A 56,133-nucleotide genomic window follows, 5' to 3' on the forward strand; every position below is an offset into this window, starting at 1 on the left:
GAGCACTGGGGAGGGCACTGTCGTGACCGACGACCAGCACGGAGAGGGCACCCCTCAGGGGCGCACCCACGGAGCCTGGGAGCGGCTGCCGCAAGGGGACTACGACGACGGGGCGACCACCTTCGTCCAGCTTCCCGAGGGCGGCATCGACGCACTCCTGGCGTCGGACACCCCGCTGGCCGCCCCCGGCCACGGCTACGTGCCCCCGCCGATCACGGCCGCGCCCGGCGCCGACGCCGACCCGTCGGCCCCGGGAGCCTGGGGCGCGCCCGTCGAGGGCGTCCAGTGGCCCGACCCGGGGCCCGCGTCCCCGGACGTCGCCCAGGACGCCTTCATGTACAACCCCGGCGGCACCGGGCAGTGGGCCTTCGAGGAGTCGGCGCGGGGTGACGCCGCCTCCGGGCACGACGTGACCGGGCAGTGGTCGATCCCCGTGGCCGACGGTGATCTACCGGACGAATCGGGTGAGTTCAGCGCCTCGTCGCTGGTCGAGCAGTGGGGCGGCACCCCGCCCGCCACGCTCCCCGGCGGCGCGGCCGCGCCGTGGGCGACGGAGCCCGCCGGGCAGCTGTGGTCCCCGGAGTCGGAGGAAGCGGCGGGTCACCCGGGCCCGGAATTGCCCGCCGAAGCCCCTGTGGAGCCCTCCGGCGGGCCGTACACGGGTTTCGGGGCGGGAGCCGATCCCGGGGCGCCCGAGGCCGCCCAGGAGGCTCCTGAGCCCTCCGGCGCCCTCGATGCGACGGAGACCCACGAGACGGCTGGGGCGGCGGAGGCCGCGGACGCTCCCGACGCCGAGCCGGCCGCCGAGGAACCGCCCGTCGCCGGGGACCCGCAGGCCGCCGTCGAACCCCCGGCCGCGGAGCCGTCCGGTTCCGGCCCCGACCCGTCCGCGGCTTCGCAGGCGCAGGGCGCGTCCGCCGAGGAGACCGGCGCCGACGACCCCGCTTCCGCGCACCACCACGACGAACACCCCGTGGCCTCCTACGTCCTGCGTGTCAACGGCGCCGACCGGCCCGTCACCGACGCCTGGATCGGCGAGTCGCTGCTCTACGTGCTGCGCGAGCGGCTCGGTCTCGCGGGCGCCAAGGACGGCTGCTCGCAGGGCGAGTGCGGGGCCTGCAACGTCCAGGTCGACGGGCGGCTCGTGGCGTCCTGCCTGGTGCCCGCCGTCACCGCCGCGGGCAGCGAGGTGCGCACCGTCGAGGGGCTCGCCGTCGACGGGCGGCCCTCGGACGTGCAGCGGGCGCTCGCCAAGTGCGGCGCCGTGCAGTGCGGTTTCTGCGTACCCGGCATGGCGATGACCGTGCACGACCTCCTGGAGGGCAATCCCGCGCCCACCGAGCTGGAGGCCCGCCAGGCGCTGTGCGGCAACCTGTGCCGCTGCTCCGGCTACCGCGGGGTCCTGGACGCCGTGCGCGAGGTCGTCGCCGAACGTGAGGCGCACACCGAGGCCGAGTCGGCGCAGGACGCCGACGAGGCCCGTATCCCGCACCAGGCGGGCCCCGGAGCGGGCGGCGTCAACCCCTCGGCGTTCGACCCCCCGGACGCGCACCACCGGTACGGCCAGGACGGAGGCCAGGCGTGAGCAACGAAGCCGCCACCGCGACCACGGCGGCCGCCGCGGCCGCCCCCGAACCGCTGCCGCACGGCCTCGGCGTCTCCCTGCCGTCCGCCGACGCCCGCGCCAAGACGGAGGGCACCTTCCCGTACGCGGCCGACCTGTGGGCCGAGGGCCTGCTGTGGGCCGCCGTACTGCGCTCCCCGCACCCGCACGCCCGCATCCTCTCCATCGACACCACCCACGCGCGCGAGATGCCCGGTGTTCGGGCCGTCGTCACCCACGAGGACGTGCCGGGCCAGGTGCCGCACGGCCGCGGCACAGCCGACCGCCCGGTGTTCGCCTCCGAGGTCGTACGCCACCACGGAGAGCCCCTCGCGGCCGTCGCCGCCGACCACCCGGACACCGCGCGCATGGCCGCGGCCGCCGTCATCGTCGAGTACGAGGTGCTCGACCCGGTGACCGACCCGGAACAGGCCTTCGAGGCCGAACCCCTGCACCCCGACGGCAACCTGATCCGGCACATCCCGCTGCGGCACGGCGACCCGGACGCGGCCGGCGAGGTCGTGGTCGAGGGCCTGTACCGCATCGGCCGCCAGGACCCCGCCCCGATCGGCGCGGAGGCCGGTCTCGCCGTGCCCCGCCCCGACGGCGGGGTCGAGCTGTACGTGGCCTCCACCGACCCGCACGCCGACCGCGACTCGGCCGCCGCCTGCTACGGCCTCGAACCCGACCGCGTGAAGGTCGTCGTCACCGGAGTGCCCGGTGCCACCGCCGACCGCGAGGACCAGGGCTTCCAGATCCCGCTCGGGCTGCTGGCCCTGAAGACGGGCTGCCCGGTCAAACTCACCGCAACGCGCGAAGAGTCCTTCCTGGGGCACGTCCACCGGCACCCCACCCTGTTGCGCTACCGCCACCACGCGGACGCCGACGGCAGGCTGGTGAAGGTCGAGGCGCAGATCCTGCTGGACGCGGGCGCGTACGCGGACACCTCCGCGGAGGCGCTGGCGGCGGCCGTCTCCTTCGCCTGCGGCCCGTACGTCGTCCCCCACGCGTTCATCGAGGGCTGGGCGGTACGCACGAACAACCCGCCCTCCGGGCACGTACGCGGCGAGGGCGCCATGCAGGTGTGCGCCGCGTACGAGGCGCAGATGGACAAGCTCGCCAAGAAGCTCGGCATCGACCCGGCGGAACTGCGGATGCGCAACGTGATGGCCACCGGGGACGTCCTCCCGACGGGCCAGACGGTGACGTGCCCGGCCCCGGTCGCCGAACTGCTCCAGGCCGTGAGGGACTTCCCCCTGCCCGCGCTCCCCAAGGACACGCCCGAGGAGGAGTGGCTGCTCCCGGGCGGCCCCGAGGGCGCGGGCGAACCCGGCGCCGTACGCCGTGGCGTGGGCTACGGGCTCGGCATGGTGCACATGCTCGGCGCCGAGGGCGCGGACGAGGTATCCACGGCGACGGTGAAGGTGCACGACGGCGTCGCCACCGTCCTGTGCGCGGCGGTGGAGACGGGCCAGGGCTTCACGACCCTCGCCCGGCAGATCGTCCAGGAGACGCTGGGCATCGACGAGGTGCACGTGGCGCCGGTCGACACGGACCAGCCGCCGGCCGGCGCGGGCTGCCGGGGCCGCCACACCTGGGTGTCGGGCGGAGCCGTGGAACGCGCCGCGAAGATGGTGCGCACCCAGCTGCTCCAGCCCCTGGCGCACAAGTTCGGCATGTCCACGGAGCTGCTGCAGATCACGGACGGCAAGATCACGTCGTACGACGGGGTGCTGTCGACGACCGTCACGGAGGCGCTGGACGGCAAGGAGCTCTGGGCCACCGCCCAGTGCCGGCCGCATCCGACCGAGCCGCTGGACGCGGTCGGCCAGGGCGACGCCTTCGTGGGCCTCGCGTTCTGCGCGATCCGCGCGGTGGTGGACGTCGACATCGAACTGGGCTCCGTACGGGTCGTGGAACTCGCCCTCGCCCAGGACGTGGGCCGGGTGCTCAACCCCGCGCAGCTCGCCGCGCGCATCGAGGCGGGCGTCACCCAGGGCGTCGGCATCGCGTTGACGGAAAACCTGCGCACCGCGCGCGGGCTGGTGCGCCACCCCGACCTCACCGGGTACGCGCTGCCGACCTCGCTGGACGCGCCCGACATCCGCATCGTCAAGCTCGTCGAGGAACGGGACGTCGTCGCCCCCTTCGGCGCGAAGGCGGCCAGCGCGGTGCCGGTGGTGACGTCACCGGCGGCGGTCGCCGCGGCGGTACGGGCGGCGACCGGCCGGCCGGTGAACCGTCTGCCGATCCGCCCGCAGGCGGCGGTGGTGACGGCGCCATGACGCGGCCGCAGCCGCCCGGCGTGCGGGAAACGGAGCCTCCGCGCTACGAACCCGCGCCCGCCGTCGGGAAGCTGCTGCTGGTGGTGCTGCTCTTCGTGCTGGCGGCGGTGGTCGTGGTGCTGGGCGGCGTGTACCTCACGTGATGCCCTGATGCCCTGATGCCCTGATGCCCTGATGGCATCAGGCGCGCCCGGATCGGGCTGTGGCTGGACCAGAAACCGGGGCGGGGCCTGGGTTTTCGGGCGTTGTCAGTGGGGCGGCGTATCGTTCTTCGCGATGGGGGACGGCCGTGGGGGCAAGGCCTTTCCGCTCTGGGGACGAGGCACGCGGGGGAACGATGAGCACGACTGAAGCGGGTGGCGTGATCACGCTGACCGAGGCGGATCTGGACCCGTACGTCACGCACGCGCGGACGCGGCAGTGGCTCACGGGACCCGGGCTGCCGGCCGACAGCGCGCTGCTGGGATTCGACGCCCTGCGCGAGGCGACGACGCCGCCGCGGCCCGGGCTGCGCCGCGTGGCGGACCTGGTGGACGACGCGGAGAAGCTCGCCGGGGAGCTGCGGGACCAACTGGTCATAGGGGCGCTGCGGACCTTCGACCGGGACCTGGAGTCGGTCGTGCTCGACGGCGCGACGGGCGCGGTCTCGACGACGTACTTCCACGGGAGCGCGAGTCTGATGGACCGCTCCCCGCTGGCCCCCTCCCTGGAGGCGCTGGTGCGGTTCGCGGCGGCCACGGAGGAACTGGCGGGCTCCCGCGGGCAGTTCGCCGCGTACGAGGGGCGCCATGGCCCGAAGGCGGTGGCGGCGGCGTCGGAGCAGCTGTCGGCGGTCTTCACCTCGACGGCGGGCGACGACGTGGCGCCGTACTGGCGGATGGCGGCCCTGATCCGCCCCCTCGCCCGGATCGCCGGCCCCGGCGCGGGCCTCGCCCTCGACCTGCCGCCGCGCCTGCTGGACGAGGAGTTCGGTGCCTTCGGGATCGTGCGCTTCGAGGACGTCGACTTCCCGGCCGCGCTCACGCACGAGCCGACCCGGCGCTTCCTGCGCGAGGTGGGCCTGCCGGAGAACGGCTACTGGTTCGAAGTCGACACGGACGTACCGCTGCCGACGCTGGCCGAGCACTACGCGGACGAGCTCTCCGGCGCCTTCACGGACGGCGAGCTCCCCGCCGGGGCGGACCACCTGATACGCCTCGGCCACCTCCTGGAGGACACGAGCCTGGTCGTCGACGGCGCCACGGGAGCGGTCCTGTGCTGGAGCGAGCCCGACGGCATGCTGCGCCCGCTCAACACCGACATCTCCACGCTCGCGTTCACGGCGTGGCTGCTGCACCGCGAGAAGGCGCTCGACGCGGACCACGACCTGACGGGGTCCTACGAGCAGCTGGCGGCCACGATGGCCCAGACCCTGGCCCTGGTCGACCCCATGGCCTGCGACCCCACCCCGGTGACCCCGCAGGACGACGGCCTGCGCTACTGGCCGGACGCGTTCGAGGACCAGGCGGGCGGCGGGCTCTACGCCTAGGCCCGTTCCGCCGGCGGGTCAGAGGCCCGATACGACATCGGGCCGACCACCCGCCAGTGGTCGGCCGCGACGCGGTAGGGAGGCCGTGGCGGGAATTGAACCCACGTACCTCGCTTTGCAGGCGAGTCCCTAAGCCACTCGGGCACACGGCCGTTCTCAGGTGCGGCACGGCTCACTCGTTCCGAACCTGATGGGTCGACCGTAGGGCGGGCGGGCCGTGGGGCTCAAGAGGCGCGGGGGCCCTGCAACAGGACTGCCATACGCCGTTCATGAACGACGGTCGTGCGCCGTTCATGAAGCGACGGTCGTACGGCGTTCGTGAGGCGACGGCCGTGCGGCGTTCGTCTAGGGGTGGATTCGCGGCCTTTGCTGAGCGATGGTCGTACGACCAAGGTCCTAGCCGGTCACCATCTCCCGACAGGGGTCAATCGGGTCTACGGCCCTTACTCTGACCTGCATGAGTGCCCTGGAACCCCGCGACGCCGCCGTCGCAGACACCTCCGCCGCAGACGCCTCCGCCGTCCCGCCCGCGCCCGACGGAGAAGGTGTGCTGGGGCGGTCGTACCGGGCGCTGAGCATCGGGATCGTCTCCGTCGTGCTGCTCATCGCCTTCGAGGCGACGGCGGTCGGGACGGCGATGCCGGTCGCGGCGCGTGAGCTGGACGGGGTCTCGCTGTACGCCTTCGCCTTCTCCGGGTACTTCACCACGAGCCTCTTCGGGATGGTGCTCGCCGGGCAGTGGTCCGACCGGGGCGGTCCGCTCGGCTCGCTGACCGCCGGCATCGCCGCCTTCGCCGCCGGGCTGCTGCTGTCCGGGACCGCCGGGACGATGTGGCTGTTCGTCCTGGGGCGGGCCGTGCAGGGGCTCGGCGGCGGCCTGGTGATCGTCGCGCTGTACGTGGTCGTCGGGCGGGCCTATCCGGGGCGGCTGCGGCCGGCGATCATGGCGGCGTTCGCGGCGTGCTGGGTGATCCCGTCGATCGTGGGCCCGCTGGCGTCGGGCGCGGTGACCGAACACCTGGGCTGGCGGTGGGTGTTCGTCGGCATCCCGGTGCTCGTCGTCTTTCCGCTCGCGCTCGCGCTGCCCCGGATACGGCGGCGGGCGGGCCGTCCGGCCGCCGGCGTGGCGGCACCCTTCGACGCCCACCGCATCCGCCTCGCCCTCGGTATCTCGCTGGGCGCCGCACTCCTTCAGTACGCCGCCCAGGACCTGCGCGCGCTGTCACTCGTCCCGGCCGTCGCGGGCGCCGCGCTGCTCGTTCCGGCCGCCCTCGGCCTGCTGCCCCGCGGCACCTACCGGGCGGCGCGCGGGCTGCCGTCCGTCGTGCTGCTGCGCGGGGTCGCGGCGGGGTCCTTCGTCGCCGCCGAGTCCTTCGTGCCGCTGATGCTGGTCACCCAGCGCGGGCTGTCGCCGACGCTCGCCGGGTTCTCGCTCGCGGCGGGCGGCGGCACGTGGGCGCTCGGCTCCTTCGTGCAGGCGCGGGCGCGCGTGGAGCCGTACCGGGACCGGCTGATGACGCTCGGGATGGTGCTGGTCGCCGCCGCCATCGCCGCCGCGCCCAGCGTGCTGATCGACGCGGTGCCGGTGTGGACGGTCGCCGTCGCCTGGGCGTTCGGCTGCTTCGGCATGGGGCTGGTCATCTCCTCCAGCAGCGTCCTCCTGCTCCACCTCTCCGCCCCCGAGGAGGCCGGCGCCAACTCCGCCGCGCTACAGATCTCCGACGGCCTGTCCAACGTGCTCCTGCTGTCCGCGGGCGGTGCCGCCTTCGCGGCGCTGGGCGGCGGTACCGTCACCGATGCCGCCACGGCGGCGTCCGGCTCCCATCCCGCCGCCTTCGCCGCCGTGTTCCTGCCGATGGCGGCGGTGGCGCTGGTGGGGGCGTGGGTGACGACACGGCTGCGGGAGCGGTGATCCGCCTCGCCGATCCGGCCCGCGCCGCCCAGGTCACCACGTACCCGCTGGTCATCGGCGTGGCCTCCGGCGCGGAGGCCGGCACCGGGGTGATCGCGGGGCTGCGGAGCGTGCTGTGAGCTGGGTCCCATCGACGGGTGACCCGGCGTCTTACGCACGTTGGGACAACCGGGTCGCCGGTAGGGTGGCCCGGTTGTCATACGTAGCCGAGCCGCCTGACCCCCCTCGCCGAGCCGCCCGCCCGTCCCCCCACCGCCTTGCCCGACGCGCCGCGCGCGGCCCCTTCGATTCGACCCCTTTTCTACGGAGACCGTGACTACCACCGCCGCCAGCGCCTCCTCGCACCACCTCTCTCCCGCCTTCCCCGGCCGTGCCCCCTGGGGTACCGCCAGCAAGCTGCGTGCCTGGCAGCAAGGGGCGATGGAGAGGTACCTCCAGGAGCAGCCGCGTGACTTCCTCGCCGTCGCCACGCCCGGCGCCGGCAAGACGACCTTCGCGCTGACGCTCGCTTCCTGGCTGCTGCACCACCACGTCGTGCAGCAGGTGACCGTGGTCGCGCCGACCGAGCATCTGAAGAAGCAGTGGGCGGAGGCCGCCGCACGGGTCGGGATCAAACTCGATCCCGAGTACAGCGCGGGACCGCTCAGCAAGGAGTACGACGGCGTCGCCATCACGTACGCCGGTGTCGGGGTGCGCCCGATGCTGCACCGGAACCGGGCCGAGCAGCGCAAGACCCTCGTCATCCTCGACGAGATCCACCACGCCGGTGACTCCAAGTCGTGGGGCGAGGCCTGCCTGGAGGCCTTCGAACCGGCCACCCGCCGGCTCGCCCTCACCGGTACGCCCTTCCGGTCCGACACCAACCCCATCCCCTTCGTCACATATGAAGAGGGGAACGACGGGATCCGGCGGTCCGCCGCCGACTACACGTACGGATACGGGTCCGCCCTCGGCGACGGGGTCGTGCGGCCCGTCATCTTCCTGAGCTACAGCGGCAACATGCGGTGGCGCACCAAGGCCGGCGACGAGATCGCCGCCCGGCTCGGCGAGCCCATGACCAAGGACGCGATCAGCCAGGCCTGGCGTACGGCACTGGATCCGCGCGGCGAGTGGATGCCCAGCGTGCTGCGCGCCGCCGACCGCCGGCTCACCGAGGTCCGCAAGGCCATCCCGGACGCCGGCGCCCTCGTCATCGCCTCCGACCAGGAATCGGCCCGCGCCTACGCCAAGCTGATCCGCGAGATCACCGGGACCAAGGCGACCCTCGTCCTGTCCGACGACACCGGCGCCTCGAGCCGCATCGACGAGTTCAGCCACAGCGACGACCGCTGGATGGTCGCCGTCCGCATGGTGTCCGAGGGCGTCGACGTGCCCCGGCTCGCCGTCGGGGTGTACGCCACCACCATCTCCACCCCCCTCTTCTTCGCGCAGGCCGTCGGCCGTTTCGTACGGTCCCGGCGCCGCGGCGAGACCGCCTCCGTCTTCCTCCCCACCGTCCCCGACCTCCTCACCTTCGCCAACGAGATGGAGGTCGAGCGCGACCACGCCCTCGACAAGCCCAAGAAGGAGGGCGAGGAGGACCCGTACGCCGAGTCCGAGAAGGAGATGGAGGAGGCGAACCGGGAGGAGGACGAGGACACCGGGGAGCAGGAACAGTTCTCCTTCGAGGCGCTGGAGTCCGAGGCCGTCTTCGACCGGGTCCTCTACGACGGTGCCGAATTCGGCATGCAGGCCCACCCGGGGAGCGAGGAGGAGCAGGACTACCTGGGAATTCCGGGGCTGCTGGAGCCCGACCAGGTGCAACTCCTGCTCCAGAAGCGGCAGGCCCGGCAGATCGCGCACAGCCGCAAGAAGCCGGACGAGGAGGCCGACCTCGTCGAACTCCCCGCCGAACGGCGTCCCGTCGTCACGCACAAGGAGCTGCTGGAGCTCCGGAAGCAGCTCAACACGATGGTGGGCGCGTACGTGCACCAGAGCGGCAAGCCGCACGGAGTGATCCACACCGAGCTGCGGCGCGTGTGCGGCGGCCCGCCGAGCGCGGAGGCGACGGCGGGGCAGCTGCGGCAGCGGATCGCCAAGGTGCAGGAGTGGGCCACCCGGATGCGCTGACCTGCCTGGGCCCCGGATGCGGTGACCGGTCCGGGGAGTCCGGTCCGGGTAGTCCGGTCTGGGTAGTCCGGTCCGGAAGGACCAGGATCCCCATGAGGTACCGCAGAGCGGACGCCCGCGTGTGCGCTGTGTGTGAGAGTGGTGTACGCCGGGTGGTGAGCGCTGGGCGTATCGGGGCAAACACAAGTAGTACGTACCGGTCGGTGACCGGATTCTGGACGGAGCCTTCCGCTGAGCGAACCGGCTCGCTACTGTCCCGCTACGCACACGCCCCGTGGCAGCGCCGCCGCGGAGCGCAGCCGTGAAGCGACTGAGCCCGGGAGGAACCCGGGCCGCCAGCCATCGGCGGCCTCTGAAGCGCGTCGCTGACGGGACTCGGCGATGCATCCGCCGCGAGGAGGCCTGCCGACCTCACCACGAAGGAGTGGGCGTCGTGACCGCGGAGACCTCCCAGACGCTCGACCGGGGCCTCAGGGTCCTCAAGTTGCTCGCCGACACGGATCACGGGCTGACCGTCACCGAGCTTTCCAACAAACTCGGCGTGAACCGGACCGTTGTGTACCGGTTGCTCGCCACGCTGGAACAGCACGCTCTCGTACGCCGTGATCTGGGCGGCCGTGCCCGGGTCGGGCTGGGAGTGCTGCGGCTCGGCCGCCAGGTGCATCCGCTGGTGCGCGAGGCGGCACTGCCCGCACTGCGTGCGCTGGCCGAAGACATAGGGGCCACGGCCCATCTCACCCTCGTGGACGGGACGGAGGCGCTTGCCGTCGCCGTGGTCGAGCCGACGTGGACGGACTACCACGTGGCGTATCGCGCCGGGTTCCGGCATCCGCTGGACCGCGGGGCCGCCGGACGGGCGATACTCGCCGCCCGGCAGGCGCCGGTCACCGAGCCCGGATACACCCTGACGCACGGGGAACTGGAGGCGGGGGCGAGCGGTGCCGCGGCGCCGCTCCTCGGTGTGACCGGGGTCGAGGGCAGCGTCGGCGTCGTCATGCTCGTGGACGCCGTGCCGGAGAGGGTGGGGCCGCGGGTCGTGGACGCGGCCCGGGAAGTGGCCGAGGCGCTGCGCTGACGGTCGCCGAAGAAGAGCGCAGTCGGTCGCTCAGGAGCGGCGTGATCTTGGGCATCGGGCGGGCGCCGAACCTCGCCCTCGCCGCCCTGCCCGGCTTCACCCTGCCCGGGGACACCTCCGCCTGCAGCCGGTACTTCGCCGAGGACCTCACCGAACCGTTCGTCCTTCAGGACGGCCATCCGCCCGTGCCGCGTACGCCGGGCATCGGCACCGAGCCGCCGCCGGACGCGCTGCGGCGCTTCACGAGCGCCCGCCGCGACCTGTACGGAGGTGCCGCGGGGCGGTGACGTTAGATTGATCCCGTGCTCTCTCGCCTCTCTCGCCTCTCGCGTCCCAAGGCCGTCGCCGTCTGCGCCGTCCCCGTCGTGGCGCTGCTCGCCACGGCGGTGTTCGCGCCGCTGCCGTTCTCCGTGGCGCAGCCCGGCATGACGGCGAACGTCCTCGGAGAGAACCAGGGCGACGCGGTGATCACGATCAGCGGCGCGGCGACCCGGAAGACGACCGGGCAGCTGCGGATGACGACGATCGAGGCGACGGGCCCGGACGCCGACGTGTTTCTCGGCGATGTGCTGGACGGGTGGTTCCGTACGGACCGGGCGGTGATGCCGCGCGACTCGGTCTACCCGAGCGGGAACAGCGTCAAGGAGATCGAGCAGCACAACGCGGCGGAGATGCAGCAGTCGCAGGACACGGCCGCCCAGGCGGCGCTGTCCTACCTGAACGAGAAGAACGTGAAGGTCACGCTCAAGCTGGCCGACGTCGGCGGCCCCAGCGCGGGACTGCTGTTCTCCCTCGGGATCATCGACAAGCTGGACGGCGACGGCAGCGGCGGCGATCTCACGGGCGGCCGCACCATCGCGGGTACGGGCACGATCGACGCGAACGGAAAGGTCGGCGCGGTCGGCGGGGTCGCCCTGAAGACCCAGGCCGCCCGGCGTGACGGGGCGACGGTCTTCCTGGTGCCGAAGGCGGAGTGCGCGGACGCGAAGTCGGAACTGCCGAAGGGCCTGCGACTGGTTCCGGTGACCACGCTGAAGGGCGCGGTCGACGCCCTGACGAACCTGGAGAAGGGGAAGGACTCGGTCCCCGCCTGCTAGTGGGCCGGTGTCACCGTCATCCGGGGTGCGGAGGCGATGCGCAGGCCGACCTCGACTAGGGTCCAGCCGAGTCGGGCGCGCAGATTCCGGGGCTGACGGGCTTGATGGGCCTCGGTGGCGAGCCGGTGCGCTTCGGCCTCGGCCCGCAGTTCGGCGGCGCGGGTGTGGTGCAGGGCCAGGTGCGTGACAGGGTCGATCATCGGAGTGCCTTTCAGTTCGTGGTGAAGGGGAAGGCGTGCGTGTGGATGCGCACCTGCTCGGCGTCGGGGGTGCCCTCGGCGGGAGCCAGCGCGCGGTAACTCTCGACCAGGTCGTGCATCTCGCGGATCAGTTCGCGGGCGAGGTCGGGTGTCAGCCGTAGCGTCATGTCGCTCATGTCGGTGGCCCTGATCCACTGCCGGGACCAGTCGTTGCGGGTGCCCAGCCAGGTCGACAGCTCCCTGGCGTGTGTCGTCGCGACCTCATGCAGGAACACGTCGGCGGCGCCGCGCACGGCCGGGTCGGGGTCCTTGAGCAGCGCGTCGTCGAAGTCCAGGCCCTCGTCGGCCGCCTTCCACCAGCGCTCCCGCCCCTTGCCGTGCTCGGGGGCGTCCACGACGAAGCCGTGGGCGGCGAGCTGTCGCAGGTGATAGCTGGTCGCCCCGCTGGACTCGCCGAGGCGCTCGGCGAGCTGCGACGCGGTGGCCGGCCCTCGCTGCCGCAACGCGCTCAGCAGCTGCATACGCAGGGGGTGGGCGAGGCCGCGCAGTGAGCGGGCGTCGAGGGTGCGGTACTGCTGCTGCGGCTTCTGAGGCCGTTCCTGCTCCTCCGTCATGCGTACAAAGATAGCGTTGCAAAGACTCTGTTGCAACGGGTTCTTTGCAAGTCACCCTCCCTTGACGAACCCCTCCTCCTTCATCCAGTCCAACGCCACCTGGTGCGGGTCCTGTCCGTCCACGTCCACCTTGGCGTTCAGGTCCTGGGCCACCGTGTTGTCGAGTTTCCTCGTGACGGGGTCGAGGACCTCGGCGATCGCCGGATACTTCTTCAGCGCCTTCGTGTTGATCTCGGGCGCCACGTTGTAGTTGGGGAAGAACTTCTTGTCGTCCCGCATCACCACCAGGTTCATCGACTTGATGCGCCCGTCGGTGGTGAACACCTCCCCGTACGTGCAACTCCCCTTCGCCACCTGGGTGTAGATGATCCCGGTGTCCATCTGCGTGATGTCGGCCGCGGGCAGCTTCATGCCGTACGCCTTCTCCATGCCCGGCAGTCCGTCCGCGCGGTTGGCGAACTCGCTCTCCACGCACAGCGTGACGGCCTTCGGGTCCCGCTTGGCGAGCGCCGCCACGTCGGACAGCGTCTTCGTGCCGTACTTCTTGAAGTTGGCCTGGTTCATGGCGAGCGCGTACGTATTGTTGAGGGTGGACGGCGCCAGCCAGGTCACCCCGTTCTTCAGGTCCGCGTCACGCACCGCCTGCCACTGCTTCAGCGGGTCGGTGATGGGCTCGCTGTTGCCCAGGTACGTGATCCAGGCGGTGCCCGTGTACTCGTACATGCCGTCCGCGTCCCCGTTCTTGACCGCCTCGCGCGCGCCGACGGACCCCTGGATCCCGGTGCGGTCGAGGACGTCCGCGCCGGCCGCCTGGAACGCGATGCCCATGATCGCGCCGAGAATCAGCTGCTCGGTGAACTCCTTCGACGTGACCGTGAGATGCGCGCCCTTCAATGGCTCGCCCTTGCCGATCGAGCCGGGCCTGACGTCGTCGACCATCGGGGAGCCGCTGGTCAGCCCGCAGCCGGCGGCGGCCACCAGAACCCCGGCCAGCAGCAGACACCCGCGCCTCATGTCTCCACCTCCAGCCCGCGCGGCCGCAGCAGCACTTCCGCCAGCGAGGCGAGCCAGTCGACCAGCAGGGCCAGCGAGACCGTGAGGATCGACCCGAGGACCAGTACCGGCATCCGCTGGTTCGTGATGCCGGTGGTGATCAGCACCCCGAGTCCGCCGCCTCCGCCGAAGGTGGCGAGGGTCGCCGTGCCGACGTTCAGGACGAGGGCGGTGCGTACGCCCGCGAGGATCAGCGGTACGGCCAGCGGGAGTTCGATCCGGGTGAGCACCCCCGGCGAGGACATGCCGATGCCGCGCGCCGCCTCCAGGACCGTGGGATCGTTCGCCTTCAGACCGGCGATCGTGTTGGCCAGGACCGGCAGGATCGCGTAGATGATGATGCCGATCAGGGCCGCCTTCTGGCCGGTGCCCAGCCAGATCACCAGCAGCGCCAGCAGACCGATGGCGGGGGTCGCCTGCCCCATGTTCGCGATGGTCATCGCGATCGGGGTCGCCTTGCGGAAGGCCCTGCGGGTGAGCAGGATGCCCAGCGGGATCGCGATGATCAGCACGAAGAACGTGGAGATCGCGGTGAGCTGGATGTGCTGCCACAGGGCCTTCGACACCTGCCCGTTCGACAGCGCGTTCTCGGAGAGCGGGTCCAGGCGCGCCTGCTGGAACCACACCCAGGTGGCGAGCAGCAAGGCCGTGAGGACGGTGGGCAGAACGGTGAGCTTCTGCCAGGTGAGCCGAGCGGTGCGGGGCTTTGCCGGGGGAGCCGGAGCGGCCTCGGCTCCGTCCTCCTCCCGCCGCGCGGTCCCGTCCTCGTCCAGCCGGGGAGTCGTCACGCCTTCTCCTCCCCGGCGTCGACGCCCTCCTGCTCCGCGTGCGTCTGCTGGGCCCGTGCCTCCTCCAGCTCGTGCTGGTGCTCCATCGCGTCGAGCCGGTCGGCCTCCAGCATCTCGTGCACGGAGTTGATGAGCGTCTCCATGTCCACCACGCCCGTGTACTCCCCGCGCCGCCCGGTCACCGCGACCCGCCCCGCGTTGTCCGTGAGCACCGCCTCCAGGGCGTCCCGCAGCGTGGCGTCCCTGGTCACCGTGTCGGACACCAGGGTGCCCGCGCGGGCCAGCGACCCTTTGGCGCGCATGAGGTCACCGCGCCTGAGCCACTTGTACGGGCGGCGCCGCCGGTCGAGCAGCAGGATCTCGTTCGTACCGGACGACCGGAGCTTGCCGAAGATCTCCTGGAGCGGATCGTCGACGGTCACGGCCGGGTAGTCGTGGATCTCCACGTCCCGTACGCGGGTGAGGTTCAGCCGCTTCAGCGCGGCGCCCGCACCCACGAACCCGGACACGAAGTCGTCGGCGGGGTTGGTGAGGATCGCCTCCGGGGTGTCGAACTGGGCGATGTGCGACCGTTCGCGCAGGACGGCGATCCGGTCGCCCAGTTTGATCGCCTCGTCGAAGTCGTGGGTGACGAAGACGATCGTCTTGTGCAGCTCGTACTGGAGGCGGATCAGCTCGTCCTGGAGGTGATCGCGGGTGATCGGGTCCACCGCGCCGAACGGCTCGTCCATCAGCAGCACCGGCGGATCGGCCGCGAGCGCCCGCGCCACCCCCACGCGTTGCTGCTGGCCGCCGGAGAGCTGACGTGGATAGCGCCCGTGGAACTCCGCCGGGTCGAGGCCGACCAGGTCCAGCATCTCCTCGACCCGCGCCTTGATCCGCGAGCCCGGCCAGCCGGCCATCTTCGGAACGAGCGCGATGTTCTGGGCGACCGTCATGTGCGGGAACAGCCCGGAGGACTGGATCGCGTACCCGATCTTGCGGCGCAGCTTCACCGGGTCCATGTCGGTGACGTCCTCGCCGCCGATGCGGATGCGGCCGCCGGTCGGTTCGATCAGCCGGTTGATCATTTTGAGGGTCGTGGACTTCCCGCACCCCGAAGGGCCCACGAAGACGACCAGCTCGCCGGCCTTGATGTGCATGTTGACGCTGTCCACCGCGGGCTCGTGGCTGCCCGGATAGCGCTTGGTCAGGTTCTCCAGCTCGATGGTGGCGCCGGAGGTCGGGGCCGGGGCCCCGGTGGCCGGGGCGCCGGCGGTCGGACCCTCGTCGGCAGGGGTTTCGGTGGACGTCCCGGACACGTCAGGCACGGATCCCCCTCGGGATGGTCAGCCGTCCGATGAGGACGTACGCGGCATCGAACAGCAGTGCGAGGATGATGATCCCGATCGTGCCGGCGAGCACCTGGTTGAGCGCGTTCTTGCTGCCCAGGGAGGCGAGGCCGCGGAAGATCTCGTTGCCGAGCCCGGGTCCCGAGGCGTACGCGGCGATGGCGGCGATGCCCATCAGCATCTGCGTGGAGACCCGGATCCCGGTGAGGACCGGCGGCCAGGCGAGCGGCAGCTCGACCCGCAGCAGCCGGGCGGCACGGGACATGCCGATGCCCGTCGCCGCGTCGACCAGCGACGGATCGACCCCGCGCAGGCCCACGATCGCGTTGCGGACGATCGGCAGCAGCCCGTACAGCGTGAGCGCGATGACGGTCGGCGGGACGCCGAGACCCACGACCGGGATCAGCAGACCGATCATGGCGAGCGACGGCATGGTCAGAATGGTCGACGTGGTCGTGGTCGCCAGGTTTCCGGCCCATTCGCTGCGATAAGTGACGACGCCGACCACCACACCGATGGCGGTCGCGACGACCATGCACTGGAAGACGGCGCTGGCGTGCTGGTAGGCATCCGTGAGCAACTGTTGGCGGTGGCTGCCGAGGTACTCCAGGAAGTTCACACGCTGTCACCCCAGAAGCTCGGTCACTCCCGTCGGTCGCGGTCCTCCGCGGCCTGCTCCACCAGCGGGATGATCCGCAGCGGAACGGGGTTCTCCATGACGATCGCCGTGGCGGCCCGGACGATGCCATCAAAGCCGACAACCCGGTCGATCACACGCTGGAGATCGGCGTTCGAGCGGGCCACCAGCCGGCACAGCATGTCGCCGCTGCCCGTGGTCGTATGCAGCTCCAGCACCTCCGGCACGGTCGTCAAGTGCGCCCGTACGTCGGGCCCTTGCCCCTGCCGGATCTCGAGCGTCGCGAAGGCCGTCACCGGATATCCGAGCGCCGCCGGGTCCACCTGCGGTCCGAAGCCGCGGATGACTCCATTCGACTGAAGCCGGTCGAGCCGCGCCTGCACGGTGCCGCGCGCGACCCCGAGCCGCCGGGACATCTCGAGCACTCCGATGCGCGGCTCCCGCGCCAGCAGCACCAGGAGCCGGCCGTCCAGATGATCGATCGCCACGGCAGCCCCTCCAGTGGTCATCCTGTACATGCAGCCCCACGCCATGGGCGGTGCACTGAACACATTGTCCAGCGGACAAGCCAACTATTGCGCACCTTGCGGAACGGAGCGACCCTGCCGCCATGACGCAGACCACACACCACACTCCCGACACCGCCCGGCAGGCCGACCCCTTCCCGGTGAAGGGAATGGACGCGGTCGTCTTCGCCGTAGGCAACGCCAAGCAGGCCGCGCACTACTACTCCACCGCCTTCGGCATGCAGCTTGTGGCGTACTCCGGACCGGAGAACGGCAGCCGCGAGACCGCTTCGTACGTCCTCACCAACGGCTCGGCACGCTTCGTCCTCACCTCCGTCATCAAGCCCGCCACCCCCTGGGGCCACTTCCTCGCCGACCATGTGGCCGAGCACGGCGACGGCGTCGTCGACCTCGCCATCGAGGTCCCGGACGCCCGCGCCGCCCACGCGTACGCGATCGAGCACGGCGCCCGCTCGGTCGCCGAGCCGTACGAGCTGAAGGACGAGCACGGCACGGTCGTCCTCGCCGCGATCGCCACCTACGGCAAGACCCGCCACACCCTCGTCGACCGGACCGGCTACGACGGCCCCTACCTCCCCGGCTACGTGGCCGCCGCCCCGATCGTCGAACCGCCCGCCCACCGCACCTTCCAGGCCATCGACCACTGCGTCGGCAACGTCGAGCTCGGCCGGATGAACGAATGGGTCGGCTTCTACAACAAGGTCATGGGCTTCACGAACATGAAGGAGTTCGTGGGCGACGACATCGCGACCGAGTACTCGGCGCTGATGTCGAAGGTCGTGGCCGACGGCACGCTCAAGGTCAAGTTCCCGATCAACGAGCCCGCCCTCGCCAAGAAGAAGTCCCAGATCGACGAGTACCTGGAGTTCTACGGCGGCGCGGGCGTCCAGCACATCGCGCTGAACACGGGTGACATCGTCGAGACGGTACGCACGATGCGCGCCGCCGGCGTCCAGTTCCTGGACACGCCCGACTCGTACTACGACACCCTCGGGGAGTGGGTGGGCGACACCCGCGTCCCCGTCGACACCCTGCGCGAGCTGAAGATCCTCGCGGACCGCGACGAGGACGGCTATCTGCTCCAGATCTTCACCAAGCCGGTCCAGGACCGCCCGACGGTCTTCTTCGAGATCATCGAACGCCACGGCTCGATGGGATTCGGCAAGGGCAACTTCAAGGCCCTGTTCGAGGCGATCGAGCGGGAGCAGGAGAAGCGGGGCAACCTGTAGGCGGCGCGGCCCGGGACGCCCGGGAGGAGCTGGCGGCGCCGGTCACCCGCAACGCCCTGATCGGCACGGCCGCGGTCTGACTCCGGCCGGCACCGAGGGGGCTGCCGCGGGTTCGGCACCGCCGGCCCGTCGGCGGCCCCCGGGCTCAGCGGGCCTCCGGCTCCTGCGGAACCGGCGTCGACGCGCCCGGGGGCGGCACCTGCTCCGTCTGCGCGGGATCCACCGACTCCGCGGCCTCCGGCGTCTGCGCGGCCTCCGCGGCCTCGGCGGCCTCGGCCTCAGCGGCCTCCACTTCCTCGTCACCCGGCAGCCCCTCCGCGGGCGGCTCCCCGAGTTCGGCTAGTGTCTCCTTCGCCATCGGAGCGAACCAGGGCGAGAAGTGAGGGTTGATCCGCAGCGCCTCGGCCAGATGGCGCCGCGCCGGTGCCAGCTGGTCGAGCGCCCGTTCGATCTCGCCGCGGTGGTACGCGTACAGGGCGCTGCGCACCCCGCCCCCGTGCTCCTTGTCCATCGCCTTCGTGGCGAAGCCGAGCGCCTCCTGGTCCTGCCCCGCCCGGTGCAGCGCCCACCCCAGCGCGTCCGCCACCCGGATGCTCGGCTGCCGCTTCCACTCCTCCCGCAACTCCCGTACCGCCACCTCCGCATCCCCGTGGTCGGCCTCGAACTGCCCGACCACCAGGCGGTTGTTCACGCCGCCCGCCGCGTCCTGCCGCACCCGCTCCCGCACCAGGTAGTACTGCACCTGCGCCGCACCCCCGAGCCCCTGCGACTCGTACAGCTCGCCCAGCTCCACCGCGTACGCGGCCAACGGCTGCTTCGCGAGAGCGGCCCGGTACGCGTTCACCGCGTCCGACGTCCGCCCCAGCGCGGCCAGCGCCCGCCCCTGCCCGGCCAGCGCCGCGTGCCGGTCGGGATCCGTCCGCAACGCCGTCTCGAAGTACCGCAGCGCCTGCTCCGGCTCCCCGCGCTCCCACGCCAGCTCGCCCGCCTGCTGCCAGTACACGGCCTGCTCCGCCGGACTGCCCGCCCGCGCCGTCGCGTCCGCGATCGCCGCCGCCGCGTCCTCGCGCCAGCCCCGCGCCCGGTACACCTGAGCGGCCCGCGCCGCCGCCGCCGGCCCCGCGCGCAGGCCGAGCAGCTTGTCCAGCGTCTTCCCCGTGGCCTTGTAGTCGCCGAGGCCGTCGTACGCGTCGATCAGCTGCGCGTACGCCGGCCACTGCTTCGGCGCCATCTTCACCGCCGCCTCCCCCCACTGCTTCGCCTCGCGGTAGTCCCCGCGCGCGTTCGCCAGCGCGGCGAGAGCGCCCAGCGCCTCGGCGTTCCGGCGCGGCGCCACGTTCAGTGACGTACGCAGCGCCTCCTCGGCCTTCGGGAAGTACGCGGCGTCGGCCGTCCCCTTCCCCTGCGCGACGTACGCGGCCCCGAGCACCGCCCACGACCGCGCGTCCCGCGGATGGGCCCGCAGATGTGTCTCGTGATCCGTGACGAGCGCCGCCAGCGCGGGCAGCGCGACGGGCACCCCGGCCCCCACGGCCGCCTTCGCCTGCGCCACCGGCCCCGCCATCGGGCCCGCCGCAGGCGCCGGCGGCGCCGCGGGTTCCCGCCCGGCCGGCGGCAGCAGCATCAGCACCCCGCCGAGGACGAAACACCCGGTGATCGCGCCGATCAGGGCACGCCTGGCAACAGGGGACAGGCCCCGCTCGGAGGGCAACGGCTGTTGCTGTTCGATCTCCATGCCGCTCACTGTGCGTCAATACGAAGACCACATCCCGGGACACGAAGAGCACCGCGGACGGGGTTCACACCGATGGCCCCGGGTGCGAACCTGTGATCATGAGCCGTAGCGAAACGTCGCCCGACGAAGATCCACCAGCGACCGGCAACCTCGTGGACCGCCTGCTGAGCGGTCTGCCCGCAGAGGCCCTCCTCACCGACCCGGACGTCACGGCCTCCTACGCGAACGACATGGCGAGCTTCTGCGCGGCGGGCACCCCGGCCGTCGTGGTCCTGCCCCGCACGGTGGAACAGGTCCAGCACGTCATGCGCACCGCCACCGAGCTGCGCGTCCCGGTCGTCCCGCAAGGCGCCCGCACCGGCCTGTCGGGCGCCGCCAACGCCTCGGACGGCTGCATCGTGCTGTCCCTCACCAAGATGGACCACATCCTCGAGATCAGTCCCGTCGACCGGATCGCCGTCGTCGAACCGGGCGTGATCAACGCGACGCTCTCCCGCGCCGTGGGCGAACACGGCCTGTACTACCCGCCGGACCCGTCGAGCTGGGAGATGTGCACCATCGGCGGCAACATCGGCACGGCCTCCGGCGGCCTGTGCTGCGTGAAGTACGGGGTGACCGCCGAGTACGTCCTCGGCCTGGACGTCGTCCTGGCGGACGGGCGGCTGATGAGCACCGGCCGCCGTACCGCGAAGGGCGTCGCCGGGTACGACCTCACCCGCCTCTTCGTCGGCTCCGAGGGCTCCCTCGGCATCGTCGTACGGGCCACCCTGGCACTGAGGCCGCAGCCGCCCCAGCAGCTGGTGCTGGCCGCCGAGTTCGCGTCGACCGCCGCCGCCTGCGACGCGGTCTGCCGGATCATGGCGGGCGGACACGTACCGTCCCTCCTCGAACTGATGGACCGTACGACAGTGAAGGCCGTCAACGCCATGGCGCACATGGGCCTCCCCGAGACCACCGAGGCGCTGCTGCTCGCCGCCTTCGACACCCTCGACCCGGCCGCCGACCTCGCCGCGGTCGGCGCGCTCTGCGAGGCCGCGGGCGCCACCCAGGTCGTCCCCGCCGACGACGCCGCCGAGTCCGAACTCCTGCTCCAGGCGCGGCGGTTGTCCCTCACCGCACTCGAAGCGGTCAAGGGCACGACGATGATCGACGACGTGTGCGTACCACGCTCGCGGCTCGGGGCCATGCTCGAGGGCGTCGAGCGGATCGCCGAGAAGTACGCCCTGACCATCGGGGTCTGCGCCCACGCGGGCGACGGCAACACGCACCCCACCGTCTGCTTCGACGCCGCCGACCCCGAGGAGTCCCGGCGCGCCCGCGAGTCCTTCGACGAGATCATGGCCCTCGGCCTGGAGCTCGGCGGCACGATCACCGGGGAGCACGGCGTGGGCGTCCTGAAGAAGGAGTGGCTGGCCCGCGAGATCGGCCCGGTGGGAGTGGAGATGCAGCGGGCGATCAAGACGACGTTCGACCCGCTGGGCATCCTCAACCCGGGCAAGCTGTTCTGACCCCGTACGGGTGAGAGTGCGAAAGCCCCCGGATCCAGCGCACGGGTTCGGAGAACTTTCTTTCGGATGGGTTCCGGGTCGGGGCCGAATGGGTTCCGAGTCGGTACCGGTCGTGTGAAGGACGGGTGCGGTGTCGCCCGGAAAGGGGGGCGTGCGGCCGGAGCCGCCCGGGGTTGTGCGCGGGTCTGATAGATGTGTATGCCCAACACGACCCCCGAGCAGATACGGGACGACGGACATGAGCGCCCCAACCCCGGCCCCCGGTGACGACAGGCCCCGCGAAGGGTATTACCCGGACCCGTCCATTCCTGGATATGTCCGTTACTGGAACGGCACCGCCTGGGTGCCGGGTTCGAGCCGTCCGGCGCCGTCGGACGGCGAACCGCTCGCGCCCCCGCCCGGCGCGCGGCACGCCCCGGCCTCCGTCGAGGAGACCGGGCCGCACTTCTTCGACGAGGACCCCGAGCCCGCCGCCGACTCCCGGCGGGTGAGCCCGGCCGAGGCCCAGCACGGCAGCAGGCCCGAGCCCGCCTCCGCCTGGGGCGCCGAGCGCGCCCGGCAGACCGGCTTCGGCGGCGACCCGGACCGCCGGGTCTCCTGGGGCGCGCCGCAGGGCGCCGACCCGCGCGTCCCGCGGGCCGCGGACCCGGCCGACGCGGCGCCCCGCCCCGACGGCCGGGCGGGACACCCGGACGGCACCGCACGTACGGACGGGACGGCGACGATTCCGCCCGCGGAAGCCGATGGTTCCGGTTCCGCGCAGCCGCCGGCCTCCGCCGGCACGGTGGTCTTCCGGCGGCCCGGCCACGGCGACGGTGACGCGGGCCCGCGTGACACCTCCGGCCACCAGGGCACCGGCCCCGCCGAGGGCACCATGACGTTCCGCGCGCGGTCCCCGCGCACGGGGGAGCAGGACGGGAGCACGCCGCCGGCCGCCGCCGAACAGCCCTTCGCCGCGTCCCCGCCGAGCGCTCAGGCCGCGGCACGGCAGGCCCTGGGCCTGGACCCCGAGGCGCCGCCCGCAGGCCCGCAGCAGGCCGGACCGCCCCCGCAGCGGGCCGCCTCGGCCCCGCGCCCGGGCGGCCCCCAGCCGTCCGCGCCGCAGCCCGCGCTGCCGCCGCAGCAGGCCGGCTCCCACTCCCAGCAACCCGCCGGCTCCCTCTCCCCGCAGCCGTCTCCCACCGTCCCGCCACAGGCCGGCGGCGGGGCCTTCTCGGCGACGCCCATGACGAGTGGCGACGGTGGCGGCCAGCCCTCCTGGGCGCAGCAGGTGCACCGACTGGCGGGGCCCGAGGGCGAGCAGCCCGTCGCCCCGTGGAAGCCGCCGGTCGACGACATCTTCCAGGCGGCCGCACGCGCCCACGCGGCGGCGCGGCCCGCCGGGCTCGGCAAGCGGCTGGCGGCACGGCTGGTGGACACCCTGGTCCTGGCGACGGTCACGGGCGTGGCCGCGGTACCGCTCGGCACCAAGGCGATCGACCACATCAACGACAAGGTCGACGCGGCCAAGCTCTCCGGCGAGACCGTCACGGTCTGGCTGCTCGACGGCACGACCGCGGTCTACCTCGGCATCGTGCTGGGCGTGCTGCTCCTGTTCGGCGTCCTCTACGAGGCGCTGCCCACCGCCAAGTGGGGCCGCACGCTCGGCAAGAAGCTGTGCGGTCTGGAGGTCCGGGACATCGAGGGCCACGAACCGCCGTCCTTCGGCCTGGCCCTGCGCCGCTGGCTCGTCTACAGCGTTCCCGGACTGCTCGGCATCGGTGTCGTGGGCGTCCTGTGGTGCCTGTTCGACCGCCCCTGGCGGCAGTGCTGGCACGACAAGGCGGCCCATACGTTCGTGGCGGGATAGCCGCGGGGCGGGGCGGCGGGCGGGAGCAGTGAACCGTACGTCCCGATTCCGTACCCCGTACGGCGGCTCGCCGGATGCGCGGCCGGAGGGTTCGCGGTCGACTCGGGCCATGAGTAGCGAACCGCCGCCCCCGGGCCCCGGCCGACCGGAAGACGACCCGTTCAGGAAGCATCAGCCCCCGCCCGCCGAGGGCGGCGGCTCCCCGTACGGCAACGAGCCTCCCGGGGGCGGGCCGCACGGCAACCAGCCTCCCGGGGGCGACCCCTACGGCAACCAGCCTCCCGGGGGCTCCCCGTACGGCAACGAGCCCCCCGCGGGCGGGCCGTACGGCGGCGATCCCTACGGCGGGGGCGATCCCTACGGCGGGGGCGGTCCCTACGGCGGGGGCCCGTACGGCGGCGCCGACCCCCTCTCGGGGATGCCCCCGCTCGCCGACAGCGGCAAGCGGGTGCTCGCCAGGATCATCGACATGATCCTCGTGGGCATCGTGGTGGTGCTGCTGTCCTGGGCGTTCGGCTTCAGCCCGTACTCGCTGAACGCGGACAGGATGACGTCCGCCGGCGCGTTCGGGCGGGAGGTGATCGCCGCCGTCCTCTACATCGCGTACGACACCTTCCTGATCTCCAAGTCGGGGCAGACGCTCGGCAAGAAGCTGCTGAATCTGCGCGTCGCCAATCTCGACAACGGCGCCACGCCCTCCATGCAGACCTCCCTGATCCGCGCGGCCGTCCTGTGGATCCCGTTCGCGTTCTGCTGCGCCTGCATCTGGACCGCGATCGCGGGTGGTTGGAGCTTCTTCGACAAGCCCTACAAGCAGGGCCTGCACGACAAGGCGGCGAAGACGGTGGTGGTCAGCACCGGTTGACCGGCAGCGCGGCGGCGGCCGGCGGACAGCTCAGCGGAAACCGGCGGGTCCGTGGGAACACGGGCCCGCCGGTGCGTGTGCAGGAACCTTCCGGCAGGTCTCGGGAGCAGGAACCTTCCAAGGTCTCGGGAACAGGAACCTTCCCGCAGGTCTCGGGAACAGGAACCTTCCGGCAGGCCTCAGGAACCCGTCGGCTCGGCCCCGGCGGCGACGGAAGCTGTCTCGCGCTGGACCGGAACACGTTCTTCCGGTGTGGCCGGCCGCGAGACGACGGCGGCGGGCGCCGGCTTCGGTACGGGAACCGTCAGGGCCACGAGCAGTCCGAGGGCGAGCGCGGCGAGGGCGATCACGGCGATCCCCAGGCCCGAACTCGTCTGTGACAGCAGCAGCATGGCGAGGGTGGAGAAGATCACGGTGCAGGAACCGTAGGCGAGCTGTGCGGCGGTCGGACGAGGCATGGCCATTCCTCGGGGTGGGGGTCTCCCCCCGGGCCTCTCGCGATGGGGGAGGGTGCGGACAAGTTTTGGATGGCGCCGGGAATCTGGAAATCAAGGGGAGACAACGGTGTCGACTGGGCAATCCATCGACATTCCGACGCTCCGCCAACCGACTCTATTCGCCTGCATGCCCCATCGGAACGAGTAGTAAGCGTGACCTAACCCACGGTGCCGGTGCATAGGGGGCGCACGGAGTCATGCGGTCCACCAACTGGACACGCCGACGCGCCGGTTGGCGAACCAGGATGCCGTCCGTATAGCGAACGAGCGCTCCGCATAGTGCATTTGATCTGTCCAAGTCAAGGTCTGTCTTTTCCTGTAAACCTCCGGTCAAATGGCGTCACTTGACACACGCGTAGACGCGCGCGGACCTTCCATCACACTGGACCCCCCTTCCGCGCGGACGGACGCGGGGGAGGATTTCAAGTGACCAGCAGACCCTGGACGTTCAGAGCGACCGCGATCGGTGTCGCACTCGCGGCGGCCACCGCCACGTTCTCGACGTTCGCCGTGGCTCAGGCCGACGACGCCAAAGCCACGACCAGCGTGGACCGGCGCGACCCGCAGCCGGCCAAGACCAAGGTCGACCACGACCTCGACGGCCCGCTGAGCAAGACCCGGGCGGCCCAGCGCCAAGAGGCTCTGAACCAGGTCATATCCGGCGACGCCAAGGTGCAGAACCGCGGCGGCTCGCAGGTCGTGAAGCTCAAGAGCAAGAAGGGCGACAGCAAGTACGTCGAGCTGGGCCGGGAGCAGACGGACCAGATCTTCACCGTCCTGGTCGAGTTCGGCGACAAGATCGACAGCACGTACGGCGGCACCGCCGGCCCGCTGCACAACAAGATCGCCGCGCCCGACCGCAAGAAGGACAACAGCACGGCCTGGCAGGCGGACTACAACCAGAAGCACTTCCAGGACCTCTACTTCGGCACCGGCAAGAAGACCGAGTCGCTGAAGAAGTACTACGAGAAGCAGTCCTCGGGCCGCTACTCGGTCAACGGCAAGGTCAGCGACTGGGTCAAGGTCCCCTACAACGAGGCCCGTTACGGCTCCAACAAGTGCGACACCTGCGCGTGGAACGCCGTCGCCGACGGTGTCACCGCCTGGGTCGCCGCCCAGAAGGCGGCCGGCAAGTCCGACGCGGCCATCAAGGCGACCCTGGCGCAGTACGACCAGTGGGACCGCTACGACTTCGACGGCGACGGCAACTTCAACGAGCCCGACGGCTACATCGACCACTTCCAGATCGTGCACGCCGGCGAGGACGAGTCCGCGGGCGGCGGCGCCCAGGGCGAGGACGCGATCTGGGCCCACCGCTGGTACGCGTTCGGCACCGACGCGGGCGCCACGGGCCCGGCCGGAAACAAGCTCGGTGGCACGCAGATCGGCGACAGCGGCATCTGGGTCGGCGACTACACCATCCAGCCGGAGAACGGCGGACTCGGCGTCTACGCCCACGAGTACGGCCACGACCTGGGCCTGCCGGACGAGTACGACACCTCCGGTGGCGGCGAGAACGGCACCGGCTTCTGGACGCTGATGTCGGCCGGCTCCTGGCTCGGCACCGGCAAGAACGCCATCGGCGACCTGCCCGGTGACATGGGCGCCTGGGACAAGCTCCAGCTGGGCTGGCTGAACTACGCCAAGGCGAAGGCGGCGACGAAGTCGACGCACAAGCTGGGTGTCGCCGAGTACAACACCAGGAACAAGCAGGCGCTGGTGGTCTCGCTGCCCGACAAGGCGGTCAAGACCGAGGTCGTCGCCCCGGCGCAGGGCGCCACCCAGTGGTGGAGCGGCAGCGGCAACAACCTCAAGAACACGCTGACCCGTTCGGTCGACCTGACCGGCAAGTCGAAGGCCACGCTGGACCTCGACGGCTGGTGGGACATCGAGAGCGGCTACGACTACCTCTACGCCGAGGCGTCCACCGACGGCGGCGCCAACTGGACCGCGCTCGACGGCACGGCGAACGGCACCGCCATCCCGCGTGACGGCAGCGACAAGCCCGCCCTCACCGGTTCGACCGACGCGTACAAGAAGCTGTCGTACTCGCTGGACGCCTACGCGGGCCAGAAGGTCGACGTCCGTTTCCGCTACCAGACGGACGGCGGCGCGGCGCAGAAGGGCTTCGCCGCCGACGAGATCTCCGTGACCGCCGACGGCACGGCTCTCTTCTCCGACAACGCGGAGACCGCGGACGCGGCGTGGACGGCCTCCGGCTTCTCCCGCATCGGCGCGTCCTTCACGAAGGACTACGCGCAGTACTACCTCGCCGAGAACCGCCAGTACGTCTCGTACGACAAGACCCTCAAGGTCGGCCCGTACAACTTCGGCTTCTCGACGACGCGTCCGGACTGGGTCGAGCACTACCCGTACCAGAACGGTCTGCTGGTCTGGCTGTGGGACACCTCGCAGGCGGACGACAACACCAGCGTCCACCCGGGTCAGGGTCTGATCCTGCCGGTCGACGCGCACGCCAAGGCGCTGAAGTGGGCCAACGGCACGGTCCTGCGGAACAAGATCCAGGCCTTCGACTCGACCTTCAGCACGTACAAGACCGACGCGTTCACGCTCCACAACGCCGACGTCGCGCTGAAGATCAAGTCGCACAAGGGCGTGCCGGCCTTCGACGACCGGAAGGGCTCGTACTACGACGCGGCGAACCCGTTCGGCAGCGTCAAGGTCACTGACACCAACACCAAGATCAAGATTGTGAAGGAGCCGAAGGATGGCTCGACGATCACGGTCCAGGTGGGCAAGTCGACGAAGTAACTGACATTTACGCAGGTCAGAGCATGATCGGCCGCAGCCCCCTGGCGGGTTGCGGCCGATCGTGTTTAGGTGCGTGCTGTGGTTTTCTTATTGACACCGGCTCGCACGGGGGTATGACCGCATGGCCGCAGGAGGCTTCTGCAAGCTGCCGAACGGAAGCGTGGTGGTGGCACTGAACCTGCCCAGCCCGCCCGGCTCGGGCACGGCCGTCGCCCTCGGCGCCGGTGCCGCCATGGGCACCGCCACGGACTGCGTCCGCGTCCTCGTACTCGCCCAGAACCGGGCCCGCGCGCTGACCCGCCTGCGCAACCTGGGCATGCGCGCGGTCTACCTGCGAGGCAACGCGGCACCCCCGACCCCGGACGAAATCACGGCGGTCCTGCACCATCCCGACGGCCTGCTGTGGCGCACGGCCCCGGACAGCGGCGTCACACCCCCGGGACCGACCACAGAACTCTGGCACCCGATCAGAGCGCTCCTGCGCCGCCCGGCACCGCAGGCGTAGGAAATGGGTGCGGCGCGTCCGGGTCGGCCGGGCGGGCCACTCGTGGGCCGGTCCGCCGGAGGCTGCGACCGGGGCGGATGAGCCCGATCTCGGCGCCGGGGGCTGCGCCGCCGCGACGGCTGCCGGACGGCCGCCGGTCACTGCCCCGGCGACGGCTTGCCACCGCCGCGATGCTGCGCAGCCGCGAGCCGTGCAGTGGCGGGCCGCGCAGGCACGGGCCGTGCAGCCACGACGGCGATCAGCCGCGACGGCGCCTTCCCGGGATACGAGCCCGGCCGGCTGCCGCTCCGTGGCATCGGCCGCGACGGCGCTCTCCCGCGGTGCCGAACCGACCGTCTCCCGCTCACCGCTCCCGCTCGCCGGAGGCCTCCGCTCCGCTACAGCTACACCACCGGCTTGCCCGAGAGTTCCACGCCCGCCGAGCGCAGTTCCTCCAGTGCCCGCTCCGTGGATTCCTCGGCCACGCCGGCCGTGAGGTCCAGCAGCACCTGGGTGCGGAACCCCTCTCTCGCGGCGTCCAGCGCGGTAGCGCGCACGCAGTGGTCCGTGGCGATCCCCACCACGTCCACCTCGCCGATCTCCCGGGCCCGCAGCCAGTCGCCCAGCGACACCCCGTTCTCGTCGACGCCCTCGAACCCGCTGTACGCCGCCGCGTACGCGCCCTTGTCGAACACGGCGTCGATCGCGCCGGAGGCGACGGCGGGTGCGAAGTTCGGGTGGAAGCCGACCCCCTCCGTGCCCGCCACACAGTGCGCGGGCCAGGAGTGGACGAAGTCGGGGTTGTCGGCGAAGTGGCCGCCGGGCGCGACGTGGTGGTCGCGGGTGGCGACGACATGGCGGTACCCGGCGGGCGCCTGCCCAATCAGCTCGGTGATCGCGGCAGCCACATCGGCACCTCCGGCCACCGCGAGGCTGCCCCCCTCACAGAAGTCGTTCTGCACGTCTACGACGATCAAGGCGCGGCGCATGGTCGGTGTCCTTCGGCTTGGCAGAGGTGTGGTGGAGGGGAGAGGAAGGCGGGGGGGGCGAGGGGTGCGGACGGGAGTGGCGCGGGCAGGAGGGGTGCGGGCCCGGCCGTACGTATATGAACTACCGAGCCTAGAGACTTCGCGTGCGGGGCGGGAGGGGGCATTCGGCGTCGTGCCGGTGCGCGGGCGGCGCTGCCATTGCATGCCCGCCGGTCGCCCGTTCATTCGCGTTTCCGCCAGGGTGGCCGGAGCCGTACCCTGCCGACGCCTCCGCTTCCCCCGCCGCTTCCGAGGCCCCCGCCCGCCCGGACGGGGGCTCGGTCACACGTACTCCGTCGGGATCACCGGCTCCCCGCGCGACAGCTGGTTCGCCGACAACGGCAGACCGGCACGGGCGGCCGCGTGCCGGTCCCGTACGACGTCGAGGGACTCGCGGGCGACGACCTGGCCGCCCTTTATCAGCTCCACGAGCAGCTGACGGCCCTCCAGACCGGCCGGCACGGGCCCCGTCCCGATCACCTCGGCCTCGGCCACCCCGTGCTCGTCGAGCCGGCGCGCTGCCCACTTCCGCCCGCCGATGGAGGTCTTCCCGCCGGTCGACTTCTTCGCCACCGGCTCCAGCGGAGCCGCCGGGTCCGCCGAGTGGGCGCGGGCCACCAGTTTGTAGACCATCGAACATGTCGGATGGCCGGATCCCGTCACCAGCTGGGTGCCGACGCCGTACGCGTCCACGGGCGCCGCGGCCAGCGAGGCGATCGCGTACTCGTCCAGGTCCGAGGTCACCACGATCTTCGTTTCGGTCGCGCCCAGGTCGTCCAGCTGCTGCCGCACCCGGTGCGCGACGAGCAGCAGGTCCCCGGAGTCGATGCGCACGGCACCGAGCTCGGGCCCGGCGATCTCGACGGCCATGCGTACGGCCTCGGCGACGTCGTACGTGTCCACGAGCAGCGTCGTGCCCCGGCCCAGCGAGTCCACCTGGGCCCGGAAGGCGTCCCGCTCGGTGTCGTGCAGCAACGTGAACGCGTGCGCGCTGGTACCGACCGTCGGAATCCCGTACCGGAAGCCCGCGGCCAGGTCGGACGTGGTCGCGAAGCCGCCGACGTACGCGGCCCGCGCGGCGGCGACGGCGGCCAGCTCGTGGGTGCGCCGGGCGCCCATCTCGATCAGCGGGCGCGCACCGGCGGCGGAGGACATGCGGGAGGCGGCGGCCGCGATGGCCGAGTCGTGGTTGAGGATGGACAGGATCACGGTCTCCAGGAGCACGCACTCCGCGAACGAGCCCTCGACCCGCAGCAGGGGCGAGCCCGGGAAGTAGACCTCGCCCTCGGGGTAGCCCCAGATGTCCCCCCGGAAGCGGTACGAGGCGAGCCACTCCAGGGTCGGCTCGTCCACGATCCGCCGCTCGCGCAGGAAGCCGAGGAGGGCGGCGTCGAAGCGGAAGTTCTCGACCGCGTCCAGGACGCGCCCGGTCCCGGCCACGACGCCGTACCGCCGCCCCTCGGGCAGCCGTCGGGTGAAGACCTCGAAGACCGAGCGCCGTTCGGCGGTCCCGGCGGCCAGTGCGGCCTGGAGCATCGTCAGTTCGTACTGGTCGGTGAAGAGTGCCGTCGACGGAACATCCACCGGCAGCCCAAGGTCCGCTGGGTTCACTGTGCTTTCCTCGCAATTCGCTCCGGACGCCCCCGGTGTCGGCCGGGGGTCCGGGGGTTGTCCCCCCGGGGATTGCCGCATGGTCCGCGATCGTACCCCCATCTCGTCAGTCTGACGATTTGTAGGTCCGATTTGCGCAGTCCATTTGTGCGGGCCCCCCTCTGTGGTGGCAGCATGGGCCGTGTGACGGCTCCCGCACCCCTAGAGATCGAAAAGACCGAGTCGGCAGAGGAGGTCTTCGCCGTACCTGAGCCGGATGTCCCCTGGGTGACGATCGTCCACAACGACCCCGTCAACCTCATGAGCTATGTGACGTATGTCTTCCAGACGTACTTCGGCTACTCCAAGGACAAGGCCACCAAGCTCATGCTCGACGTCCACCACAAGGGCCGCGCGGTCGTGTCCAGCGGGACGCGTGAGGAGATGGAGCGCGACGTGCAGGCGATGCACGGCTACGGTCTGTGGGCCACCCTTCAGCAGGACCGGAAGTAGCGAACTCACTTCATGCCAGGACACTTCGAACCGCTCCCCGGCGGCGGCGCGGCCGTCGCACTCGACGAGGTCGAGATCTCCATCATCCGCTCGCTCGCGGTCCAGCTCCTGGAGCTGATCGGCCCGGGCCCCGCGGAGGACGCCGCCGCCGACCCGCTCGCCGAACTGTTCGCCGAGGGGCCGAGCGAGCCGCCCTCCGACCCCGTCCTCCAGCGCCTCTTCCCGGACGCCTACGGCGGCCCCGGCGGCGAGGGAGGCTCGCCCGAGGAGGCCGAGGAGCAGCGTGCGCACTCCTCGGAGTTCCGCCGCTTCACGGAGAACGACCTGCGCGCAGGCAAGCGCGAGAACGCCCTCGTGGTGATCCGCACCCTGGACGGGATGACGGTCGCGGGGGAGGGCGGCGCGGTCCTCAAGCTGTCGCCGGAGGAGTCCCGGCAGTGGCTGGGCTCGCTCAACGACCTGCGGCTGGCGATCGGCTCCCGGCTCGACGTCGTCGACGAGGAGGACACCGACCTCCTCTACCGGCTGCCGGACGAGGACCCGCGCAAGCCGATGGTGATGGCGTATCTCTGGCTCGGCGGGTTGCAGGAGACCCTGATCGAGACCCTTATGTCCTGATTCACAGGCGTTCGAGCCTCCTCCGGTGTTCGCTCAGAGGACGCTCAAATCCGGATAACGATCCTGTCACCGTTGCGGCCTGTTATGGGTCGATCAGGTCATCTTTGTCCGCTTCTTCCTGAGGCGTGTGCCACACACGTCCCGGACGACCAATGTTGCGGCCGTGATAAATCTTCACGACCGCCCGACGGACACCACCCATGTCCGCTCGGGTGCGCCACCGAGCCGGCGGATCGCCGGCCAGGCACAAGCTCCATCACATCCGGGGGGATCGGAACCCGATCCGAAGCCATGGGACTGGCTCGGGTCGGCGTGGAGAAAGGCGCACCAACATGACCTCATCGCAGGTCGACAAGCAGTACGACGGCAATGGGGCCGTGGGCGGCGACGCCCCCGAAGAGGGGTACGAGCGCGGGCTCGGCAGCCGCCAGGTCCAGATGATCGCGATCGGCGGCGCCATCGGCGTCGGCCTGTTCCTGGGCGCCGGGGCGAACATCGCCAAGGCCGGGCCCAGCCTGATCCTCATGTACGCCCTCGCGGGCGTGATCATCTTCTTCATCATGCGGGCGCTCGGCGAGCTGCTCCTGTACCGCCCGGTGTCGGGTTCCTTCGCGGAGTACTCCCGCGAGTTCCTCGGCCCGTTCTTCGGCTACTTCACCGGCTGGACGTACTGGCTGATGTGGGTGGTGACCGGCATGGCGGAACTGACCGCCGCCGCGATCTACGTCCACTACTGGTTCCCGGCCGTCCCACAGTGGGTGACGGCCCTGGTCTTCCTGGTCGTCCTGTTCGTGGCCAACCTGATCTCGGTGAAGCTCTTCGGCGAGATCGAGTTCTGGTTCTCGATGGTCAAGGTCACCGCGCTCATCGGCATGATCGTGATCGGCCTCGGTGTGCTCACCTTCGGCTTCAGCTCGGCCGGTGACACCGCCTCCGTCGCCAACCTCTGGCAGTTCGACGGCTTCTTCCCCAAGGGCATCGGCTCGTCCCTGATGACCCTCCAGGGCGTCATGTTCGCCTACCTGGCCGTCGAGCTGGTCGGTGTGACGGCGGGCGAGTCCGAGGACCCGGAGAAGACCCTCCCGAAGGCGATCAACACCCTGCCCTGGCGCATCGCCCTCTTCTACGTGGGTGCCCTCACCGTCATCCTCTGCGTCGTGAAGTGGACCGAGTTCGCGCCCGGCGTGAGCCCGTTCGTCAAGGCCTTCGCGATGATCGGCATCCCGGCCGGCGCGGGCATCGTCAACTTCGTCGTCCTCACCGCGGCCCTGTCCTCGTGCAACTCCGGCATGTACTCCACGGGCCGCATGCTGCGCACGCTCGCGGACAACGGCGAGGCCCCGAGGGTCTTCAGCAAGCTCTCCGCCTCGAAGACGCCCGCCTTCGGCATCACGATCTCGGTCCTCTTCATGGGCATCGGCGTGATCCTCAACTACGTCGTCCCGGAGAAGGCCTTCGGCTACGTCACCTCGGTGGCCACCGCGGCCGGCATCTGGACCTGGCTGATGATCCTGGTCAGCCACGTCCTGTACCGCCGCGCGGTCGACGCGGGCCGACTGCCCGCGTCCTCCTTCCCGGCACCGGGCGGCGCGAAGTGCAGCTGGGTCGCGATCGTGTTCCTGCTCTTCGTGACCGGCCTGATCGCGTACGACGCCGACTCCCGGGTCTGCCTCTACGTGATGGCCGTCTGGGCCGCCGCGCTGGCCATCGGCTGGTACGTCCTCAAGGCCCGCAACCCGCAGGTCGCCGAGCGCCACGAGCCGAAGTTCGAGAAGGTCGGCTGACCGCACGGAGTTCCCGCACAAAATCCAGCATGTGGGCCGTCCCGTACCACGCCTCGGTACGGGACGGCCCTTCTGCTTATCCTGACCGACATGCTGACCATCACCCAGGCCCTCGTCGACCAGATCGTCGCGCACGCGCGCCAGGACCACCCCGACGAGGCGTGCGGCGTCGTCGCGGGCCCGGAGGGCTCCGGCCGCCCCGAGCGCTTCATCCCCATGCTCAACGCGGCCCGCTCGCCCACGTTCTACGAGTTCGACTCGGGCGACCTGCTCAAGCTCTACCGCGAGATGGACGACCGCGACGAGGAGCCGGTGATCATCTACCACTCCCACACCGCGACCGAGGCGTACCCGTCCCGCACCGACATCTCGTACGCGAACGAGCCGGGCGCCCACTACGTCCTCGTCTCGACGGCGGACGCGGACGACGCGGGGCCGTTCCAGTTCCGCTCGTTCCAGATCGTGGCGGGCGAGGTGACGGAGGAGGAGGTCAAGGTCGTCGAGGCCTACTGATCTCACCCTCGATCTCACCCTTCGATCTCACGCTTCGGCCTCGCCCGGCGGCCTCACCCCTCGACCTCACCCCTCGACCTCACCCCGCGGTCTCATCCCTCGGCCCCCGAGCGTCCGGAATGCGAGATCACATTCCGGGACCCGGACCGGGAATCGATACGATGACCCCATGGTTTTCCACGACGTGAGCGAGAAGGCGCCGGGCACGCTGCTCGTGGCGCGGCTGCACGTCGACCTGTGCAGGCTGAACAGCGCCCTCTGTAGGCGCTGATCCTGCCGCCGTACGGCCGTGAGCAACCGGCGTAGGCGTAACCCGGAGCTTCTTCGCGCTGCCGCGCGCCCACCGACCTGAATTCCTTCCGACAGGAGCCCGCAACCATGGCCATCGAGGTCCGCATCCCCACCATCCTCCGCACCTACACCGACGGTGCGAAGGCCGTAGACGGCACCGGTGAGACCCTCGCCGAGCTGTTCACCGACCTCGACACCCGCCACGCGGGCATCAGGGCCCGCATCGTCGACGAGGAGAAGGGCGGCGAGCTGCGCCGCTTCGTCAACGTCTACCTGAACGACGAGGACGTCCGCTTCCTGGACGGCATCAGCACCAAGCTCACCGACGGCGACAACGTGACGATCCTGCCGGCCGTGGCCGGCGGCATGGTCTGATCGGCCGCTGATCAGCGATGCGCTACGACTCCCCGCTCGCCGCGGTGGGCAACACCCCTCTGGTGCGCCTGCCGCGGCTCTCGCCGTCCGAGGACGTGCGGATCTGGGCCAAGCTGGAGGACCGCAACCCGACGGGCTCGGTCAAGGACCGCCCCGCGCTCCACATGATCGAACAGGCCGAGAAGGACGGGCGGCTGACACCGGGCTGCACGATCCTGGAGCCGACGAGCGGCAACACGGGCATCTCGCTCGCCATGGCGGCCAAGCTCAAGGGCTACCGCATCGTGTGCGTGATGCCGGAGAACACCTCGCAGGAGCGCCGTGACCTGCTGGGCATGTGGGGCGCCGAGATCGTCTCCAGCCCGGCGGCCGGCGGCTCCAACACGGCGGTCCGTGTCGCCAAGGAACTGGCGGCCGAGCACCCGGACTGGGTGATGCTCTACCAGTACGGCAACCCGGACAACGCGGGCGCGCACTACGCGACCACCGGGCCCGAGATCCTCGCCGACCTGCCCTCCGTCACCCACTTCGTCGCCGGCCTCGGCACCACCGGCACGCTGATGGGCGTGGGCCGTTACCTGCGCGAGCAGAAGCCGGACATCAAGATCGTCGCCGCCGAGCCGCGCTACGACGACCTGGTGTACGGCCTGCGGAACCTGGACGAGGGCTTCGTCCCCGAGCTGTACGACGCGTCGGTGCTGACCACCCGCTTCTCCGTCGGCTCCGCGGACGCGGTGACCCGCACCCGGGAGCTGCTCCAGCAGGAGGGCATCTTCGCGGGCGTCTCCACGGGCGCGGCGCTGCACGCGGCGATCGGCGTGGGCAACAAGGCGGTCAAGGCGGGGGAGACGGCGGACATCGTCTTCGTGGTCGCGGACGGCGGCTGGAAGTACCTGTCGACGGGCGTCTACACCGCGGCCACGACAGAAGAGGCGATCGCGACGCTTCAGGGACAACTCTGGGCGTGACCACACGCTTCGACAGCGGGCCGGGGCTGAGACCTTCAGTCCCGGCCGAGCTGTCGGCGCCGCGTCCTCAGCCTTCTGACAGCGGCCTCAGCCGTCTGACCGCGGTCTCGCCCCACTGACCGCCGTCTCACCCCGCCAAATACCGCACCTGATCCCACAGCACCGGATCCACCACCCCCACCCGCCGGCGGAACTCCCGCAGCGGAACGTCCCGCAGCTCGTCCGTCTCCAGGAAGCTCGCCCTCCCATGGGCGTCGCCCACGGCCCCCGGTGGCAGCGGGATCACGCCCGCCCGCTCGTCGTGGTACTTGCTGGTGATCTTCGCGACCGTCGCCCGGCCGCCCCGCACCGCCAGCACCAGACAGGGCCGGTCCTTGACGCCGGCCCCTTCCTCGTAGGGCACGTTCGCCCACCAGATCTCGGCGGGCTGCGGCCGCCCGGGCGCGCCCGGATGCCCCGGCGGACGCGTACGCCCGGACGGCCTGCGCCCGCGGCGCCCCCAGCCGTCGACGAGCGTCGCGACGAGCGCGAGCAGCACCACCGCCGCCAGCGCCAGCCACCATGACGTGTCCATACGGACGACGGTACCGGCGCGTACGTCCCACCGCCCGCCCTATCCGCATTACCCGTCGGCGGCTCCGGCGCACGCGTGTGCGTTTCCGGTCCAGCCGAACCGGTGACACCACAGGTGAGTTCGCCCACAACGGCCCCTGGCGGAGGAGCGAGCCGCCCTTTTGCGCCTTACGCTCGACGGACCGCACGACCCCTGTTTTCGCGTGCCCGCCCCCTGTATCCGCCCCCTGAATCTGCTCTCTGCATTTCCTGTCAGCGCGGAGGTTCCAGCTCTCATGAAGCTCACCGTCGTCGGCTGCTCGGGGTCGTTCCCGTCCGCGGAATCGGCCTGCTCGAGCTACCTCGTAGAGGCCGACGGCTTCCGGCTGCTCCTCGACATGGGCAACGGCGCCCTCGGCGAGTTGCAGCGCCACTGCGGTCTCTACGACCTCGACGCGATCTTCCTCAGCCATCTGCACGCCGACCACTGCATCGACATGTGCGCGTACTTCGTCGCGCGCTACTACCGTCACGACGGCGGCCGCTGCGCCCCGATCCCGGTCTACGGACCCGAGGGCACGGAACAGCGGCTGACCACCGCGTACGCGGACACTCCTTCCGCCTCCTCGATGAGCGAGGTCTTCGACTTCCACACGGTGAAGCCGAGCACGTTCGACATCGGCCCCTTCACCGTGCACACCGAGAAGGTGCGGCACCCCGTGGAGGCGTACGCCATCCGCATCGAACACGGCGGCCGCTCCCTGACCTACTCCGGGGACACGGGCGTGACCGGGGCCCTCGACGAACTCGCCCGGGACACCGACCTGTTCCTGTGCGAGGCCGCGTTCACGCACGGCAAGGAGAGCATCCCGGACCTGCACCTCAACGGCCGCGAGGCAGGCGAGACCGCCACCCGCGCCGGTGCCCGCCGCCTGGTCCTGACCCACATCCCCCCGTGGACGGACCCCCAGGTGAACCTCGCCGACGCCCGCGAGACGTTCACCGGTCCTGTGGAGCTGGCGGCGCCCCGGCTGTCGTACGAGATCTGACACCCGTAGCGCCCCGCACGCACGAGAAGGCCCCCGGAGAATCCTCCGGGGGCCTTCACGCGTGGCTGGTACGGGCTGCTACTTGGCCTCGGCCTTCTGCAGCTCCGCCAGTTCCTCGTCCGACTCGCGGCCCGGGGTCGGGAGGTTGAACCTGGTGATCGCGAAGCGGAAGACGGCGTAGTAGACGGCCGCGAAGCACAGGCCCACCAGGACCAGGCCCCACGGGTTCGTCGCGATGCCGAGGTTCAGGCCGAAGTCGACCGCGCCGGCCGAGAAGCCGAAGCCGTCCTTCATGCCGAGGGCCCAGGTCAGCGCCATGGAGACACCGGTGAGGACCGCGTGGATGGCGTAGAGGACCGGCGCGATGAACATGAACGTGAACTCGATCGGCTCGGTCACGCCCGTGAAGAAGGAGGTCAGCGCCAGGGAGAACATCATGCCGCCGACGACCTTGCGGCGCTCGGGGCGGGCACAGTGCACGATCGCCAGGCAGGCGGCCGGCAGGGCGAACATCATGATCGGGAAGAAGCCGGTCATGAACTGTCCGGCGGTCGGGTCACCCGCCAGGAAGCGCCCGATGTCACCGCTCTTGCCGTGGTACTCGCCCGCCTGGAACCACGGGAACGAGTTCAGCAGGTGGTGCATGCCGATCGGGATCAGCGCACGGTTGGCGACACCGAAGATGCCGGCACCGACGGCGCCCGAACCGACCAGCCACTCACCGAAGTTGTGCAGACCCGTGCCGAGGACCGGCCAGATGTAGCCGAAGACGATGCCGATCAGCAGGCCCGCGAAGGCGGAGAGGATCGGGACGAGACGGCGGCCGCCGAAGAACCCGGCCCAGTCGGGCAGCTTGGTCCGGTAGAACTTCTGGTACAGCAGGGCGACGACTATGCCCATCACCACACCACCGAGGACCTTGGCGTCCACGGGCGCGTCCACCATGACCACCTTGCCGTCGACGGCCGTGGCGACCTTCGGCAGGTTCTTGTCGGTGAACGTGGCGAGCACGTTCTTGAAGACCAGGTAGCCGACCACGGCCGCGAGGGCGGTCGAGCCGTCCGACTTCTTCGCGAAGCCGATGGCGATGCCCACGGCGAACAGCAGCGCCATGTTGTCGAGGATCGCGTTGCCGCCCGCCGACATGAATCCGGCGATCTTGGTGAAGAACGAGGGGAAGGACGGGCGCCCGAGCATGTCGGCGTTGCCGAGCCGCACCAGGAGGGCGGCGGCGGGCAGGACAGCGACCGGCAGCATCAGGCTGCGGCCGATGCGCTGCAGGACAGCCATCGCGCCGGAGCCCTTCTTCTTCTGCTCGGCCGCGGGAGCGGCGCTGGCCGTGGACACAACTTCCTCCTGGGGATCCCCCCGGCCGGAGGCTGGGGGAGGGCAAGGCGCCGCCCAGGGGACAAAGAGGGGTGGGCGGGGGCCGACGTGGTCTACACCACTCAGTGGTGTAGACCTGTTGTAGCACGGTGAAGGCTGGATAAGGAACCCGCGAATTTTGTGGCCTCGGCCATAGCGTGAGAACGTGCCCGATTCATGACGAAGGCCCCCGGACCGGCAGGTCCGGGGGCCTTCGTGGCCGCCGCGGGACTACGCCTTCGTGATGTCCTCGACCTCCTCCTCCGGCTCCCGCCCCGGAGTGGTGAGGTCGAACTTCGTGATCGCGAAACGGAAGATCGCGTAGTACACGGCCGCGAAGCACAGTCCGATCGGAACGATCGCCCACGGCTTGGTCGCCAGGTTCCAGTTGAGGACGTAGTCGATCAGCCCCGCCGAGAAACTGAAGCCGTCGTGCACACCCAGGCCCCACGTCACCGCCATCGAGACACCGGTCAGCAGGGCGTGGACCGCGTAGAGCAGCGGGGCGGCGAACAGGAAGGAGTACTCGAGCGGTTCCGTGATGCCCGTGACGAAGGAGGTCAGAGCCACCGACAGCATCAGACCGCCGACCTCCTTGCGACGGTTCGGCCGGGCGCAGTGCGTGATCGCCAGCGCGGCGGCCGGCAGCGCGAACATCATGATCGGGAAGAAGCCCGAGGTGAACTGGCCCGCGTTCGGGTCGCCCGCCAGGAACATGTTGATGTCACCGTGCACGACCTGCCCGTCCGGCTTGGTGTAACTGCCGAACTGGAACCAGATGGGCACGTTCAGGAACTGGTGCAGCCCCACGACCAGCAGTGCGCGGTTGGCGACGCCGAACACGCCCGCGCCCCAGGCGTCCAGGCCGTCCAGCCAGTCGCTGAAGTGCTCCAGCGCCGCACCGATCGGCGGCCAGACCCACAGGCACACCACGGCGAAGGCGACGGCGACGAACGCCATGATGATCGGCACGAGCCGCCGGCCGTTGAAGAAGCCGAGCCAGTCCACCAGCTTCGTACGGTGGTAACGCTGCCAGAGGAACGCGGCGAGCAGCCCCATCACGATGCCGCCGAAGACACCCGGATTCTGGTACGTGAACGCCACCATCGTGCCGTCGGCCGCCCGGCAGCCGGTGACCACCGCCTTCGCCCCGCTCGCGCAGTCCTGCGGGAACTGGCGCAGCACGTTGTAGTAGACGAGGAAGCCGGCGACCGCGGCGAGCGCCGTGGAACCGTCCGACTTCTTCGCCATGCCGATGGCGACGCCGACGCAGAACAGCAGCGGCAGGCCGAGCGAACCGTCGAGCAGCGCACTGCCCGCGCCCATCATCACCTTGGAGACATCGGTCCAGCCCAGCCCCTCGGGCCCGAACACGTTCGGCTGTCCCAGCTGGACGAGGAGACCCGCGGCCGGCAGCACGGCGATCGGCAGCTGAAGGCTGCGGCCCATCTTCTGCAGGCCCTGGAACAGGTGGCTCCAGCGGGGCCGGGCGGGCGCGGCGGCGCTGTCGGCACTCATGGGCGTCCTCCCCGCGTTTGGCGACCGTCCGACAGGTGGTGTAGACCAGTTGCCGGACGGTCGTCGCGCTGTCGTGACGTCATCATTCGGCACCGGCACCATGACCGCTCGCGAAGATGGGCCAACTGTGGGTTACTGCGACAAAGCGGTTCGGATCAGGGAGTAGGACATGGCCACCAAGGCTGAGAAGATCGTTGCCGGGCTCGGCGGGATCGACAACATCGAAGAGGTCGAGGGCTGCATCACCCGGCTGCGTACCGAGGTCGTCGACCCGAGCCTGGTCGACGAGGCCGCACTCAAGGCAGCCGGCGCGCACGGCGTGGTCAAGATGGGCACGGCCATCCAGGTCGTCATCGGCACGGACGCGGACCCGGTCGCCGCGGACATCGAAGACATGATGTGAGTCCGGCTCCGCGCCGGGCTCTCTGAACGCTCTCCACACTCATCGGGGGCCGCTTCCGGTAACCGGAGGCGGCCCCTCACCCGTCTGCGGCTAGGCTCATCGGCATGTCTCGAATCGACGGCCGCACGCCCGAACAGCTCCGCCCCATCACCATCGAGCGCGGCTGGAGCAAGCACGCCGAGGGCTCCGTCCTCGTCTCCTTCGGCGACACGAAGGTCTTCTGCACCGCCTCCGTCACCGAAGGCGTCCCGCGCTGGCGCAAGGGCAGCGGCGAAGGCTGGGTCACCGCCGAGTACTCCATGCTCCCGCGCGCCACCAACACCCGCGGCGACCGCGAGTCGGTCCGGGGCAAGATCGGCGGCCGTACGCACGAGATCAGCCGTCTGATCGGCCGCTCCCTGCGCGCGGTCATCGACTACAAGGCGCTCGGCGAGAACACGATCGTCCTCGACTGCGACGTCCTCCAGGCCGACGGCGGCACCCGCACGGCCGCGATCACGGGCGCGTACGTCGCCCTCGCCGACGCGGTCGCCTGGGCCCAGGGCCGCAAGCTCGTGAAGGCGGGCCGAAAGCCGCTCACCGGCACGGTCAGCGCGGTCTCGGTGGGCATCGTGGGCGGGGTGCCGTTGCTGGACCTCTGCTACGAGGAGGACGTGAAGGCCGACACCGACATGAACGTCGTCTGCACCGGCGACGGCCGCTTCGTCGAGGTCCAGGGCACCGCCGAGGCGGAACCCTTCGACCGCAAGGAGCTCAACGCCCTTCTCGACCTGGCGGTTTCGGGCTGCGACGAACTGGCGGTGATCCAACGTGCGGCCCTGGAGGCAACCACACGCTGATCCTTCGCGTTCTTAAGGGTGCGGGCGCACGGTCCAGCCGTGCGTCCGTCGACCACATCATGTCCAGGGGGAGGAACCGTTCCATGGCCGCGCGCCACCGCCGCCGCACCGCCGCATTCGCCGTAGTCGCCGCACTCGTCGCCGTTCCGGCGGTCGTCGGCTGCGACGCCGTCAGCAAGGCTCTCGACTGCGTCCAGGCCGCCGACTCCATCGCCGACAGCGTCACCGACCTCCAGCAGGCGGTGGAGAACGCGGCCGACGATCCGACACAGACCGACCAGTCCCTCGACGCCATAGAGAAGAACCTCGACAAGATCGGCGACAAGACCGACAACGCCGACGTCAACAAGGCGGTCGACGACCTCGAGAAGGCGGTCTCCAACGTCCGTGACGCCGTCAAGAACGGCGACGAGACCCCGGACATCAGCCCGGTCACCGACGCGGCGGGCGAACTGACGAAGGTGTGCACGCCGTAACGGGCACCTCCGCGAGGCCGGGATACTGGACCCCATGACCCGTCTGATCCTCGCCACCCGCAACGCCGGAAAGATCACCGAACTGAGGGCGATCCTCGCCGACGCCGGTCTCACCCACGACCTCGTCGGCGCGGACGCGTACCCCGACATCCCCGACGTCAAGGAAACGGGCGTCACGTTCGCGGAGAACGCCCTCCTGAAGGCGCACGCCCTCGCCCGGGCCACCGGACTCCCGGCGGTCGCCGACGACTCGGGCCTGTGCGTGGATGTCCTGGGCGGCGCCCCCGGCATCTTCTCGGCCCGCTGGTCCGGCCGCCACGGCGACGACCGGGCCAACCTGGACCTGCTCCTGGCCCAGCTGTCCGACATCTCCGAGGCGCACAGGGGCGCCCACTTCGCGTGCGCGGCGGCCCTGGCCCTGCCGGACGGGACCGAGCGCGTGGTCGAGGGCCAACTGAGGGGCACGCTCCGCCACACCCCGACGGGCACGAACGGCTTCGGCTACGACCCGGTCCTCCAGCCGGAGGGCGAGACGCGCACCTGCGCGGAGCTGTCGGCGGAGGAGAAGAACGCGATCAGCCACCGCGGCAAGGCGTTCCGGGAGTTGGTGCCGGTGGTGCGGGAGTTGTTGGGCTGAGACACGAAGAGGGGCCGTCTCGTCGGACGGCCCCTCTGGGTGTGTGCGGCCGATGGGATTCGAACCCACATGGGCGTAAAGCCCAGAGGCACCTAAAACCTCCGCTTATACCATTCAGCAACGGCCGCGTGCGCCAGCCCATGCTACCGGTGATGCGGTGCTCGGCCATGGTCAACGGCGCTTTCCGCCACGGCACTACGTGTCGGTGATCGCGTGGCGGCCGCACGGCCTGTGGCCTCCGAAGGCGTCGGGTCCTCTTACGGTCCGGGCTGACCGCTAGGCGTCGGTACCCCGTGCCGTGGGGATGTCCGCCGCGGTCCGCCCGTCCCGGTACGGGGCCAGGAACGCGGTCAGCGCGGCCAGCATCGCCTCCGGGGTCTCCTCGGCGGGGTAGTGGCCGCACTCGGGGAGGACAAGGCTCTCCACGTCGTCGGCGGCAAGCTTCATCGTTTCGCTGACCGATGCGCCCATGTTCTCCGCTCCCCCGATCGCCAGGACGGGGAGGGACAGCCGTCGGGCCTGGCGCCGCTGGTTCTGCGCGATGGTCGTATCGAGCGCGCGGTAGAACTCGAAGCTGGACCGCAGGGCTTCCGGGTCGGCGGCGAGGATGCCGACGTAGTGCTGGACGGCGTGGTCGGGCAGCGGCTTCGCGGACTTCGTGGCGAACTGGCGGCCGAAGTAGAGATGTTCCCGTCCGCTGACCAACTGCTCGTTGACGTCGGTGAGGCGGTTGAAGGCAAAGTGCCACAGGCGGTCGTTGGCCACCCGGCTGCCGAAGAGGGGCGGTGAGGGGGACAGTCCCGGGATCGCGGCCTCGGCGACGGCCAGGCGGTCGAGCCGGTCGGGGTGGTCCGCGGCCAGGGCATAGCCGGTCCACATCCCGACGTCGTGACCCACCATGGCGAAGCGCTGATGCCCGAGCGCGTCCATCAGCGCCACCATGTCGCGTGCGAGCGTGCCGGTGTCGTACCCGCCCAGGGGCTTGTCTGACAGCCCGACACCGCGCGGATCGACCGCGACGACCTGGAAGTCCTGAGCCAGCGCCGGCATCAGGAGGCGCCAGGCGTACCACGTCTGGGGCCAGCCGGCCAGCAACAGCAGCGCAGGTCCTTGGCCGCCGGTGACGGCGTGCAGGCGCAGTTCACCGGTGTCGACGTACCGGCTGGTGAAGGTTTCGGTGAATCGCGCCGGGAGGTTCGGCACCTGAGAGACGGAACCGGGGCCTTCGGGCGTGGGCAGGTGGGTGGGCGGCAGATTCATGACCGCCACGCTAACCATCTTGGATCGATCGGTCAAAGATCAACCGACCGATCGATCCAAGATGCGGGTAAGCTCACGGCAAGGACGAGAAACGGGAGGTACACGCTGTGTCCGGCCGGAAGCAGTTCGATGTCAGCGCGGCCCTGGACCAGGCCATGCGGGTGTTCTGGCAGCGCGGGTACGCGGACGCCTCACTCGATGCCCTCGGTGCGGCCACGGGCCTCGGCCGCGGCTCCCTCTACGGCGCCTTCGGCAACAAGGACGCCCTGTTCGGCCAGTGCCTCGACCGCTACGCGTCGATCTACGGCGCGCAGTACGAGCAGGCGCTCGCGGCGCACCCCGGTGATCCGGTGCGCGCGGTCGAGGCGTTCTTCGACGTCATCCTGGGCCGTATCGCCGACCCGTCGGTCCCCGTGGGGTGCCTCATCGCCCAGTCCGCCGCGCAGTCACTGACGCTGAAGGAGGAGAGCGGCGTTCACGTGCGTGGCCTGCTCGACACGCAGCGCCAGCGGGTCCGCGCGGCACTGGCGGACTCCTCGGCCGCCCCCCGGACGCTCGACGAGCTCGCCACGTTCGTCATCGCTGTCAACCAGTCGCTGGCCGTACTGAGCCGGGCCGGCACCTCGGACGCCGAGCTGCGCTCCGTGACCCGGCTCGCCTGCACAACGGTGGCGGACACCCTCGCCCGGGTGGCGTCCGAGAACGTCGCCCAAGCCTGACGGGCACCGGCTCGGACGCCGGGGCGGGCCACCTGGCTCGACCTGATCGACGACCGGGCGGCGGGGCTCGGCGGGGAAGACGGCGGCTCCGGCGGTCACGCCGGACCTCGTGCGGGACGCGAAACGGCCCGTACCCGGATGCTGTCCGGTACGGGCCGTGCGGTGGTGCGGCGGGCGTCAGGGCCTAGGCATCGGGGTGCGGCTCTCCACCAGTTCCGCCGCCTCCTCCGGGGTCTCCACCGAGGGGGGTGACCCGGCCAGCGGCTGTTGGGCCGTTTCCTTCATGCAGGCCACCGTGATGATGCCGACCAGGGCCGCCGCCATCGCGTAGTACGCGGGCATCATGTCGGTGCCGGTGGCGCTGATCAGGGCGGTGATCACCAGCGGGGTCGTACCGCCGAAGAGGGACGCGGAGAGGTTGTAGCCGACCGAGAGGGAGCCGTAGCGGACCTGTGTCGGGAACAGGGCCGGGAGCGCCGCGGACATGGTGCCGAGCATGCAGACCAGGGAGAGGCCGAGCATCAGCATGCCCGCCGAGACCGCGACCAGGCTGCCCTGCTTGACCAGCAGGAAGGCCGGGATCGACAGGACGAGGAAGCCCAGCATGCCGGCCATCAGCAGCGGCTTGCGGCCGTAGCGGTCCGAGAGCTTGCCCACCTGGCTGATGACCAGCATCAGGAGCAGCATGGTGACGATGAGGACGAGGAGGCCGTGGGTCTCGCTGTAGCCCATCTCGTCGGACAGGTACGTCGGCATGTACGACAGCAGCATGTAGTCGGTGATGTTGTACGCGCCGACCAGGCAGACGCACAGGATCAGCGTCGGCCAGTGGTTCCGGAAGATCTTCGCCAGGTCGCCCTTGGCGGTGGTCTCCACGGTGGAGGCCGCGTCGGTCGCCTTGCGTGCGGAGTTGTCCTCCAGCTTCTGGAACGCGGGCGTCTCGTCCAGCTTGAGCCGGAGGTAGAGGCCGACGAGACCGATGGGGCCCGCCACGAGGAACGGGACGCGCCAGCCCCAGGACTCCATGCCGCCGCTGCCGAGGACCGTCGTCAGCACCGTCACGAGCCCCGCCGCGCCGACGTACCCGGCGAGCGTGCCGAACTCCAGGAAGCTCCCGAAGAAGCCCCGGCGCTTGTCGGGGGCGTACTCGGCGATGAAGGTCGACGCCCCGCCGTACTCCCCGCCCGTGGAGAAGCCCTGGACGAGGCGGAAGAGGATCAGCAGGACCGGGGACCAGAAGCCGATGGTGGCGTACGGCGGGATCAGCCCGATGGCGAAGGTGCCGATGGCCATCAGGATCATCGTCAGGGCGAGGACCTTCTTACGGCCCACCTTGTCGCCCATCGGGCCGAAGACCATGCCGCCGAGCGGCCGCACCAGGAACGAGACCGCGAAGGTCGCGAACGAGGACAGCAGCTGGACGGTGCCGTTCCCGGACGGGAAGAAGACATGGCCGATGGTGACGGCCAGGTAGCTGTAGATGCCGAAGTCGAACCACTCCATGGCATTGCCCAGCGAAGCCGCCTTGACGGCACGCTTCACCGCCCGCTCGTCGGTCACCGTGATGTCGGTGCGCCGCAGGGGAGGGTTTCTGCGGCGGGCGACGGCACGGAAGAGTCTGCGGTGGCGTTTGACCGCCTCAGGGCCGGCAGCGGCCTCGACGGGGCCGGGCTCGGTGGCCGCCATGGAGTGATCCCTTCGCTTCTGGAGACAAATTTCCAGAGGATCACCTGCTCCGAGGTGGCGAACGCAAACGGAAGTCCCCGCGCAGAGGGACTTCCGTCACAAGAAGACCGTCAGATACCCAGATCCTTCAGATGCCCAGATCCTTGATGATCTTCGCCACATGGCCGGTGGCCTTCACGTTGTACAGCGCCCGCTCGACCTTGCCCTCCTCGTCCACGACCACCGTGGAGCGGATGACGCCGACGACCGTCTTGCCGTACAGCTTCTTCTCGCCGAAGGCGCCGTACGCCTCCAGGACCTGCTTGTCCGGGTCGCCGACCAGCGTGACCTTCAGGTTCTCCTGCTCGCGGAACTTCGCGAGCTTCTCGGGCTTGTCGGGGGAGACGCCGATGACGTCGTAACCGGCGCCCGCCAGCAGCTCCAGGTTGTCCGTGAAGTCGCAGGCCTGCTTGGTGCAGCCGGGGGTCAGGGCGGCCGGGTAGAAGTAGACGATGACCTTGCGGCCCTTGTGGTCGGCCAGGGAGACCTCGTTGCCGTCGGCGTCCGGCAGGGTGAAGGCGGGGGCGGTGTCGCCGGGCTGGAGTCGCTCGCTCATCGGTACCTCACGTGGCAAGGGGCGGGTTACGCGAACGAGCCTAATGGCGCCCGCCGACATGGCCGCGACAGCGCCCGATGGGGGGTGCCGCGGGGTGCGTTCGGCACGAAGCTGACAGACTGTCGACCACGGACGCAGAAAAGCTTGCGGACCACGCACGGAACACGTCGCAACGACCACGGAGGAAACGCGGTGGCGGACACGTCGAGCACGCCGGATACCAGAACTCCGGCGCAGATCGAGGCGGACATCAGGCGCCGCCGCGACACGCTGGCCGAGACGCTCGACGAGATCGGCGTCCGGGTGCACCCGAAGACGATCGTCGGCGACGCCAAGGCCAAGGTCGTCTCCCACATCGACAACACGCTCGGACGCGCGTACGTCGGCGTCAACCGGGCCGTCAGCGATGTGAAGGGCCAGCTGGTCACCAAGGAGGGCGCGCCGCGCCTGGAGCGCATCGTGCCCGTGGCGCTCGTCGTGGTCGGGGTCGTCGGGCTGGTCGCCGTCGGCTCCCGTCGGCGCAAGCGCTGACCCGCCTGCGGACGGAGCGGGCAAAGGCAGGTAGGTTCGGGACGTGAGCGCCAAACTGCACAAGCACAGCACCCATGACGACAAGCTGCCGATCCGGATGCTGCACGACCGCGTTCTCGTGCGGCAGGACACCAGCGAGGGCGAACGCCGGTCCGGCGGCGGCATCCTGATCCCCGCGACGGCGGCGGTCGGCCGGCGCCTGGCCTGGGCCGAGGTCGTCGCGGTCGGACAGAACGTACGGACCGTGGAGACGGGCGACCGGGTGCTCTACGACCCCGAGGACCGCGCCGAGGTCGAGGTACGCGGCACCGCGTACGTCCTGATGCGCGAGCGCGACCTGCACGCCGTGGCCGCGGACCGCTTCGAGGGGTCCGAGGACTCGACGGGCCTGTACCTGTAGGTACCTGGACCTGTCTGTAGGTACCCGGAGGCACCTCCGGATGCCTGGAGGACGTACGGCCGAGGGGCTGGTGACCGCTGTCACCAGCCCCCTTCGCTTGCGCTGCCGAGGTGCTCTCTCTACCGGCCGAACAGGCCCGCCGTCGTACCCCCGGCTCCCGTCGCGTCGCCGCCGTCCGTCGTCCCCCCGGCGCCTGTCGTGCCGCCGCCGTCAGTGGTGCCGCCGTCGGTCGTGCCGCCGTCGTCGGTGGTGCCGCCGTCCGTCGTGCCGCCGTCGTCGGTGGTCCCGCCGTCCGTCGTGCCGCCTGTCGTGGGCGTGCCGCCGTCGGTCGTGCCGCCCGTCGTGGGGGTGCCGCCGTCCGTCTGGCCCTCGGTCGTGGGCTCGGAGGTCTGGCCGCCGTCCGAGGTCGTACCGCCGTTGTCCTGGCCGCCCGTGCCCGGCTCGTCACCGGGTCCGGTCGGCAGGGGCTGCTGCTCCTGCGCGCCGGCCTGGAGCCGGAGGTCGAAGTCGGCGACCGGCTTGCCCTTCAGGGCGGCCTTCGTGAACTGCGCCCAGATCTGCGCGGGCGCGCCGCCGCCGTTGATCCGGGGCAGGCCCATCGCGCCGTACAGCGCCTTGTGCTTGCCGGACTCCGGGTCCTGGCCCATCACGGCGACGACAGTCGCGAGATGGGGCGTGTAGCCCGCGAACCAGGCCGCCTGGTCCTCCTCCGCGGTGCCGGTCTTGCCGGCCGCGGGCCGGCCCGCGGCCAGCGCGGCCGTGGCCGTGCCGTTCTGGACGACGCTCTGGAGGACCGACGTGGTGGTGTCGGCGGCCTCGCGGCTGACGGCCGCCTTGGCGGCCTGCTTCGGCAGCTGTACGCCCTCGCCGTCCTTGGTGATCTTCTCGACGAGCGTGTACGTGCCGTGCTTGCCGTGGTTGGCGAGCGTGGCGTACGCCTCCGCCATGTCCAGCACGCTGGCGGTGGCCGTGCCGAGCGCGACCGAGGGGTACGGGTTCAGGTCGGGTGTGTTCTCGGGCAGCCCCAGTTTCAGCGCCGTCTGCTTGACCTTGGACGGGCCCACGTCCACGGCCATCTGCGCGTACACCGAGTTCACGGACTTGTCCGTCGCCTCGCGGACCGAGATCGGGCCGTACGAGACGCCGTCCTCGTTCTCGGGCGCGTACGTGCCGCCGGTCCAGCCCTGCACGGGACGCCTGTTGGTGCCGTCGTAGCCGGTGTTCGGGGTGATCGTGCGGCCGTCCTGGGTAACTGAGCCGTTCTGCACGGCCGAGGTGAGGACGAACGGCTTGAAGGTGGAGCCGACCTGGTAGTCGCGGCGGGTGGCGTTGTTGACGTACTGCTTGGTGTAGTCGATCCCGCCGTACATCGCGATGACCTTGCCGGTGGCCGGGTCGATGGAGACGCCGCCCGCGCGGACGTAGTTGTCGACCTTGCGGTTCTTCTTGTCGAGCTTGTCCATCACCTGGTCGTCGACGGCCTTCACGAAGGCGTCCTGCTTGGGCTTTTGCAGGGTCGTCGTGATGCGGTAGCCGCCGGTGTCCAGGGTGTCCTCGGCGATGATCTTGTGCTCGGTCAGGTAGTCCTTCACCGCCCGCACCAGATAGCCGCGCTGGCCGGACATGCCGGCCGCGACCACGGCCTGCTTGGGCTGCGGGAACTTCACCTTGTCCCGGGCCGACTGCGTCACCCAGTTCTTCTTCACCATGCCGTCGAGGACGTAGTTCCAGCGGGCGAGGGCCGCGGACTTGTTCTCGGGGTGCGCGACCACGTCGTACTCGCTCGGCGCGTTGAGCAGTGCCGCGAGGTAGGCGCCCTGGCCGACGGTCAGGTCCTTCGCGTCGACGCCGTAGTACGCCTGGGCGGCGGCCTGGATGCCGTACGCGTTGCGGCCGAAGTAGCTGGTGTTGAGGTAGCCCTCGAGGATGGCGTCCTTGCTCTTCTCGCGGTCCAGCTTGATGGAGATGAAGAACTCCTTCACCTTCCGCGAGACGGTCTGCTCCTGGGCCAGGTAGTAGTTCTTCACGTACTGCTGGGTGATCGTCGAGCCGGACTGCTTGCCCTTGCCGGTGGCCGTGTTCCAGGCGGCCCGGATCATCGCCTTCGGGTCGACGGCCGACTCGGTGTAGAAGTCGCGGTCCTCGGCGGCGAGCGCCGCGTGCTGGGCACCCTTGGACATCTGCGCGAGCGTCACGATCTCCCGGTTGACCTCGCCGTCGCGGGCGAGCTGGCTGCCGTCCGCGTACAGGTACACATTGCTCTGCTTGGTCGCGGTCGTGTTCGCCGGCGGGATCTTGACCAGGTTGTAGCCGAGCACGAACAGGCCGACCAGGATCAGGACCACGCCGACGAAGGTACCGAGCACCAGCCGCCAGGTCGGGATCAGCCGGCGCCAGCCGGTGCGCTTGGGCCGTTTCGGCTTCTTGTCCGCGGCGGTGTCCGGAGCGGTCGACTCCGGGTCTGTGGGTGCCCAGCCCTGGCTGCTCTGCTGCGGCTGCGGCTCGTCGCTCATCTTGGTGCCGGACTCCTGTTTCGCCTCGTACGTTCCCGTACGCCCTCGTACGCCTTTTGCGCCCACTCTTGAAGACTGTCGCACCAAGCGTTCCGTTCCCGACACCAGGCACGCGTCGGGCCGGAAAATGCGTGGCACGCCACTTCGCCCGCGCACTAGGCTCCTGCGCTTTGGCCCGGCACGCTGCGGAAGGGGTTCCTCGTGGGGACAGGGCGGTTGTACGCCGCCGTGGCCGCCGGTGGTTTCAGGCGGTACGCGACCTACCGGACGGCCACCGCGGCCGGGGTGTTCACCAACACAGTCTTCGGATTGATCTTGGCATACACCTACATCGCCCTGTGGGACGAGCGACCCCATCTGGGAGGGTACGACCAGGCGCAGGCGCTCACGTACGTGTGGATCGGCCAGGCGCTCCTGATGACGCTGGCCATCGGGGGCGGTGGCTTCGAGGACGAGCTGATGGAGCGCATTCGTACGGGTGACATCGCGATCGACCTCTACCGGCCCGCCGACCTTCAACTGTGGTGGCTGGCGGGGGATCTGGGGCGGGCGCTGTTCCAGCTTCTGGGGCGGGGGGTGATCCCGATGGTGCTGGGCGCGTTCTTCTTCGAACTGGCCCTGCCCGCCGACCCGTTGCGCTGGGCGGCGGCCCTGGTCGCGGTCTTCCTCGCGATGCTCGTCAGCTTCGCGATCCGCTACCTGGTCGCCCTGACCGCGTTCTGGCTGCTGGACGGGGCGGGTGTCACCAACATGGCCTGGATCACGGGGATGTTCTGCTCGGGGATGGTGCTGCCGCTCAACGCCTTCCCCGGCGCGCTCGGCGAGGTGGTCCGCGCGCTGCCCTGGGCCTCGCTGCTCCAGGCCCCCGCGGACGCCCTGATGGGCCGCGCCGGACTGCCGGCCACGTACGCCTTCCAGGGCGCCTGGGCGGTGGCGCTCCTCGCGGCCGGGCGCCTGCTCCAGTCGGTGGCGACCCGGCGGGTGGTGGTCCAGGGTGGCTAGGTCCAGGGTGGCTGGGTCCAAGGAGGCTGGGCCCAAGGTGGCTGGGTCCAGGAGCCGCGCGGCGGGGCAGGGACGGGTCGGGGCGCGGCTGGCGGACGGTCTGCGCGCCTACCGCATGATCGCCGGCATGTGGATCCGCTCCACGATGGCCTACCGCGCCTCCTTCGTGATGACCACCTTCGGCAACTTCGGGGCGACCGCCCTCGACTTCGTGGCCATCCTGCTGATGTTCTCGCAGGTCGACGCGCTCGGCGGCTACACCCTGCCCGAGATCGCCTTCCTGTATGGCGTCGCGGGCATCGCCTTCGGACTCGCCGACCTCGCGATCGGCTCGATGGACCGGCTGGGGCGGCGGGTGCGCGACGGCACGCTCGACACCCTCCTGGTGCGCCCGGCGCCGGTGCTCGCGCAGGTCGCCGCCGACCGCTTCGCGCTGCGCCGCCTCGGCCGGATCACCCAGGGGCTGCTGGTCTTCGGGTACGCCGTCGCCGCACTCGACATCGCCTGGACCCCGCTGAAGGTGCTGATGGTCCCGTTCATGATGCTCAGCGGCGGTGCGATCTTCGCGGCGGTGTTCGTGGCGGGCGGCGCCTTCCAGTTCGTCGCGCAGGACGCCTCCGAGGTGCAGAACTCCTTCACGTACGGCGGCCAGACGCTGCTCCAGTACCCGCCGACCGTCTTCGCCGCCGACCTGGTGCGCGGAGTGACCTTCGTCGTGCCGATCGCCTTCGTCAACTGGCTGCCCGCGCTGTATGTGCTGGGGCGGCCGTATCCGCTCGACCTGCCGACGTGGGTGGCCTTCACCCCGCCCCTGGTCGCGGCGGCCTGCTGCGCGCTGGCGGGGCTCGCCTGGCGTGCGGGACTGCGTTCGTACCGGAGTACAGGGAGTTAGGGATGCCAGACGGTGACTTCATCACGCTCGACCGCGTCGAGAAGGTCTTCGACGTGCGCCGCAAGACCGGCTTCCTGCGCAGCGAGCGGCGGCGGGTGCGGGCGGTGGACTCCCTCTCCTTCACCGTGGCGCGCGGCGAGATGGTCGGCTACATCGGCCCGAACGGCGCCGGCAAGTCGACCACCATCAAGATGCTGACCGGGATCCTGACGCCGAGCGGCGGCCGGCTGCGGGTCGCCGGCATCGACCCGTCCCGCGAGCGGACCCGGCTCGCGGCCCGTATCGGGGTCGTGTTCGGGCAGCGTACGACGCTGTGGTGGGACCTGCCGCTGATCGACTCGTACCGGCTGATGCACCGCATGTACCGCATCCCGGACGGGCGTTATCGCGAGAACCTCGACCGCTGTGTCGAACTCCTCGAACTGGGCGATCTGTTGGACGTTCCGGTCCGTCAGCTCTCCCTCGGCCAGCGGATGCGCGGCGACATCGCGGCGGCCCTGCTGCACGATCCCGAGGTGCTGTACCTGGACGAGCCGACGATCGGCCTCGACGTCATCAGCAAGGCCAGGGTCCGGGAGTTCCTGCGGGAGCTGAACGCCGAGCGGGGCACGACGGTGCTGCTCACCACGCACGACCTCCAGGACATCGAGCAGTTGTGCGGACGCGTGATGGTCATCGACCACGGGCGGCTCATGTACGACGGTCCCCTGGCCGGGCTGCACGAGGTGGGCGACAGCGAGCGCACGCTCGTGGTCGACCTGGCGCGTGAGCTGCCGCCGATCGAGGCGGCGCCCGCGCGCGTGGTGAAGGTCGAGGGGCCCCGGCAGTGGCTGGCCTTCCCCGCCTCGGAGTCGGCGGCCCCGCTGGTGGCCAGGATCGCGGCGGCGTATCCGCTGGTGGACCTGTCGGTGCGGGAGCCGGACATCGAGGCCGTGATCGCGAAGATGCTTCAGTCCATGGGCGACACTCCCCAACCCCCGCCGGAGCAGGCGGAGCACGTGGTCTCGTAGCCCGGCGGGCGGGGAACTCGTAGGCTGCTGTCCATGACCGACGAGGAACCCTCGGAGCTGCGTGCCTCCGACGCCGATCGTGAACGAGTCGCCGAACAGCTGCGGGACGCCGTCGCGGAGGGCCGTCTCGACATGGAGGAGTTCGAGGAGCGGCTGGAGGCGACCTACAAGGCGCGCACCTACGGGGAGCTGACGCCGATCACCCGTGACCTGCCGGCCGCCGGTGTCGGCGCACCCCCGGTCTCGATGGTCAAGCAGCCCGCGCCGAGCGGGAGTTGGGCCGAGCGGATCGTCGGGGGCGACGGCTCGTCCAGCTGGGCCGTGGCGATCATGGCGGGGTTCCAGCGCAAGGGGCGCTGGACGGTGCCCAAGCGGTTCAACTCCTTCGCCTTCTGGGGCGGCGGTGAGATCGATCTGCGCGAGGCGTACTTCGCGGACCGCGAGGTCGTCGTCAACTGCGTGGCGATCATGGGCGGGATGAACGTCGTCGTACCGCCGGGCGTCGAGGTCGTCGTCCGCGGCATCGGCGTCATGGGCGGCTTCGACCACCGTGAGGAGGGCGTCCCGGGCGAGCCCGGCGCCCCCCGCGTGATCGTCACCGGGTTCGCCTTCTGGGGCGGCGTCGGCGTGGAGCGCAAGCTGACCCGGGCCGAGCGGCTGCGGCTGAAGGAACAGCGCCGGCAGGAGAAGCTGGAGCGCAGGGCCGCCCGCAAGGAGCTTCAGGGGTCCGGGAGCGACGGCCGTGACGTCCGCGACACCCTCGATGAGCTGGACGACGTGTACGACACCGCCCGCGAGGCGCTGGAGGAGCACCGCGACCTGGTGCGCGAGCGCCACGAGGAGCGCCGGGAGCGGCACGCGCAGCGCCACGAACTGCACCGGGAGCGCCGGGAGGCCCGCCGGGAGGACCGGGACCGCCGCCGCCACCGGGACTGACTCCGCGGGCCCTTCCCCGGCATGACCGGCCGAGCAGTTTCTACAGCTCGGCCGGGACCGCGCCCGTCAGGTCCGCCAGGTCGATCGCGTCCGCCATCGTGCGGTAGCCCTTGTCGCTCGGGTGGAGATGGTCGCCCGAGTCGTAGTCGGAGCGCAGCTTGCGCGGGTTGTACGGGTCGCGCAGCGCCTTGTCGAAGTCGACGACGGCGTCGTACACCTGGCCCGCGCGGATCTGCGCGTTGATGGCCTGGCGCACCGTCTCGCGGTAAGGGGTGTAGCCGCGGTGGCCCTGGAACGGCATCAGCGTCGCGCCGACGACCCGCAGTCCGCGCGCGTGCGCCTGCCGGACCAGGGTGCGCAGCCCGGCCACGATCCGGTCGGGGTCGGCCCGGCCCGGGTTCCGCAGGATGTCGTTGACGCCGAGGTCGATGACGACCGCCTTGACGTTCGTACGGTCGAGCACGTCACGTCCGAAGCGGGACAGCCCGCTCGGGTTCTCGGCGGGGCGGCCGAGGCCCGCGGCCAGCACCTGGTTGCCGCTGATGCCCTGGTTGACGACGCTGTAGCGGGGCACGTCGCCGGTGCCGGCGGAGGCCCGCAGCCGGTCCGAAAGGATGTCCGTCCAGCGGCTGTTGGTGCCCACGGTCGAGGTCACGCCGTCGGTGAGGGAGTCGCCGATCGCCACGAGGGTGCCGCTCGACTCGTTGCTCAGCACGTCCAGCGCGGTGAGGTAACGCCAGTACGTCGTCTGCTCGGTGTACGCCGTCGCGGTGACGTCCTCCACGCGGTCGCCCTGGGCCGCGTACGAGATCTGCCGCGCCTGCGGGTGGTAGGTGACCGGGCCCGACGGGGTCGGGGAGTAGGTGGTCACCAGGACGTCGCTGTCGTGCGGGATCGTGACGCGCACGGCGTCGCTGAGCACCTGCTGACCCGCGGGCACGATCACCGAGGTGGCGCCGTCGAAGGTGAGCCGGCGCATGGTGCCGGTGCTGGCGGCCGCGCTGTTCGCCGTGGCGGCGACCGCGATCGTGGCGTGGGTGATGGTCAGCGGCTGCTGGCCGAAGAGATTGGAAAGCGTGACGCGGGCACCCGTACCGCCGATGCCGGCGTGGACGACGTTGCGCACGGACCGGCCCGCCAGGCCGTCCGTCTCGGTGCCCGGCTCGGCCCCCGCGGGGGAGGCCGACCAGGCGCCGACCCAGGTGCCGGTGGAGGCCGGGGCGGCGGAGTTGCGTGGGGGGCGGTCGTCGGCGAGGGCGCTCTGGTCCTGGCCGTCGTCCGCCCCGGCGCCTATGTATATGGCGGCTGAGATGGCCACGATGAGTGTGCATATCGCGGCCAGCAAGGCATAACCGTGACGCTTGGTCATGCGGTGCGTGTCTCCTCGGGCAATGGGAGCCCGAGGCTCCGATGTGATGACCCCATGATGCGTCATGGGGTAGGAGGAACCGGAACGGACCCCCGCTGATTCCCCCGCCCGAACAGACGCGGGGAACTCCTGTTCCGTTCCAGGAGTCGGTCAGGAAGGGACAATGTGTACAAGGTCACCGAACGGGTGGAGCGGATGGAACGTACGAACACGGAAGAACTGGGCGCCGCAGGGCAGCATGCCCGGCCCGGCGCCGCCACGAACCGCGCGATGACCTCCTTCAGCCCCGCCGACGAGGAGAAGCGCAGGGGCGTGCGCCGGATGAAGGCCACGGCGACCGCGATGCTGCTCTTCGTCGCGCTCGTGTACGTCGTCGCCAAGTGGGCGTCCCACCAGGGCGCCGGCCCCTGGGCGGGCTATGTCGCGGCCGCGGCCGAGGCGGGCATGGTCGGCGCGCTGGCCGACTGGTTCGCGGTCACGGCCCTCTTCAGGCACCCCCTCGGCCTGCCCATCCCGCACACCGCGATCATCCCCACCAAGAAGGACCAGCTCGGCGTCTCCCTGGGCGAGTTCGTCGGTGAGAACTTTCTCTCCTCCGACGTGGTGCGGAGCCGGCTGCGCGCCGTCGGCATCGGCAGCCGCCTCGGCGCCTGGCTCGCGGAACCCGAGCACGCCGACCGTGTCACCGCCGAGCTGGCCACCGCGCTCAGGGGCGCCCTCACGGTCCTGCGTGACTCCGATGTGCAGGCGGTGGTCGGCGAGGCCATCACACGGCGCGCCGACGCCCAGGAGGTGGCGCCCGGCATAGGGAAGATGCTGGAGCGGATCGTCGCGGACGGCGGCCACCGGCGGGTCGTCGACCTGGTCTGCGCCCGCGCGCACGACTGGCTCGTCCTGCACGACGAGCAGGTCATGGACGCGGTGCAGGGCGGCGCCCCCGGCTGGACCCCGCGGTTCGTCGACAAGAAGGTCGGCGAGCGCGTCTACAAGGAGCTGCTCCGCT

55 protein-coding genes, 2 tRNA genes and 1 pseudogene (2 of these 58 only partly in view) are annotated in these 56,133 nt (G+C 70.8%); 37 read left to right on the forward strand and 21 right to left on the reverse strand.

What is annotated here, in order from left to right; translation table 11 throughout:
- From GTY58_RS26825 to GTY58_RS26845, 5 genes are all read left to right on the forward strand, one after another.
- Positions 1-26: the end of an FAD binding domain-containing protein gene (locus GTY58_RS26825; protein WP_037649893.1), read on the forward strand. Its footprint begins 868 nt before the window's first position; 26 of the gene's 894 nt are visible here — the last part of the coding sequence; the start codon falls outside the window, past its left edge; it ends in the stop codon at positions 24-26.
- Positions 23-1,585 carry a (2Fe-2S)-binding protein gene (locus GTY58_RS26830; protein ID WP_010986540.1) on the forward strand — a complete coding sequence of 521 codons (1,563 nt, stop codon included), beginning with the start codon at positions 23-25 and terminating at the stop codon, positions 1,583-1,585. Before GTY58_RS26825 ends, GTY58_RS26830 begins: the two co-directional genes overlap by 4 nt.
- Complete coding sequence (locus GTY58_RS26835) at positions 1,582-3,888, forward strand: molybdopterin cofactor-binding domain-containing protein (RefSeq protein WP_010986541.1); 2,307 nt, start codon at positions 1,582-1,584, stop codon at positions 3,886-3,888. The genes GTY58_RS26830 and GTY58_RS26835 overlap by 4 nt, the downstream gene beginning before the upstream one ends.
- Positions 3,885-4,031 (forward strand): hypothetical protein, encoded by a 147-nt coding sequence (locus GTY58_RS26840; RefSeq protein ID WP_154696735.1) that lies wholly within the window; start codon positions 3,885-3,887, stop codon positions 4,029-4,031. The genes GTY58_RS26835 and GTY58_RS26840 overlap by 4 nt, the downstream gene beginning before the upstream one ends.
- Before the next feature lie 194 nt (positions 4,032-4,225).
- Positions 4,226-5,416 carry an SUKH-4 family immunity protein gene (locus GTY58_RS26845; protein ID WP_010986542.1) on the forward strand — a complete coding sequence of 397 codons (1,191 nt, stop codon included), beginning with the start codon at positions 4,226-4,228 and terminating at the stop codon, positions 5,414-5,416.
- An 80-nt stretch (positions 5,417-5,496) separates the two neighbouring features.
- Here the strand turns inward: GTY58_RS26845 and GTY58_RS26850 are convergent.
- A tRNA-Cys gene (locus GTY58_RS26850) sits at positions 5,497-5,568 on the reverse strand.
- Positions 5,569-5,873: 305 nt separating this feature from the next.
- Here GTY58_RS26850 and GTY58_RS26855 point away from each other — a divergent pair.
- From GTY58_RS26855 to GTY58_RS26880, 6 genes and pseudogenes are all read left to right on the forward strand, one after another.
- A complete protein-coding gene (locus GTY58_RS26855; protein WP_010986543.1) occupies positions 5,874-7,328 on the forward strand; it encodes an MFS transporter in 1,455 nt (484 codons plus the stop codon).
- Positions 7,298-7,447 (forward strand): hypothetical protein, encoded by a 150-nt coding sequence (locus GTY58_RS26860; RefSeq protein ID WP_154696736.1) that lies wholly within the window; start codon positions 7,298-7,300, stop codon positions 7,445-7,447. The genes GTY58_RS26855 and GTY58_RS26860 overlap by 31 nt, the downstream gene beginning before the upstream one ends.
- Before the next feature lie 193 nt (positions 7,448-7,640).
- Positions 7,641-9,437 carry a DEAD/DEAH box helicase gene (locus GTY58_RS26865; protein WP_010986544.1) on the forward strand — a complete coding sequence of 599 codons (1,797 nt, stop codon included), beginning with the start codon at positions 7,641-7,643 and terminating at the stop codon, positions 9,435-9,437.
- A gap of 433 nt (positions 9,438-9,870) precedes the next feature.
- On the forward strand, positions 9,871-10,512 hold the full coding sequence (locus GTY58_RS26870) for a helix-turn-helix domain-containing protein (protein WP_010986545.1): 642 nt from the start codon (positions 9,871-9,873) through the stop codon (positions 10,510-10,512).
- Positions 10,513-10,562: 50 nt separating this feature from the next.
- Positions 10,563-10,799 (forward strand): annotated as a pseudogene (locus GTY58_RS26875) (o-succinylbenzoate synthase); the annotation flags it as partial.
- A gap of 15 nt (positions 10,800-10,814) precedes the next feature.
- Positions 10,815-11,609 carry a S16 family serine protease gene (locus GTY58_RS26880; RefSeq protein WP_010986546.1) on the forward strand — a complete coding sequence of 265 codons (795 nt, stop codon included), beginning with the start codon at positions 10,815-10,817 and terminating at the stop codon, positions 11,607-11,609.
- Here the strand turns inward: GTY58_RS26880 and GTY58_RS26885 are convergent.
- Genes GTY58_RS26885 through GTY58_RS26915 form a run of 7 tightly spaced genes read right to left on the reverse strand, consistent with a single transcriptional unit; the run spans position 11,606 to position 16,720 of the window.
- Positions 11,606-11,806, reverse strand: a complete 201-nt coding sequence (locus GTY58_RS26885) for a hypothetical protein (RefSeq protein ID WP_037649958.1) — start codon at positions 11,804-11,806, stop codon at positions 11,606-11,608. The two genes, GTY58_RS26880 and GTY58_RS26885, sit on opposite strands and share 4 nt — an antisense overlap.
- 14 nt (positions 11,807-11,820) lie before the next feature.
- Positions 11,821-12,423, reverse strand: a complete 603-nt coding sequence (locus GTY58_RS26890) for a metalloregulator ArsR/SmtB family transcription factor (RefSeq protein ID WP_037649891.1) — start codon at positions 12,421-12,423, stop codon at positions 11,821-11,823.
- Positions 12,424-12,474: 51 nt separating this feature from the next.
- Positions 12,475-13,437, reverse strand: coding sequence for a glycine betaine ABC transporter substrate-binding protein (locus GTY58_RS26895; protein WP_010986548.1), 963 nt, complete (start codon positions 13,435-13,437; stop codon positions 12,475-12,477).
- Entirely contained in the window at positions 13,434-14,264 is an 831-nt protein-coding gene (locus tag GTY58_RS26900) for an ABC transporter permease (RefSeq protein WP_010986549.1), read from the reverse strand. The genes GTY58_RS26895 and GTY58_RS26900 overlap by 4 nt, the downstream gene beginning before the upstream one ends.
- Entirely contained in the window at positions 14,261-15,574 is a 1,314-nt protein-coding gene (locus GTY58_RS26905) for a betaine/proline/choline family ABC transporter ATP-binding protein (protein ID WP_010986550.1), read from the reverse strand. The genes GTY58_RS26900 and GTY58_RS26905 overlap by 4 nt, the downstream gene beginning before the upstream one ends.
- Positions 15,567-16,214: an ABC transporter permease gene (locus GTY58_RS26910; RefSeq protein ID WP_010986551.1), complete on the reverse strand. Its 648-nt coding sequence runs from the start codon at positions 16,212-16,214 to the stop codon at positions 15,567-15,569. The genes GTY58_RS26905 and GTY58_RS26910 overlap by 8 nt, the downstream gene beginning before the upstream one ends.
- 23 nt (positions 16,215-16,237) lie before the next feature.
- Positions 16,238-16,720, reverse strand: a complete 483-nt coding sequence (locus GTY58_RS26915; protein WP_037649890.1) for an Lrp/AsnC family transcriptional regulator — start codon at positions 16,718-16,720, stop codon at positions 16,238-16,240.
- Between the two features lie 122 nt (positions 16,721-16,842).
- Between GTY58_RS26915 and hppD the strand changes: the two genes are divergently transcribed.
- Positions 16,843-17,988: a 4-hydroxyphenylpyruvate dioxygenase gene (gene hppD, locus GTY58_RS26920; protein ID WP_010986553.1), complete on the forward strand. Its 1,146-nt coding sequence runs from the start codon at positions 16,843-16,845 to the stop codon at positions 17,986-17,988.
- 145 nt (positions 17,989-18,133) lie between these two features.
- Here the strand turns inward: hppD and GTY58_RS26925 are convergent, their stop codons facing one another.
- The gene (locus tag GTY58_RS26925) at positions 18,134-19,723 is read right to left on the reverse strand and encodes a tetratricopeptide repeat protein (protein WP_010986554.1); all 1,590 of its coding nucleotides are present in this window, start codon (positions 19,721-19,723) and stop codon (positions 18,134-18,136) included.
- A gap of 92 nt (positions 19,724-19,815) precedes the next feature.
- Here GTY58_RS26925 and GTY58_RS26930 point away from each other — a divergent pair, with 92 nt between their 5' ends.
- The 3 genes from GTY58_RS26930 to GTY58_RS26940 all read left to right on the forward strand — a co-directional run bounded on the left by GTY58_RS26930 (position 19,816) and on the right by GTY58_RS26940 (position 23,945).
- Complete coding sequence (locus GTY58_RS26930) at positions 19,816-21,231, forward strand: FAD-linked oxidase C-terminal domain-containing protein (protein WP_010986555.1); 1,416 nt, start codon at positions 19,816-19,818, stop codon at positions 21,229-21,231.
- A gap of 238 nt (positions 21,232-21,469) precedes the next feature.
- On the forward strand, positions 21,470-23,080 hold the full coding sequence (locus GTY58_RS26935; protein ID WP_010986556.1) for an RDD family protein: 1,611 nt from the start codon (positions 21,470-21,472) through the stop codon (positions 23,078-23,080).
- Between the two features lie 109 nt (positions 23,081-23,189).
- Positions 23,190-23,945, forward strand: coding sequence for an RDD family protein (locus GTY58_RS26940; RefSeq protein WP_037649888.1), 756 nt, complete (start codon positions 23,190-23,192; stop codon positions 23,943-23,945).
- 179 nt (positions 23,946-24,124) lie between these two features.
- On the opposite strand, the gene GTY58_RS26945 is transcribed toward GTY58_RS26940, so the two are convergent.
- Positions 24,125-24,403 carry a hypothetical protein gene (locus GTY58_RS26945; RefSeq protein WP_037649886.1) on the reverse strand — a complete coding sequence of 93 codons (279 nt, stop codon included), beginning with the start codon at positions 24,401-24,403 and terminating at the stop codon, positions 24,125-24,127.
- A gap of 465 nt (positions 24,404-24,868) precedes the next feature.
- Between GTY58_RS26945 and GTY58_RS26950 the strand changes: the two genes are divergently transcribed.
- Both GTY58_RS26950 and GTY58_RS26955 read left to right on the forward strand, forming a co-directional pair.
- Complete coding sequence (locus tag GTY58_RS26950) at positions 24,869-27,214, forward strand: immune inhibitor A domain-containing protein (RefSeq protein ID WP_010986559.1); 2,346 nt, start codon at positions 24,869-24,871, stop codon at positions 27,212-27,214.
- Positions 27,215-27,335: 121 nt separating this feature from the next.
- Positions 27,336-27,719, forward strand: coding sequence for a hypothetical protein (locus GTY58_RS26955; RefSeq protein WP_010986560.1), 384 nt, complete (start codon positions 27,336-27,338; stop codon positions 27,717-27,719).
- 383 nt (positions 27,720-28,102) lie between these two features.
- Here GTY58_RS26955 and GTY58_RS26960 read toward each other — a convergent pair whose 3' ends face one another.
- Entirely contained in the window at positions 28,103-28,687 is a 585-nt protein-coding gene (locus GTY58_RS26960; protein ID WP_010986561.1) for an isochorismatase family protein, read from the reverse strand.
- 321 nt (positions 28,688-29,008) lie between these two features.
- Positions 29,009-30,337: a nicotinate phosphoribosyltransferase gene (locus GTY58_RS26965; RefSeq protein WP_010986562.1), complete on the reverse strand. Its 1,329-nt coding sequence runs from the start codon at positions 30,335-30,337 to the stop codon at positions 29,009-29,011.
- A gap of 174 nt (positions 30,338-30,511) precedes the next feature.
- Between GTY58_RS26965 and clpS the strand changes: the two genes are divergently transcribed.
- The 7 genes from clpS to GTY58_RS26995 all read left to right on the forward strand — a co-directional run bounded on the left by clpS (position 30,512) and on the right by GTY58_RS26995 (position 35,378).
- A complete protein-coding gene (gene clpS / locus GTY58_RS26970) occupies positions 30,512-30,829 on the forward strand; it encodes an ATP-dependent Clp protease adapter ClpS (protein ID WP_010986563.1) in 318 nt (105 codons plus the stop codon).
- A gap of 12 nt (positions 30,830-30,841) precedes the next feature.
- Positions 30,842-31,447 (forward strand): DUF2017 domain-containing protein, encoded by a 606-nt coding sequence (locus tag GTY58_RS26975; RefSeq protein WP_010986564.1) that lies wholly within the window; start codon positions 30,842-30,844, stop codon positions 31,445-31,447.
- Positions 31,448-31,779: 332 nt separating this feature from the next.
- Positions 31,780-33,231 (forward strand): amino acid permease, encoded by a 1,452-nt coding sequence (locus GTY58_RS26980; protein WP_010986565.1) that lies wholly within the window; start codon positions 31,780-31,782, stop codon positions 33,229-33,231.
- A 90-nt stretch (positions 33,232-33,321) separates the two neighbouring features.
- The gene (locus GTY58_RS26985) at positions 33,322-33,744 is read left to right on the forward strand and encodes a Mov34/MPN/PAD-1 family protein (protein WP_010986566.1); all 423 of its coding nucleotides are present in this window, start codon (positions 33,322-33,324) and stop codon (positions 33,742-33,744) included.
- A gap of 169 nt (positions 33,745-33,913) precedes the next feature.
- Positions 33,914-34,015 carry a putative leader peptide gene (locus tag GTY58_RS41710; RefSeq protein ID WP_338058993.1) on the forward strand — a complete coding sequence of 34 codons (102 nt, stop codon included), beginning with the start codon at positions 33,914-33,916 and terminating at the stop codon, positions 34,013-34,015.
- 107 nt (positions 34,016-34,122) lie between these two features.
- Entirely contained in the window at positions 34,123-34,410 is a 288-nt protein-coding gene (locus GTY58_RS26990) for a MoaD/ThiS family protein (protein WP_010986567.1), read from the forward strand.
- A 17-nt stretch (positions 34,411-34,427) separates the two neighbouring features.
- A complete protein-coding gene (locus GTY58_RS26995) occupies positions 34,428-35,378 on the forward strand; it encodes a cysteine synthase (protein WP_010986568.1) in 951 nt (316 codons plus the stop codon).
- Positions 35,379-35,505: 127 nt separating this feature from the next.
- Here GTY58_RS26995 and GTY58_RS27000 read toward each other — a convergent pair whose 3' ends face one another.
- Positions 35,506-35,952, reverse strand: coding sequence for a type II toxin-antitoxin system PemK/MazF family toxin (locus tag GTY58_RS27000; protein ID WP_010986569.1), 447 nt, complete (start codon positions 35,950-35,952; stop codon positions 35,506-35,508).
- 274 nt (positions 35,953-36,226) lie between these two features.
- Here GTY58_RS27000 and GTY58_RS27005 point away from each other — a divergent pair, with 274 nt between their 5' ends.
- Entirely contained in the window at positions 36,227-36,979 is a 753-nt protein-coding gene (locus tag GTY58_RS27005; RefSeq protein WP_010986570.1) for an MBL fold metallo-hydrolase, read from the forward strand.
- 78 nt (positions 36,980-37,057) lie between these two features.
- Here GTY58_RS27005 and GTY58_RS27010 read toward each other — a convergent pair whose 3' ends face one another.
- Both GTY58_RS27010 and GTY58_RS27015 read right to left on the reverse strand, forming a co-directional pair.
- Positions 37,058-38,326, reverse strand: coding sequence for a PTS transporter subunit EIIC (locus tag GTY58_RS27010; RefSeq protein ID WP_010986571.1), 1,269 nt, complete (start codon positions 38,324-38,326; stop codon positions 37,058-37,060).
- Positions 38,327-38,575: 249 nt separating this feature from the next.
- Positions 38,576-39,862, reverse strand: coding sequence for a PTS transporter subunit EIIC (locus GTY58_RS27015; RefSeq protein ID WP_010986572.1), 1,287 nt, complete (start codon positions 39,860-39,862; stop codon positions 38,576-38,578).
- A 169-nt stretch (positions 39,863-40,031) separates the two neighbouring features.
- On the opposite strand from GTY58_RS27015, the gene GTY58_RS27020 reads away from it, so the two are divergent.
- The 4 genes from GTY58_RS27020 (at position 40,032) to rdgB (ending at position 42,217) form a co-directional block, all read left to right on the forward strand.
- Positions 40,032-40,265: a PTS glucose/sucrose transporter subunit IIB gene (locus tag GTY58_RS27020; protein WP_010986573.1), complete on the forward strand. Its 234-nt coding sequence runs from the start codon at positions 40,032-40,034 to the stop codon at positions 40,263-40,265.
- Between the two features lie 104 nt (positions 40,266-40,369).
- Complete coding sequence (gene rph, locus GTY58_RS27025; RefSeq protein WP_010986574.1) at positions 40,370-41,104, forward strand: ribonuclease PH; 735 nt, start codon at positions 40,370-40,372, stop codon at positions 41,102-41,104.
- Positions 41,105-41,187: 83 nt separating this feature from the next.
- Entirely contained in the window at positions 41,188-41,580 is a 393-nt protein-coding gene (locus GTY58_RS27030) for a hypothetical protein (protein ID WP_037649883.1), read from the forward strand.
- A 34-nt stretch (positions 41,581-41,614) separates the two neighbouring features.
- On the forward strand, positions 41,615-42,217 hold the full coding sequence (rdgB, locus tag GTY58_RS27035) for an RdgB/HAM1 family non-canonical purine NTP pyrophosphatase (protein ID WP_010986576.1): 603 nt from the start codon (positions 41,615-41,617) through the stop codon (positions 42,215-42,217).
- A 44-nt stretch (positions 42,218-42,261) separates the two neighbouring features.
- Here rdgB and GTY58_RS27040 read toward each other — a convergent pair.
- Together GTY58_RS27040 and GTY58_RS27045 are read right to left on the reverse strand one after the other, a co-directional pair.
- Positions 42,262-42,345 (reverse strand) — tRNA-Leu (locus GTY58_RS27040).
- Positions 42,346-42,493: 148 nt separating this feature from the next.
- A complete protein-coding gene (locus GTY58_RS27045; protein ID WP_010986577.1) occupies positions 42,494-43,477 on the reverse strand; it encodes an alpha/beta hydrolase in 984 nt (327 codons plus the stop codon).
- Between the two features lie 107 nt (positions 43,478-43,584).
- Here GTY58_RS27045 and GTY58_RS27050 point away from each other — a divergent pair, with 107 nt between their 5' ends.
- Positions 43,585-44,196 carry a TetR/AcrR family transcriptional regulator gene (locus GTY58_RS27050; protein WP_010986578.1) on the forward strand — a complete coding sequence of 204 codons (612 nt, stop codon included), beginning with the start codon at positions 43,585-43,587 and terminating at the stop codon, positions 44,194-44,196.
- Positions 44,197-44,373: 177 nt separating this feature from the next.
- Here the strand turns inward: GTY58_RS27050 and proP are convergent, their stop codons facing one another.
- Both proP and bcp read right to left on the reverse strand, forming a co-directional pair.
- Positions 44,374-45,882: a glycine betaine/L-proline transporter ProP gene (gene proP, locus GTY58_RS27055; RefSeq protein ID WP_010986579.1), complete on the reverse strand. Its 1,509-nt coding sequence runs from the start codon at positions 45,880-45,882 to the stop codon at positions 44,374-44,376.
- A 127-nt stretch (positions 45,883-46,009) separates the two neighbouring features.
- Positions 46,010-46,477, reverse strand: a complete 468-nt coding sequence (bcp, locus tag GTY58_RS27060; protein WP_010986580.1) for a thioredoxin-dependent thiol peroxidase — start codon at positions 46,475-46,477, stop codon at positions 46,010-46,012.
- 192 nt (positions 46,478-46,669) lie between these two features.
- Between bcp and GTY58_RS27065 the strand changes: the two genes are divergently transcribed.
- Entirely contained in the window at positions 46,670-47,008 is a 339-nt protein-coding gene (locus GTY58_RS27065; RefSeq protein ID WP_010986581.1) for a DUF3618 domain-containing protein, read from the forward strand.
- Positions 47,009-47,051: 43 nt separating this feature from the next.
- Positions 47,052-47,408 (forward strand): co-chaperone GroES, encoded by a 357-nt coding sequence (locus GTY58_RS27070; protein ID WP_010986582.1) that lies wholly within the window; start codon positions 47,052-47,054, stop codon positions 47,406-47,408.
- A 119-nt stretch (positions 47,409-47,527) separates the two neighbouring features.
- On the opposite strand, the gene GTY58_RS27075 is transcribed toward GTY58_RS27070, so the two are convergent.
- Positions 47,528-49,921, reverse strand: coding sequence for a transglycosylase domain-containing protein (locus GTY58_RS27075; protein ID WP_037649880.1), 2,394 nt, complete (start codon positions 49,919-49,921; stop codon positions 47,528-47,530).
- Positions 49,922-50,122: 201 nt separating this feature from the next.
- On the opposite strand from GTY58_RS27075, the gene GTY58_RS27080 reads away from it, so the two are divergent.
- From GTY58_RS27080 to GTY58_RS27095, 4 genes are read left to right on the forward strand one after another with little or no spacing between them, the layout of a single operon-like run.
- Complete coding sequence (locus tag GTY58_RS27080) at positions 50,123-50,923, forward strand: ABC-2 family transporter protein (RefSeq protein WP_010986584.1); 801 nt, start codon at positions 50,123-50,125, stop codon at positions 50,921-50,923.
- A gap of 37 nt (positions 50,924-50,960) precedes the next feature.
- Positions 50,961-51,815: an ABC transporter permease gene (locus GTY58_RS27085; RefSeq protein ID WP_042493616.1), complete on the forward strand. Its 855-nt coding sequence runs from the start codon at positions 50,961-50,963 to the stop codon at positions 51,813-51,815.
- 2 nt (positions 51,816-51,817) lie between these two features.
- Complete coding sequence (locus tag GTY58_RS27090; RefSeq protein WP_010986586.1) at positions 51,818-52,825, forward strand: ATP-binding cassette domain-containing protein; 1,008 nt, start codon at positions 51,818-51,820, stop codon at positions 52,823-52,825.
- A gap of 33 nt (positions 52,826-52,858) precedes the next feature.
- Complete coding sequence (locus GTY58_RS27095; protein ID WP_010986587.1) at positions 52,859-53,761, forward strand: DUF1707 domain-containing protein; 903 nt, start codon at positions 52,859-52,861, stop codon at positions 53,759-53,761.
- Positions 53,762-53,801: 40 nt separating this feature from the next.
- Here the strand turns inward: GTY58_RS27095 and GTY58_RS27100 are convergent, their stop codons facing one another.
- Positions 53,802-55,130: an SGNH/GDSL hydrolase family protein gene (locus GTY58_RS27100; RefSeq protein ID WP_037649877.1), complete on the reverse strand. Its 1,329-nt coding sequence runs from the start codon at positions 55,128-55,130 to the stop codon at positions 53,802-53,804.
- A gap of 165 nt (positions 55,131-55,295) precedes the next feature.
- Here GTY58_RS27100 and GTY58_RS27105 point away from each other — a divergent pair, with 165 nt between their 5' ends.
- Positions 55,296-56,133: the 5' portion of a DUF445 domain-containing protein gene (locus GTY58_RS27105; RefSeq protein WP_010986589.1), read on the forward strand. 530 nt of this gene lie beyond the right edge of the window; only the first 838 of its 1,368 coding nucleotides appear in the window; its start codon is at positions 55,296-55,298; its stop codon lies beyond the right edge, outside the window.

Origin of the sequence: Streptomyces sp. SID5469 (assembly GCF_009862865.1) — a bacterium.
GTDB classification, from domain to species: Bacteria; Actinomycetota; Actinomycetes; order Streptomycetales; family Streptomycetaceae; genus Streptomyces; species Streptomyces avermitilis.

What these genes read in the sequence shown, in the direction of transcription:
- GTY58_RS27045 (WP_010986577.1), bottom strand. Translation starts at nt 43,477, where the DNA reads ATGAATCTGCCGCCCACCCACCTGCCCACGCCCGAAGGCCCCGGTTCC.
- GTY58_RS26855 (WP_010986543.1), top strand. Translation starts at nt 5,874, where the DNA reads ATGAGTGCCCTGGAACCCCGCGACGCCGCCGTCGCAGACACCTCCGCC.
- GTY58_RS27015 (WP_010986572.1), bottom strand. Translation starts at nt 39,862, where the DNA reads ATGAGTGCCGACAGCGCCGCCGCGCCCGCCCGGCCCCGCTGGAGCCAC.
- GTY58_RS26840 (WP_154696735.1), top strand. Translation starts at nt 3,885, where the DNA reads ATGACGCGGCCGCAGCCGCCCGGCGTGCGGGAAACGGAGCCTCCGCGC.
- GTY58_RS26975 (WP_010986564.1), top strand. Translation starts at nt 30,842, where the DNA reads ATGCCAGGACACTTCGAACCGCTCCCCGGCGGCGGCGCGGCCGTCGCA.
- GTY58_RS26940 (WP_037649888.1), top strand. Translation starts at nt 23,190, where the DNA reads ATGAGTAGCGAACCGCCGCCCCCGGGCCCCGGCCGACCGGAAGACGAC.
- GTY58_RS27000 (WP_010986569.1), bottom strand. Translation starts at nt 35,952, where the DNA reads ATGGACACGTCATGGTGGCTGGCGCTGGCGGCGGTGGTGCTGCTCGCG.
- proP (WP_010986579.1), bottom strand. Translation starts at nt 45,882, where the DNA reads ATGGCGGCCACCGAGCCCGGCCCCGTCGAGGCCGCTGCCGGCCCTGAG.
- GTY58_RS27090 (WP_010986586.1), top strand. Translation starts at nt 51,818, where the DNA reads ATGCCAGACGGTGACTTCATCACGCTCGACCGCGTCGAGAAGGTCTTC.
- GTY58_RS27075 (WP_037649880.1), bottom strand. Translation starts at nt 49,921, where the DNA reads ATGAGCGACGAGCCGCAGCCGCAGCAGAGCAGCCAGGGCTGGGCACCC.
- GTY58_RS26945 (WP_037649886.1), bottom strand. Translation starts at nt 24,403, where the DNA reads ATGCCTCGTCCGACCGCCGCACAGCTCGCCTACGGTTCCTGCACCGTG.
- GTY58_RS26955 (WP_010986560.1), top strand. Translation starts at nt 27,336, where the DNA reads ATGGCCGCAGGAGGCTTCTGCAAGCTGCCGAACGGAAGCGTGGTGGTG.
- GTY58_RS26995 (WP_010986568.1), top strand. Translation starts at nt 34,428, where the DNA reads ATGCGCTACGACTCCCCGCTCGCCGCGGTGGGCAACACCCCTCTGGTG.
- GTY58_RS27020 (WP_010986573.1), top strand. Translation starts at nt 40,032, where the DNA reads ATGGCCACCAAGGCTGAGAAGATCGTTGCCGGGCTCGGCGGGATCGAC.
- GTY58_RS26925 (WP_010986554.1), bottom strand. Translation starts at nt 19,723, where the DNA reads ATGGAGATCGAACAGCAACAGCCGTTGCCCTCCGAGCGGGGCCTGTCC.
- GTY58_RS26845 (WP_010986542.1), top strand. Translation starts at nt 4,226, where the DNA reads ATGAGCACGACTGAAGCGGGTGGCGTGATCACGCTGACCGAGGCGGAT.
- GTY58_RS26985 (WP_010986566.1), top strand. Translation starts at nt 33,322, where the DNA reads ATGCTGACCATCACCCAGGCCCTCGTCGACCAGATCGTCGCGCACGCG.
- GTY58_RS27030 (WP_037649883.1), top strand. Translation starts at nt 41,188, where the DNA reads ATGGCCGCGCGCCACCGCCGCCGCACCGCCGCATTCGCCGTAGTCGCC.
- rph (WP_010986574.1), top strand. Translation starts at nt 40,370, where the DNA reads ATGTCTCGAATCGACGGCCGCACGCCCGAACAGCTCCGCCCCATCACC.
- GTY58_RS26960 (WP_010986561.1), bottom strand. Translation starts at nt 28,687, where the DNA reads ATGCGCCGCGCCTTGATCGTCGTAGACGTGCAGAACGACTTCTGTGAG.
- GTY58_RS41710 (WP_338058993.1), top strand. Translation starts at nt 33,914, where the DNA reads ATGGTTTTCCACGACGTGAGCGAGAAGGCGCCGGGCACGCTGCTCGTG.
- GTY58_RS27005 (WP_010986570.1), top strand. Translation starts at nt 36,227, where the DNA reads ATGAAGCTCACCGTCGTCGGCTGCTCGGGGTCGTTCCCGTCCGCGGAA.
- hppD (WP_010986553.1), top strand. Translation starts at nt 16,843, where the DNA reads ATGACGCAGACCACACACCACACTCCCGACACCGCCCGGCAGGCCGAC.
- rdgB (WP_010986576.1), top strand. Translation starts at nt 41,615, where the DNA reads ATGACCCGTCTGATCCTCGCCACCCGCAACGCCGGAAAGATCACCGAA.
- GTY58_RS26890 (WP_037649891.1), bottom strand. Translation starts at nt 12,423, where the DNA reads ATGACGGAGGAGCAGGAACGGCCTCAGAAGCCGCAGCAGCAGTACCGC.
- GTY58_RS26935 (WP_010986556.1), top strand. Translation starts at nt 21,470, where the DNA reads ATGAGCGCCCCAACCCCGGCCCCCGGTGACGACAGGCCCCGCGAAGGG.
- clpS (WP_010986563.1), top strand. Translation starts at nt 30,512, where the DNA reads ATGGGCCGTGTGACGGCTCCCGCACCCCTAGAGATCGAAAAGACCGAG.
- bcp (WP_010986580.1), bottom strand. Translation starts at nt 46,477, where the DNA reads ATGAGCGAGCGACTCCAGCCCGGCGACACCGCCCCCGCCTTCACCCTG.
- GTY58_RS26980 (WP_010986565.1), top strand. Translation starts at nt 31,780, where the DNA reads ATGACCTCATCGCAGGTCGACAAGCAGTACGACGGCAATGGGGCCGTG.
- GTY58_RS26895 (WP_010986548.1), bottom strand. Translation starts at nt 13,437, where the DNA reads ATGAGGCGCGGGTGTCTGCTGCTGGCCGGGGTTCTGGTGGCCGCCGCC.
- GTY58_RS26990 (WP_010986567.1), top strand. Translation starts at nt 34,123, where the DNA reads ATGGCCATCGAGGTCCGCATCCCCACCATCCTCCGCACCTACACCGAC.
- GTY58_RS27095 (WP_010986587.1), top strand. Translation starts at nt 52,859, where the DNA reads ATGACCGACGAGGAACCCTCGGAGCTGCGTGCCTCCGACGCCGATCGT.
- GTY58_RS27100 (WP_037649877.1), bottom strand. Translation starts at nt 55,130, where the DNA reads ATGACCAAGCGTCACGGTTATGCCTTGCTGGCCGCGATATGCACACTC.